This window comes from Klenkia sp. PcliD-1-E (genome assembly GCF_024124375.1).
Classification (GTDB): Bacteria; Actinomycetota; Actinomycetes; order Mycobacteriales; family Geodermatophilaceae; genus Klenkia.
On sequence record NZ_JAMXRZ010000019.1, the window covers coordinates 1 to 46,929 of the forward strand.

At 75.1% G+C, this 46,929-nt stretch carries 51 protein-coding genes and 1 riboswitch; of the genes, 28 read left to right on the top strand and 23 right to left on the bottom strand.

The genetic code is table 11. The features are described 5' to 3' along the window. The 3 genes from NH342_RS05755 to NH342_RS05765 all read right to left on the bottom strand — a co-directional run. A partial coding sequence (locus NH342_RS05755; protein WP_253012539.1) for a hypothetical protein occupies positions 1-326 on the bottom strand: 326 nt, incomplete at its 3' end. Continuing rightward, a complete protein-coding gene (locus NH342_RS05760; protein ID WP_253012541.1) occupies positions 323-1,801 on the bottom strand; it encodes a TldD/PmbA family protein in 1,479 nt (492 codons plus the stop codon). The genes NH342_RS05755 and NH342_RS05760, both read right to left, overlap by 4 nt. Before the next feature lie 94 nt (positions 1,802-1,895). After that, on the bottom strand, positions 1,896-2,066 hold the full coding sequence (locus tag NH342_RS05765; RefSeq protein ID WP_253012543.1) for a CsbD family protein: 171 nt from the start codon (positions 2,064-2,066) through the stop codon (positions 1,896-1,898). 473 nt (positions 2,067-2,539) lie between these two features. Between NH342_RS05765 and NH342_RS05770 the strand changes: the two genes are divergently transcribed. From NH342_RS05770 to NH342_RS05800, 7 genes are all read left to right on the top strand, one after another. Further along, on the top strand, positions 2,540-4,267 hold the full coding sequence (locus NH342_RS05770; protein WP_253012545.1) for an ABC transporter family substrate-binding protein: 1,728 nt from the start codon (positions 2,540-2,542) through the stop codon (positions 4,265-4,267). Between the two features lie 169 nt (positions 4,268-4,436). Further along, positions 4,437-5,426 (top strand): ABC transporter permease, encoded by a 990-nt coding sequence (locus NH342_RS05775; protein ID WP_253012547.1) that lies wholly within the window; start codon positions 4,437-4,439, stop codon positions 5,424-5,426. Between the two features lie 19 nt (positions 5,427-5,445). Continuing rightward, positions 5,446-6,402, top strand: a complete 957-nt coding sequence (locus tag NH342_RS05780) for an ABC transporter permease (RefSeq protein ID WP_253012549.1) — start codon at positions 5,446-5,448, stop codon at positions 6,400-6,402. Positions 6,403-6,413: 11 nt separating this feature from the next. Further along, positions 6,414-7,643, top strand: coding sequence for an ABC transporter ATP-binding protein (locus NH342_RS05785; protein ID WP_253012552.1), 1,230 nt, complete (start codon positions 6,414-6,416; stop codon positions 7,641-7,643). Next, positions 7,640-8,668, top strand: coding sequence for an ABC transporter ATP-binding protein (locus tag NH342_RS05790; protein ID WP_305884851.1), 1,029 nt, complete (start codon positions 7,640-7,642; stop codon positions 8,666-8,668). Before NH342_RS05785 ends, NH342_RS05790 begins: the two co-directional genes overlap by 4 nt. A 14-nt stretch (positions 8,669-8,682) precedes the next feature. Then, positions 8,683-9,567, top strand: coding sequence for an N-acetyl-1-D-myo-inositol-2-amino-2-deoxy-alpha-D-glucopyranoside deacetylase (gene mshB / locus NH342_RS05795; RefSeq protein ID WP_253012555.1), 885 nt, complete (start codon positions 8,683-8,685; stop codon positions 9,565-9,567). Beyond that, the gene (locus NH342_RS05800; RefSeq protein ID WP_253012557.1) at positions 9,564-9,959 is read left to right on the top strand and encodes a hypothetical protein; all 396 of its coding nucleotides are present in this window, start codon (positions 9,564-9,566) and stop codon (positions 9,957-9,959) included. Before mshB ends, NH342_RS05800 begins: the two co-directional genes overlap by 4 nt. On the opposite strand, the gene NH342_RS05805 is transcribed toward NH342_RS05800, so the two are convergent. Beyond that, positions 9,922-10,665: a GNAT family N-acetyltransferase gene (locus NH342_RS05805; RefSeq protein WP_253012559.1), complete on the bottom strand. Its 744-nt coding sequence runs from the start codon at positions 10,663-10,665 to the stop codon at positions 9,922-9,924. The genes NH342_RS05800 and NH342_RS05805 overlap by 38 nt on opposite strands. 121 nt (positions 10,666-10,786) lie before the next feature. Between NH342_RS05805 and fdxA the strand changes: the two genes are divergently transcribed. Further along, on the top strand, positions 10,787-11,107 hold the full coding sequence (gene fdxA, locus NH342_RS05810) for a ferredoxin (protein ID WP_091056825.1): 321 nt from the start codon (positions 10,787-10,789) through the stop codon (positions 11,105-11,107). Then, entirely contained in the window at positions 11,104-12,201 is a 1,098-nt protein-coding gene (gene dapC / locus NH342_RS05815; protein WP_253012561.1) for a succinyldiaminopimelate transaminase, read from the top strand. Before fdxA ends, dapC begins: the two co-directional genes overlap by 4 nt. A gap of 10 nt (positions 12,202-12,211) precedes the next feature. On the opposite strand, the gene NH342_RS05820 is transcribed toward dapC, so the two are convergent. Beyond that, complete coding sequence (locus NH342_RS05820) at positions 12,212-13,105, bottom strand: hypothetical protein (RefSeq protein ID WP_253012563.1); 894 nt, start codon at positions 13,103-13,105, stop codon at positions 12,212-12,214. A 70-nt stretch (positions 13,106-13,175) separates the two neighbouring features. On the opposite strand from NH342_RS05820, the gene NH342_RS05825 reads away from it, so the two are divergent. Continuing rightward, positions 13,176-14,276, top strand: a complete 1,101-nt coding sequence (locus NH342_RS05825; RefSeq protein WP_253012565.1) for an alpha/beta fold hydrolase — start codon at positions 13,176-13,178, stop codon at positions 14,274-14,276. Here NH342_RS05825 and NH342_RS05830 read toward each other — a convergent pair. Both NH342_RS05830 and dapD read right to left on the bottom strand, forming a co-directional pair. After that, entirely contained in the window at positions 14,269-14,985 is a 717-nt protein-coding gene (locus NH342_RS05830) for a class I SAM-dependent methyltransferase (RefSeq protein WP_253012567.1), read from the bottom strand. The genes NH342_RS05825 and NH342_RS05830 overlap by 8 nt on opposite strands. Before the next feature lie 14 nt (positions 14,986-14,999). Then, positions 15,000-15,977 carry a 2,3,4,5-tetrahydropyridine-2,6-dicarboxylate N-succinyltransferase gene (gene dapD, locus NH342_RS05835; RefSeq protein WP_253012570.1) on the bottom strand — a complete coding sequence of 326 codons (978 nt, stop codon included), beginning with the start codon at positions 15,975-15,977 and terminating at the stop codon, positions 15,000-15,002. 35 nt (positions 15,978-16,012) lie between these two features. Between dapD and dapE the strand changes: the two genes are divergently transcribed. Genes dapE through NH342_RS05855 form a run of 4 tightly spaced genes read left to right on the top strand, consistent with a single transcriptional unit; the run spans position 16,013 to position 18,743 of the window. Continuing rightward, complete coding sequence (gene dapE, locus NH342_RS05840; RefSeq protein WP_253012573.1) at positions 16,013-17,143, top strand: succinyl-diaminopimelate desuccinylase; 1,131 nt, start codon at positions 16,013-16,015, stop codon at positions 17,141-17,143. After that, positions 17,140-17,946 (top strand): TIGR00730 family Rossman fold protein, encoded by an 807-nt coding sequence (locus NH342_RS05845; RefSeq protein ID WP_253012576.1) that lies wholly within the window; start codon positions 17,140-17,142, stop codon positions 17,944-17,946. The genes dapE and NH342_RS05845 overlap by 4 nt, the downstream gene beginning before the upstream one ends. A 7-nt stretch (positions 17,947-17,953) precedes the next feature. Next, positions 17,954-18,289: a DivIVA domain-containing protein gene (locus NH342_RS05850; RefSeq protein WP_253012579.1), complete on the top strand. Its 336-nt coding sequence runs from the start codon at positions 17,954-17,956 to the stop codon at positions 18,287-18,289. Further along, positions 18,282-18,743 carry an SRPBCC family protein gene (locus tag NH342_RS05855; protein WP_253012582.1) on the top strand — a complete coding sequence of 154 codons (462 nt, stop codon included), beginning with the start codon at positions 18,282-18,284 and terminating at the stop codon, positions 18,741-18,743. Before NH342_RS05850 ends, NH342_RS05855 begins: the two co-directional genes overlap by 8 nt. On the opposite strand, the gene NH342_RS05860 is transcribed toward NH342_RS05855, so the two are convergent. Genes NH342_RS05860 through NH342_RS05875 form a run of 4 tightly spaced genes read right to left on the bottom strand, consistent with a single transcriptional unit; the run spans position 18,719 to position 21,846 of the window. Continuing rightward, positions 18,719-19,210, bottom strand: a complete 492-nt coding sequence (locus NH342_RS05860; protein WP_253012585.1) for a hypothetical protein — start codon at positions 19,208-19,210, stop codon at positions 18,719-18,721. The genes NH342_RS05855 and NH342_RS05860 overlap by 25 nt on opposite strands. Next, entirely contained in the window at positions 19,207-20,463 is a 1,257-nt protein-coding gene (locus tag NH342_RS05865; RefSeq protein WP_253012588.1) for a molybdopterin-dependent oxidoreductase, read from the bottom strand. Before NH342_RS05865 ends, NH342_RS05860 begins: the two co-directional genes overlap by 4 nt. Before the next feature lie 46 nt (positions 20,464-20,509). Next, complete coding sequence (locus NH342_RS05870; RefSeq protein WP_253012591.1) at positions 20,510-21,196, bottom strand: DUF2064 domain-containing protein; 687 nt, start codon at positions 21,194-21,196, stop codon at positions 20,510-20,512. Then, entirely contained in the window at positions 21,193-21,846 is a 654-nt protein-coding gene (locus tag NH342_RS05875) for a glycosyltransferase family 2 protein (RefSeq protein WP_253012594.1), read from the bottom strand. The genes NH342_RS05870 and NH342_RS05875 overlap by 4 nt, the downstream gene beginning before the upstream one ends. A gap of 58 nt (positions 21,847-21,904) precedes the next feature. On the opposite strand from NH342_RS05875, the gene NH342_RS05880 reads away from it, so the two are divergent. Then, a complete protein-coding gene (locus tag NH342_RS05880; RefSeq protein ID WP_253012596.1) occupies positions 21,905-23,248 on the top strand; it encodes a hypothetical protein in 1,344 nt (447 codons plus the stop codon). A gap of 9 nt (positions 23,249-23,257) precedes the next feature. Further along, positions 23,258-24,136 (top strand): DMT family transporter, encoded by an 879-nt coding sequence (locus NH342_RS05885; protein ID WP_253012598.1) that lies wholly within the window; start codon positions 23,258-23,260, stop codon positions 24,134-24,136. A gap of 12 nt (positions 24,137-24,148) precedes the next feature. Here the strand turns inward: NH342_RS05885 and NH342_RS05890 are convergent, their stop codons facing one another. From NH342_RS05890 to NH342_RS05900, 3 genes are all read right to left on the bottom strand, one after another. Next, the gene (locus tag NH342_RS05890; protein WP_253012601.1) at positions 24,149-25,762 is read right to left on the bottom strand and encodes an HNH endonuclease signature motif containing protein; all 1,614 of its coding nucleotides are present in this window, start codon (positions 25,760-25,762) and stop codon (positions 24,149-24,151) included. A gap of 102 nt (positions 25,763-25,864) precedes the next feature. Next, the gene (locus tag NH342_RS05895) at positions 25,865-26,932 is read right to left on the bottom strand and encodes an NAD-dependent epimerase/dehydratase family protein (RefSeq protein ID WP_253012604.1); all 1,068 of its coding nucleotides are present in this window, start codon (positions 26,930-26,932) and stop codon (positions 25,865-25,867) included. 11 nt (positions 26,933-26,943) lie between these two features. After that, on the bottom strand, positions 26,944-27,570 hold the full coding sequence (locus tag NH342_RS05900; RefSeq protein WP_253012607.1) for a TetR/AcrR family transcriptional regulator C-terminal domain-containing protein: 627 nt from the start codon (positions 27,568-27,570) through the stop codon (positions 26,944-26,946). 50 nt (positions 27,571-27,620) lie between these two features. Between NH342_RS05900 and NH342_RS05905 the strand changes: the two genes are divergently transcribed. The 6 genes from NH342_RS05905 (at position 27,621) to NH342_RS05930 (ending at position 33,709) form a co-directional block, all read left to right on the top strand. After that, entirely contained in the window at positions 27,621-28,628 is a 1,008-nt protein-coding gene (locus NH342_RS05905) for an ATP-binding cassette domain-containing protein (RefSeq protein WP_253012610.1), read from the top strand. Continuing rightward, positions 28,625-29,479, top strand: coding sequence for an ABC transporter permease (locus NH342_RS05910; protein ID WP_253012613.1), 855 nt, complete (start codon positions 28,625-28,627; stop codon positions 29,477-29,479). The genes NH342_RS05905 and NH342_RS05910 overlap by 4 nt, the downstream gene beginning before the upstream one ends. Positions 29,480-29,509: 30 nt before the next feature. Continuing rightward, positions 29,510-30,067: a DNA-3-methyladenine glycosylase I gene (locus tag NH342_RS05915; protein ID WP_253012618.1), complete on the top strand. Its 558-nt coding sequence runs from the start codon at positions 29,510-29,512 to the stop codon at positions 30,065-30,067. A 123-nt stretch (positions 30,068-30,190) separates the two neighbouring features. Then, positions 30,191-30,358, top strand: a complete 168-nt coding sequence (locus tag NH342_RS05920; RefSeq protein ID WP_082522773.1) for a DUF3117 domain-containing protein — start codon at positions 30,191-30,193, stop codon at positions 30,356-30,358. Between the two features lie 149 nt (positions 30,359-30,507). After that, positions 30,508-32,205, top strand: coding sequence for an Rv0909 family putative TA system antitoxin (locus NH342_RS05925; RefSeq protein WP_253012621.1), 1,698 nt, complete (start codon positions 30,508-30,510; stop codon positions 32,203-32,205). Positions 32,206-32,260: 55 nt separating this feature from the next. Continuing rightward, a complete protein-coding gene (locus tag NH342_RS05930) occupies positions 32,261-33,709 on the top strand; it encodes a hypothetical protein (RefSeq protein WP_253012624.1) in 1,449 nt (482 codons plus the stop codon). Here NH342_RS05930 and NH342_RS05935 read toward each other — a convergent pair whose 3' ends face one another. Continuing rightward, the gene (locus NH342_RS05935) at positions 33,710-34,096 is read right to left on the bottom strand and encodes a hypothetical protein (RefSeq protein ID WP_253012627.1); all 387 of its coding nucleotides are present in this window, start codon (positions 34,094-34,096) and stop codon (positions 33,710-33,712) included. It abuts the gene before it with no gap. 13 nt (positions 34,097-34,109) lie between these two features. Continuing rightward, positions 34,110-35,561 (bottom strand): NAD(P)/FAD-dependent oxidoreductase, encoded by a 1,452-nt coding sequence (locus tag NH342_RS05940; protein ID WP_253012630.1) that lies wholly within the window; start codon positions 35,559-35,561, stop codon positions 34,110-34,112. A 33-nt stretch (positions 35,562-35,594) separates the two neighbouring features. Here NH342_RS05940 and NH342_RS05945 point away from each other — a divergent pair, with 33 nt between their 5' ends. Together NH342_RS05945 and NH342_RS05950 are read left to right on the top strand one after the other, a co-directional pair. Beyond that, positions 35,595-36,335, top strand: coding sequence for an alpha/beta fold hydrolase (locus NH342_RS05945; protein ID WP_253012633.1), 741 nt, complete (start codon positions 35,595-35,597; stop codon positions 36,333-36,335). Further along, complete coding sequence (locus NH342_RS05950; protein WP_253012636.1) at positions 36,332-37,306, top strand: App1 family protein; 975 nt, start codon at positions 36,332-36,334, stop codon at positions 37,304-37,306. Before NH342_RS05945 ends, NH342_RS05950 begins: the two co-directional genes overlap by 4 nt. On the opposite strand, the gene NH342_RS05955 is transcribed toward NH342_RS05950, so the two are convergent. From NH342_RS05955 to NH342_RS05980, 6 genes are all read right to left on the bottom strand, one after another. After that, positions 37,275-38,255: an MsnO8 family LLM class oxidoreductase gene (locus tag NH342_RS05955; RefSeq protein WP_253012639.1), complete on the bottom strand. Its 981-nt coding sequence runs from the start codon at positions 38,253-38,255 to the stop codon at positions 37,275-37,277. The genes NH342_RS05950 and NH342_RS05955 overlap by 32 nt on opposite strands. A gap of 19 nt (positions 38,256-38,274) precedes the next feature. Continuing rightward, entirely contained in the window at positions 38,275-39,051 is a 777-nt protein-coding gene (locus NH342_RS05960) for an ABC transporter ATP-binding protein (RefSeq protein WP_253012642.1), read from the bottom strand. Beyond that, on the bottom strand, positions 39,048-40,061 hold the full coding sequence (locus NH342_RS05965) for an iron ABC transporter permease (RefSeq protein ID WP_253012645.1): 1,014 nt from the start codon (positions 40,059-40,061) through the stop codon (positions 39,048-39,050). Before NH342_RS05965 ends, NH342_RS05960 begins: the two co-directional genes overlap by 4 nt. 1 nt (position 40,062) lies before the next feature. Further along, entirely contained in the window at positions 40,063-40,998 is a 936-nt protein-coding gene (locus NH342_RS05970) for an ABC transporter substrate-binding protein (RefSeq protein WP_253012648.1), read from the bottom strand. Positions 40,999-41,094: 96 nt separating this feature from the next. Continuing rightward, positions 41,095-41,152: riboswitch (cobalamin riboswitch) on the bottom strand. 44 nt (positions 41,153-41,196) lie between these two features. Further along, on the bottom strand, positions 41,197-42,369 hold the full coding sequence (glgA, locus tag NH342_RS05975; RefSeq protein WP_253012651.1) for a glycogen synthase: 1,173 nt from the start codon (positions 42,367-42,369) through the stop codon (positions 41,197-41,199). A 29-nt stretch (positions 42,370-42,398) separates the two neighbouring features. Next, a complete protein-coding gene (locus NH342_RS05980; RefSeq protein ID WP_253012654.1) occupies positions 42,399-42,959 on the bottom strand; it encodes a hypothetical protein in 561 nt (186 codons plus the stop codon). An 89-nt stretch (positions 42,960-43,048) separates the two neighbouring features. Here NH342_RS05980 and glgC point away from each other — a divergent pair, with 89 nt between their 5' ends. Then, complete coding sequence (glgC, locus tag NH342_RS05985; protein WP_253012657.1) at positions 43,049-44,272, top strand: glucose-1-phosphate adenylyltransferase; 1,224 nt, start codon at positions 43,049-43,051, stop codon at positions 44,270-44,272. Further along, on the top strand, positions 44,269-44,769 hold the full coding sequence (locus tag NH342_RS05990) for a 2'-5' RNA ligase family protein (protein ID WP_253012666.1): 501 nt from the start codon (positions 44,269-44,271) through the stop codon (positions 44,767-44,769). The genes glgC and NH342_RS05990 overlap by 4 nt, the downstream gene beginning before the upstream one ends. Before the next feature lie 16 nt (positions 44,770-44,785). On the opposite strand, the gene NH342_RS05995 is transcribed toward NH342_RS05990, so the two are convergent. After that, entirely contained in the window at positions 44,786-45,460 is a 675-nt protein-coding gene (locus tag NH342_RS05995; RefSeq protein ID WP_253012668.1) for a class I SAM-dependent methyltransferase, read from the bottom strand. A gap of 114 nt (positions 45,461-45,574) precedes the next feature. On the opposite strand from NH342_RS05995, the gene sigE reads away from it, so the two are divergent. Together sigE and NH342_RS23870 are read left to right on the top strand one after the other, a co-directional pair. Further along, positions 45,575-46,234: an RNA polymerase sigma factor SigE gene (gene sigE / locus NH342_RS06000; protein ID WP_308200616.1), complete on the top strand. Its 660-nt coding sequence runs from the start codon at positions 45,575-45,577 to the stop codon at positions 46,232-46,234. Beyond that, positions 46,231-46,767, top strand: a complete 537-nt coding sequence (locus tag NH342_RS23870) for a zf-HC2 domain-containing protein (protein ID WP_308200617.1) — start codon at positions 46,231-46,233, stop codon at positions 46,765-46,767. The genes sigE and NH342_RS23870 overlap by 4 nt, the downstream gene beginning before the upstream one ends. The last annotated feature ends 162 nt before the right edge of the window (positions 46,768-46,929 follow it).

The window sequence follows — 46,929 nt, forward strand, 5'->3', positions numbered from 1 at the left end:
GACGGCAGGGTCAGCGGGGCCGGGCCGGCCAGCCCGGGCCAGCCGGCGTCGCGGGGCCGCAGCCGGGCCGCGGCCAGGGTGGCCTCGACCAGTCCCGCCACGTCGCGGGCCCGGGTGGTGGACGCGGACGCGGTGCGCCCGCCGTCGACGGTCAGCTGCAGGTGCAGGGTGCGACGGCTCTCGGCCGTGTTCTGGTGGATGGCCGACCCCGCGAACCGGGTGAGCGCCAGGTCGCCGTCCTCCACCCGGACGACGGCCCCGGCGTCCGGCCCGGCCTGCCGCCGGACCTGGTCCAGCAGCTCCGCTGCGATGTCCTCGGCGCTCACCCGCGCACCCCCACCCGGACGTCGGTGAACCGGGCCGGGGCCGCGCCGTGGCCGGTGTGCCCGACCTGGCCGGGCTGGCCCTTGCCGCAGTTGGGCGTGCCCCAGGCCCGCCACTCCTCGCCGCCGGCCAGCATGTCCAGCGACGCCCAGAACTGCGGGCCGATCCCGGTGTAGGTGGGGTTGCGCAGCATCCGACCGCGACGGCCGTCCCTGATCTCGTAGCCGATCTCGCAGCCGAACTGGAAGTTCAGCCTGCGGTCGTCGATGGACCAGGAGCGGTTGTGCTCCATGAGCACGCCGTCGTCGGTGGCCGCCACGATCTCCTCGAGGGAGTGCGGGCCGGGCTCGAACCCGACGTTGGTCATCCGGACCATCGGCATCCGGGCGTAGCCGTCGGCCCGCACCGAGCCGGTGTCGGTGAGCCCGGCGACGGCGGCGGAGTCGCGCCCGCCGAGCACGCCGACCCAGATGCCGTCGCGGACGGCGTACCGGCGCTGGGCCGGGGTGCCCTCGTCGTCGTAGCCGAACGAGCCCAGCGCGCCGGGGATCGTGGGGTCGATGGTGATGGTCATCAGCTCCGACCCGTAGCGCAGCGAGCCCAACCGGTCCAGGTCGAGCCAGGACGTACCGGCGTAGGCGGCCTCCCAGCCGAGGATGCGGTCCAGCTCGACCGCGTGGCCGACCGACTCGTGGATCTGCAGCGACAGCTGCTCCCCGCCCAGCACCAGCGTGGTGCGGCCGGACGGGCACGGGGGAGCGGTGAGCAGCGCCGTGGCCTCGGCGGCGATGCGCTCGGCGTGGGCGGGCAGGTCGAGTTCGCGGACCAGCTCGAAGCCCCGGGTGCCGTACTGGCCGCGGAAGGCGGGGTAGGAGCGGCGCTGGGTCTCGTCCTCCCCGACGGTGATGCAGTGCATGCCGGCGCCGCACTCGCGGATGTGCTGCCCGATCCGGGCGCCCTCGCTGGAGACGAAGGCGGTGCGGGTGTCCCACGCCTGGTACAGCGCCTCGGCGACGGCCACCCCTGCCGCGCGCATGGTCGCGGTGACCCCGGTGAGCAGGTCGCCCTTCTCGGCCAGCGACACCGCGAAGGGGTCCTCGGCGCAGTCGCTGGCCCAGGTGTCCACGTGCGCCTGCGCCGGCACCAGGTCGACGTCCGGCCCCGCGACGGCCGCCGACGCCCGCGCGATCGCGGTCGCCCGGGCGCCGGTCGCGCGGCAGGCGGCGTCCCCGTCGGGGTCGCCCAGGGCCGCGAAGCCCCAGGAGGACCCGACCAGGGCGCGGACGCCGAGGCCCGCGGTGGTGCTCTGGTCCAGGGTGCGGACGTCGCCGTCGCGGGCGGTCATCGACTCGGTGCGGCGGTCGACCAACCGGGCGTCGGCGTAGCGCGCGCCGGCGGCCAGGGCGGCCTCGACGGCGGCCGCGGCGGCGTCGTACGCGGTCGCGGGGACGGGGACATCGTGAGCCTTGCTCATCATCGCCCCCATCGTCGCCCCGCCGGGTGGCGACCACAAGACCCCGGACAGCACGGAGGGCCGCCCCGCGGTGCGGGACGGCCCTCCGGTGAGCGGCCTACTTGAAGATGTCCTTGACCTTCTCGCCGGCCTGCTTGGTGTTGGCGCTGGTCTGGTCGGCCTGGCCCTCGGCGGCGAGGCGGTCGTTGTCGGTCGCGTTGCCGGCGGCCTCCTTGCCCTGACCCAGCAGCTCCTCGGCCTTGTTCTTGATCTTGTCCACGGCGCTCATGGGGTTCTCCCTCGCGGTCGGTGTGCGGTCGGGAGGGGTCCTACCCCCGACCCCACCTGTCACACGCGGGATCGACGACGGATCCGCCCGGGATCGGCGCAGCCCCCTGGGATCGGTCCCATACCACGGCGCTGCTCGTCGCAGGCAGGTTCTCCGCCTGGTGCAGGATGCAACACATCCGCCCCGAGGCCCGCCCGGCCGCAGGAAATCCAGCTGTCACACCCCTGTGACGTGCTCGTTCCGGCGTAATGCTGTGCATTCCCTGCAAGTCGTGAGCCCAGGTCACAAATCGGTGACGGCCGTGGACGCCCCCCACCGGTCTGCCTAGTGTCCTCCTGGTCGTACCCGGACCGACAGCTGTCGGCCAGGTCCGGCGAGGCTCGTCCACAGTCCGGTCCGGGTGCCGATCGTGCCCGGACGGGCAGACCAGGTCAGTTCCCCCCGCTCCGGCGGGTCGAGGGAGGCATTCGAACGTGAAGTTCAGCAAGCGCGGCGCAGCGCTCCTCGCGACCGGCATCGCCGGCGCGATGGTGCTGTCGGCCTGCGGAGGCGGCAGCAGCAGCGGCGGGGGCGGTGAGTCCGGGTCCTCCGGGCAGGGCCGCGTCGTCTTCGGTGAGTCCACGGACTTCCCGGAGAACCTCTTCCCCTACATCGCGGCGGGCAACGCCACCTCCGTGGCCAACCTGCTCATCCGTGTCCTCCCCGGCCCGTACGTGGTCGAGCCGGACTTCAGCGTGAAGTGGGACCAGGACCTGCTGGCGTCGGAGCCGGAGCTGGACACCTCGGGCGGTGGCCAGGTCAACACCTACGAGATCAACCCCGACGCGGTGTGGAGCGACGGCACCCCGATCACGGCGGCCGACTTCGAGTTCACCTGGCGGATGAGCCGCTCCGGTGACCCGGCCGACGGCGGTTGCGCCTCCCTGCTGTCGACCACCGGCTACGAGCAGATCGGCTCGGTCGAGGGCTCCGGGGACGGCGACAGGACCGTCACCGTCACCTACGACACCCCGTTCTCCGACTGGCAGTCGCTGTTCGGCAACCTGCTGCCGGCGCACCTGATGGACAACGAGGACCCTGTCGCGCTCTGCGACACGATCACCAACGGCTGGCCGATCGCCGACGGCATCGTCGACGACATCTCCGCCGGTCCGTGGCAGATCAAGAAGGAGAACATCGACGTCGGCGGCCAGATCGTCGTCCTGACGCCGAACCCGGAGTGGTGGGGCGAGCCGACCGGGCTGGCCCAGCTGGTCGTGCAGAACATCGGCAACGACCCGACCACGGCGGTGCAGGGCATCCAGTCCGGCGAGCTCGGCGTGATCTACCCGCAGCCGCAGCTGGACCTGGTCGACCAGGTGCAGGGTCTGGAGCCCAACGTCTCCAGCGCCGTCAACTTCGGTCTGTCCTTCGAGCACCTGGACTTCAACACCACCTACGGGCCGCTCGGCGACCTGGCCGTGCGGCAGGCCTTCACCATGGCCCTCAACCGGCAGGAGATCGTCGACCAGACCGTCGGCCAGTTCTCCTCCGACGCGCAGGTGCTGGAGAACCGGATCTACTTCAACAACCAGCCGCAGTACCAGGACACCGCGCCTGACCAGTACAAGACGCAGAACACCGCGCTGGCCAAGCAGACCCTGGAGGGCGACGGCTGGGTCCTGGGGGCCGACGGCGTCTACGCCAAGAACGGCCAGCGGCTGACGGTGCAGATCGACACCACCGCCAACAACCCGCTGCGCCAGACCACCATCGAGGTCATGATCCCGCAGCTGGCCCTGGCCGGCATCGAGGCGACGTTCAACGCCAACCCGGACATCTTCGCCGGTGCGGACAAGCCGACCTCGCTGGAGGCCGGTGGCTTCCAGGCGGCGCTCTTCGCCTGGGTCGGGTCGCCGTTCCGCGGCGCCACGCAGTCGATCTACCAGTCGCCGCAGGGTGACAACATCGGGCAGAACTACTCCCGCCAGGGCACCCCGGAGATCGACGCCCTGTTCCAGCAGTTCCAGGTCGAGCCCGACCCCGACAAGCAGGCCGAGCTGGGCAACCAGATCGACGCCCTGCTCTGGGGCCAGGTCGCCACGGTGCCGCTGTACCAGAAGCCCACGTTCATCGCCTACCAGAGCTCGATCAGCAACGTCGAGGACAACTCGACGCAGGCCGGCCCGCTCTGGAACTCCGACACGTGGACCACGCAGTGACCCGCTGACCACCTGGTCGGCATGATCCACCGCACCACCTGATCGCAGATCGCAGTCACGGCCCCCGGGGGCACCCCCCGGGGGCCGTGCTGTGTCCGCGATGTGTACGTCCCCAGCTGACCAGGTCGTCCCGACCGGACGACTTCCGCTCACGGCGTAAGGTCCCCGCATGTTCTTCTTCACGATCCGACGGGTCATCGCATCCGTCTTCGTGTTGCTCGCCAGCTCGTTCCTGGTGTTCGCGCTCTGCGCGGCGAGCTTCGACCCGCTGTCGAAGTACTACACGCAGAACCCCCGGCCCCCGGAGTCGTTCTTCAACAACCTCCGTGAGCAGCTCGGGCTCAACGACAACTTCTTCGTCCGGTACTGGCGCTGGCTCTCCGGCGTGGTCACCGGCAACTTCGGCGAGACCATCAACGGCACGCCGGTGAGCGAGCAGCTGCCCGGCCGCCTGATGGTGACCGGCCGGATGATCGTGCTGGCGATCATCATCGCGGTGGTCCTCGCGGTGATCGTGGGCGTCATCGGCGCCGTCCGGCAGTACAAGCCGTCCGACTACGCCTTCACCTTCCTGGCGTACCTGCTGATCGCGCTGCCGACCTTCTGGTTCGCCGCGATCCTCAAGGAGTTCGTCGCCGGCGGGGTCAACGACATCTTCGGCCGACAAGTGCTCTACACGATCGGTGAGGAGACACCGGGGCTCTCGCTCTACGCCTCGGGCTGGGAGCTGTGGAGCGACCGCATCGGTCACCTGGTGCTGCCCACCATCAGCCTGGCGCTGCTGTCCTTCGCCGCGTGGAGCCGCTTCCAGCGCTCGGCGATGCTCGACGTGCTCGGGTCGGACTACATGCGGCTGGCTCGCGCGAAGGGTCTGCCCTACCGCCGCGTGGTCATGAAGCACGGCCTGCGCAACGCCCTCATCCCGCTGACCACCGTCGTGGCGCTGGGCATCGGCACGCTGTTCGGCGGCGCGGTGATCACCGAGCAGGTCTTCGTCTGGCACGGCATGGGCGAGTACCTGCTGCAGGACGGCATCGGCCAGAACGACATCAACGTCGTCCTGGGCTGGCTGCTGGTCAGCGCCGTGTTCGTGGTGGTCTTCAACCTCGTCGCCGACGTCCTGTACGCGGTCCTCGACCCGCGCATCCGCCTGTCCTGACCGGCTGAGAGGACCTCCCATGGCCACCACCCAGGCCGCCGCCGAGGCGGCCGTCCCCGCAGAGCCCGGCGCCCCCGTCGGCGGCGGCGTCGAGCGCGAGTTCACCGTCAAGGCCCGCAGCCAGCGGCAGCAGATCGTCCGGCGCTTCCTGCGCAACAAGGTCGGCATGACCGGCCTGGTCGTCTTCGTCCTGCTGCTGGCCTTCGGCTTCCTGGGCCCGCTGGTCTACACGACCAGCTACGCCACCCAGAACTCCGGCGCCCAGTCGGTGCCCCCCGGGACCCTGGGCTACCCGCTGGGCAGCGACGCCATCGGCCGTGACCTGCTGGCCGGCCTCATGCAGGGTGTGCAGCGCTCGCTGTTCATCGTGCTGCTGTTCGTCGTCATCGCCCTGCCGCTGGGCCTGCTGGTCGGCGCACTGGCCGGCTACTTCGGCAAGTGGGTCGACAGCGTCCTCATGCGCCTGGTCGACCTGATCCTGACCGTGCCGCTGCTGGTCGTGCTCATCGTCGTGGCCAGCAACTTCCCCTCCAGCCGCACGCCGCTGGGCGTCGGCATCATCCTGGGGCTGTTCGGCTGGCTGGACCTGGCCCGCATCGTGCGCAGCCAGTTCCTCTCGCTGCGCGAGAAGGAGTACGTCGAGGCCGCGCACGCCCTGGGCGCCTCGAACACCCGGATCATCTTCAAGCACCTGATCCCGAACGCGCTGGGGTCGCTGATCGTCTGGACGACGCTGGCCGCGGCCACCGCGATCATCCTCGAGGCGTCGCTGACCTACCTCGGGTTCGGTGTGAACGGGGCCAACCAGACCTCCCTGGGCCGCCTGGTCTCCGACGGGGTGCAGGCCACCACGACCCGGCCCTGGCTCTTCTACTTCCCCGGCATCACGCTGTTGGTCATCGTGCTGTCGATCAACCTGATCGGCGACGGGATCCGCGATGCCTTCGACCCGAGCAACCGCCGCGTGCGGGCCTGAGGGGCTAGTCCATGACGATCAAGGAAGACACCGATCCCGCGGCGCCGCTGCTGGCCGTCGAGGACCTCAACGTCCGGTTCCCGACCGAGGACGGGCTGGTGCACGCCGTCCGCGGGGTGGACTACACCCTGCGCTCGGGTGAGGTGCTGGGCATCGTCGGCGAGTCCGGGTCGGGCAAGTCGGTGACGTCGCTGGCCGTGATGGGGCTGCTGCCGGCCTCCGCGCGGGTCAGCGGCTCGGTGAAGTACCGCGGCCAGGAACTGCTCGGGCAGGGCGACCGGGCGATGTCCCGGGTGCGCGGCAAGGGCGTGTCCATGATCTTCCAGGACCCGATGACCTCGCTGGACCCGGTCTACCGGGTGGGCTACCAGATCGAGGAGACGCTGCGGGTCCACGACAAGAAGCTCTCCTCCCAGGCCGCGCAGGCCCGGGCCGCCGACCTGCTGGGCATGGTCGGCATCCCCAACGCCGCGGAGCGGGTGCGGTCCTACCCGCACGAGTTCTCCGGCGGCATGCGCCAGCGCGTGGTCATCGCCATCGCGATGGCCAACCAGCCCGACGTGATCATCGCCGACGAGCCGACGACGGCCCTCGACGTGACCGTGCAGGCGCAGATCCTCGAGGTGCTGCAGACCGCGCTGTCCGAGACCGGTGCGGCGATGGTGCTCATCACCCACGACCTGGGTGTGGTCGCCGGCATCGCCGACCGGGTGCTGGTCATGTACGCCGGCCGGCCGGTCGAGATCGGCGGGGTCGAGGACATCTACTACGAGCCGCGGATGCCCTACACGCTGGGCCTGCTCGGCTCGCTGCCCCGGCTGGACTCCTCCACCAAGCAGCGGCTCACCCCCATCAAGGGCTCGCCGCCCTCGGTGGTCAACATGCCCCCGGGGTGCCCCTTCGCGCCGCGCTGCCCGCTGCACGTGGCCGAGTGCGACGTCACCGAGCCCGAGCCGGCCGACGTCGGCGGTGGGCACACCGCGGCCTGCATCCGCGTCGACGAGGTGGCCAAGGCCCACGGCGAGGCGTCGACGGTGTTCGACGCCGCGGACGACGACGATGACGACGACGTCCCGACCGGTGACGGCCGCGCTGCCGCCGTGGCCGCGGCCGCCGGCACCGCCGACGACGGGGCGCCCGGCGACCCGGTCGGCGAGCGCACCGACCCCACCCCGCAGCCGGGCACCGGCTCGCTGCTGGAGCCGACCGCGAGCCCGAGCACGGACGGAGACCGGCGATGACCGCCACCCGAGAGCCCATCCTGAGCGTCCGCGGCCTGGAGAAGCACTTCCCGATCAAGGGCGGCGGGCTGATCAAGCGCACCGTCGGCGCCGTGCGCGCCGTCGACGGGCTGGACCTGGACCTCTACCCCGGTGAGGTGCTCGGCCTGGTCGGGGAGTCCGGCTGCGGCAAGTCGACCACCGGCCGGGCCATCCTCAACCTGCAGCCGGCCACCGGTGGCTCGGTGACGTTCCAGGGGCGCGAGCTGGTGGGCCTGGGCCGCAAGGAGATGCGGCCCCTGCGCCGGGACATCCAGATCGTGTTCCAGGACCCCTACGCCTCGCTGAACCCGCGGCTGCCCGTCTTCGACATCGTGGCCGAGCCGCTGATCATCCACGGCCTGACCAAGGACGAGGCCGAGCTGCGCGAGCGGGTGCGCACCCTGGTGGAGACCGTCGGCCTGAACCCCGAGCACACCAACCGCTACCCGGCGGAGTTCTCCGGTGGTCAGCGCCAGCGCATCGGCATCGCCCGCGCGCTGGCCCTGGAGCCCAAGGTGCTGGTGCTCGACGAGCCGGTGTCGGCGCTGGACGTGTCCATCCAGGCGGGTGTGATCAACCTGCTGGAGGACCTCAAGGAGCGGCTGGGCCTGTCCTACCTGTTCATCGCGCACGACCTGTCGGTGGTCCGGCACATCTCCGACCGCGTCGCCGTCATGTACCTCGGCAAGATCATCGAGGTGGCTCCGCGGGACGAGCTGTTCGACCGGCCCACCCACCCCTACACCCAGGCCCTGCTGTCGGCGATCCCGCTGCCCGACCCGCGCCGCGAGCGCAACCGGCAGCGGATCATCATCACCGGTGACGTGCCGAGCCCGGCCAACCCGCCCTCGGGCTGCCGGTTCCGCACCCGCTGCCAGAAGTTCGCGGGCGTGCTGAACGAGGCCCAGCGCGAGAAGTGCATGACCGTCGAGCCGCCGCTGGAGTCCCGCGGCCCCGCCCATCAGAGCGCCTGCCACTACGCCGAGGCGCAGCGGATCCTGTAGGGGATCATGGCCGGGTGGCCCCGTCTGACCGTCGTCTCCTGCTCGTGCACGCCCACCCCGACGACGAGTCGATCAACAACGGGGCCACCATGGCGCGCTACGTCGCCGAGGGCGCGCACGTCACCCTGCTCACCTGCACGCTGGGGGAGGAGGGCGAGATCCTCGTCCCGGAGCTGGCCGGGCTGGCCGCCGACCAGGCCGACCAGCTCGGCGGGTACCGCATCGTCGAGCTGGAGCGGGCGATGGCCGCCCTGGGCGTGACCGACCACCGCTTCCTCGGCGGCACCGGCCGCTGGCGGGACTCCGGCATGGTCGGCACCCCGGCCAACGCCCACCCCCGGGCGTTCTGGAACGCCGACCTCGACGAGGCCGTGGCCGCCGCCGTGGCCGTGCTGCGGGAGGTCCGGCCCCAGGTCGTGGTCGGCTACGACGAGCACGGCGGGTACGGCCACCCCGACCACGTGCAGGCCCACCGGGTGACCATGGCCGCTGCCGACGCCGCGGCCGATGCCGGGTACCGGCCGGACCTGGGCGAGCCGCACCACGTGGCCAAGCTCTACTGGACCTGCGTGCCCGTGTCGGTGCTGCAGCAGGGCCTGGACGCCCTGGCCGCCGCCGGCACCGGGTACGACGGCGTCACCGACGCCCGGGAGATCCCCTTCGCCGCCGAGGACGCCGACGTCAGCTGCGAGCTCGACGGCGCCGCCTTCCGCGGGGAGAAGGCCGCCGCGATGGCCGCGCACGCCACCCAGCTGACCCTGGACGGCGACTTCTTCGCGCTGTCGAACAACCTCGGCCAGGAGGTCCTCACCACCGAGTACTACCGCCTGGTGCGTGGCGAGCGCGGGCCCGGCGACGGGCCGCACGGCTGGGAGACCGACCTGTTCGCGGGCCTGTGAGCGGCCTGCGCACCACCGGCTGGGCGCTGCTGGCCGTCGCCGTCGCCTTCTGGCTGGCGGTGGTGGAGGTGTTCTGGCTGCCGCTGCGGGTCGGGTCGGTGCCCGTGCCGCTGTCGGTGGTCGGTGCTGGGGTGGGCAACCTGATGCTGGTCGCGTGGGCGCACCGGCTGTCGGGGTCCCGGCTGGTCGCCGTCCTGCCGGTGGTGACCTGGCTGGTCGTGGCGGTCGGCGCCTCGGTGCGCCGGCCGGAGGGCGACCTGGTGATCACCGGGGCGACCACCGCGACCCAGGTCGTGGGCCTGGCGTTCCTGCTGGTCGGGGTGCTCTTCGGTTCCTTCGCGGTCGGGCGCGCGCTCAGCCGCGGCGGTAGTGGTAGCGGTGGTGCTCGATGAAGCCCAGCCGGCGGTACAGGGCCCGGGCGGGCGCGTTGCCGGCGACCACCTGCAGGTAGCACCAGCGGGCCCCGGCGTCGACGGCCCAGGACTGCAGCGCCCGGGTCAGCGACGTGGCCAGCCCGCCGCGCCGGGCGCGCTCGGCGACGGTGACCGCGGTGATGCCGAGCCAGTCGTCGGTCAGCACCCCGCGGGCGACCGCCACCACCGCGCCGTCGTCCTCCCGGACCGAGGCGAAGGCCAGCCGGTCGGCGCCGGTGAGCACGGCCCGCGCCCCGGGCGGGAGCGGGTCGCCGCCGTGCTGCCGGGCGGCGTCCAGCCAGGCGTCGTCGGGCACCGGTGCCAGCTCGACGCGGGGAGGGGGACCGATCGGGTCCAGCTCGGTGGTGAGCACCAGGGTGTCCTCGTCGCGCTCCCAGCCGGCGGCGGCGAAGGCGGCATCGGCCGGGCGGGCCTGCCGGCCGGGCAGCTGCACGCAGGGCCGCAGCCCGCGGTCGCGGTACCAGTCCCCGACGGCGGCGACCGCGTCGGGCAGCGGCACCCCCGGGTCGCCGACGGCGAGCGCGGAGTGCGCCCGGCTGGAGTACCCGGCGCCCCCGGCCCGCAGCAGCCACGCGCCCAACTGCTGCACCTCGCCGCCGCGCCACCCGCGCGCGGCGAGCAGTTCGAGCTCGACGACGTCGAGCGGGCTGCGGCGCTGACCCACGGCTCCTCCTCGGTCCGACCCGGTGGGGTGGTGAGGCGACCCTGGTCTCGCTGGGCCCCGTCCCCGGACCCATACTGGTGCCACCCAGAAGCGCTCTGGCCCGCACCCCGGAGGGACCCCCGTGACCTACGTCATCACCCAGGCATGCGTCGACGTCCTCGACAAGGCGTGCATCGACGAGTGCCCGGTGGACTGCATCTACGAGGGCGACCGGATGCTCTACATCCACCCCGACGAGTGCGTGGACTGCGGCGCCTGCGAGCCGGTCTGCCCGGTCGAGGCCATCTACTACGAGGACGACGTCCCGGACAAGTGGAAGGACTTCTACAACGCCAACGTGGAGTTCTTCTCCGAGCTGGGCAGCCCCGGCGGCGCGGCCCGCACCGGCAAGGTCGGCAAGGACCACCCGCTGGTCGCGGCGCTGCCGCCGCAGGGGGAGTGACCTCCCGCTCGCTGCCGGACTTCCCCTGGGACTCGCTCCGGCCGGCCCGCGCGCGGGCGGCCGAGCACCCGGGGGGCACGGTGGACCTGTCGATCGGCACGCCGGTCGACCCCACACCCGACGTGCTGCGGACGGCGCTGGCCGACGCCGCCGACGCCCCCGGCTACCCGACCGCGCTGGGGACCGCTGACCTGCGCACCGCCGCGGCCGGCTGGTTGTCCCGCCGCCTCGGCGTGCAGCTGGCCGACCCGCTGGGTGCGCTGCCGTCGGTCGTCCCGACCGTCGGCTCCAAGGAGCTCGTCGCGCTGCTGCCCACCCTGCTGGGCCTGCGGGCCGGCACGGTCGTCATCCCCGAGGTCGCCTACCCCACCTACGAGGTCGGCGCGGTCGTGGCCGGCCTGCCGGTGGTGCGCAGCGACACCCCGCCGGACGCCGTCGCCGACCCGGCGCTGGTCTGGCTGAACTCCCCGGGCAACCCGCACGGCCGGGTGCTGTCGCCCGAGCAGCTGCGCGCCTGGGTGGCGTGGGGCCGCGAGCGCGGCGTGCCCGTGGTCGCCGACGAGTGCTACGTCGAGCTGGGCTGGGACGCCGCCCCCACCTCGGTGCTGCACCCGTCCGTCTCCGGGGGCACCCACGAGGGCCTGCTGGCCGTGCACTCGCTGTCCAAGCAGTCCACCGCGGCGGGCTACCGGGCCGGGCTGCTGTCCGGCGACCCCGCCCTGGTCGGCCGGGTCTGGGAGGCGCGCCGGCACCTGGGCCTGCTGGTGCCCGGACCGGTGCAGGCCGCGATGGTGGCGGCGCTGGCCGACGACGAGCACGTCGAGCTGGCCCGGGCCCGCTACGGCGCCCGGCGCCGGCGGCTGCGCGCGGCGGTGGAGGCCTGGGGCGGGCGGGTCGAGCACTCCGAGGCCGGCCTGTACCTGTGGGTCACCCGGGACGAGGACTGCTGGACGACCGTCGACCGCCTGGCCGACCTCGGCGTCGTCGTGGCCCCGGGGTCGTTCTACGGCCCGGCGGGGGAGCGGCACGTGCGCATGGCGCTGACCGCCACCGACGAGCGGGTGGACGCCGCCGTCGCGCGGCTGTCCTCCTGACCCGACGTCCCTAGACCGCCAGCTGCAGGCGGAGCACCGCGCCGACGTCGTCGGCGGCGTCCTGCGACCAACCGTCGGCCGGCGTCCAGCGCCAGTTGGTGTACTGCACCTCCGTGAGCTGCAGGTTCTGCGCGTGCGCGACGGCCCAGGTGACCTCGGGCCAGCCGGTGACGCCGACCTGCACGACGCCACCGGGCTGCACCGTCGGGGAGCCGGCCTCCCGGCGGACGACGTCGGCGACCGCGGCGGCCCGGTCGTCCACCGGCCCGGCCGCCTGCGGGGGCGAGTAGGTGCACGACAGGGCGGCGGGGGTGGTCGCCAGCAGGGCGCCCGCCAGCGTCGTGCCCATCTCCTCCCACTGCTGGTAGGCCTCGGGGAACCCGGACCGCTGCACGGTCTGCGCGACCTCGGTGAGCCGGCCGGTCTCCCAGCCGGGGACCTCGACCAGGCCGTCGAGGAACTTCCCCGTCGCGTAGACCGGGTCCTGCACCTGCTCCGGCGACCCCCAGCCCTGCGAGGGCCGCTGCTGGAACAGGCCGAGGGAGTCGCGGTCGCCGTAGGCGAGGTTGCGCAACCGGGACTCCTGCTGGGCGGTGGCCAGCGCGATCACGGTGGCCCGCTCGGGCAGCCCGCGGCTGCGCGCGACGGCGGCGATGGTGGCGGCGTTGGCCGCCTGCTCGTTGGTGATGGTCAGCGCCGACCCGGCGACCGTGCAGCGACCGGCCACCGGCGGCACCCCCTGGCTGTCGGTGTCCCAGGACAGGCCGACGACGGCCACCACGACGACCAGCAGCGGGGCCCACAGCCCGGCCATCCGGCCGGCGCGCTTCTTCCGGCGTCGGGCGGGCGGACGCGGACGCGGGCGCGGGCGGGGCCGCTGGGCCGCCGTCCGTGCGCTGGTCACCGTTCCCAGGGTAGGTGGGGCGCGCGCGATGCCCTGTCCGGACACGGCGGTGCTGGCTAGCCTCTGCGCCGTGACCGACCACCTGCTGCCCGGAGTCCGCGCCACGAAGGTCGGGACCGACCGGCTGACCCAGCAGGTGCTGCACCGCGAGGACGTCGACCCCCACGGCGGCGGCGAGGTGGTGCTGCTGGTGCACGGCAACGTCAGCTCGGCCCTGTTCTGGCAGCAGCCGCTGCTGGCGCTGGAGGGCCCGTGGCGGGTGCTGGCGGTCGACCTGCGCGGCTTCGGCGGCACCGACCCGGCCCCGGTCGACGCCACCCGCGGCGTGCGCGACTGGTCCGACGACCTCGAGGCGCTGGTCACCGCGCTGGGTGCCGACAGCGTGCACCTGGTCGGCTGGAGCATGGGCGGCGGCGTGGTGCTGCAGCACCTGCTCGACCACGCCGACCGGGTCGGGTCGGTCACCCTCGTGGCGCCGGTCTCGCCGTTCGGCTTCGGCGGGACGGCGGGCCCCGACGGCCACCGCGTGCACCCCGACGGCACCGGTGCCGGCGCCGGCGGGGCCAACCCGGACTTCGTCGCGGCACTGGCCGCCGGGGACACCACCGCCGACGCGCCCACCAGCCCGCGCTCGATCCTCCGGGCCTTCTACGTGGCGCCGGGCAGCCTGCCGGTCGACGAGCAGCTGGAGGACGTCTACGTCGCCTCCATGCTCACCACCCGCACCGGCGAGGACCACTACCCCGGCGACGTCGTGGCCGCCGACGCCTGGCCGGGCGCAGCGCCGGGCAGCCGCGGGGTGCTGAACACCATGGCCCCGACGGTCATGGACCTCTCGGGCATCACCGAGCTGCCGGTCAAGCCGCCGGTGCTGTGGGTCCGGGGCGACGCCGACCAGATCGTCAGCGACACCTCCGCCTTCGACCTGGCGTTCCTCGGCTCGATCGGCGCGGTGCCCGGCTGGCCCGGCGCGGAGGCCTTCCCGCCCCAGCCGATGGTCACCCAGACCCGCACCGTGCTCGACCGCTACGCCGCCAGCGGCGGGTCCTACCGCGAGGTCGTGCTGCCCGGGGTCGGCCACTCCCCGCACGTGGAGCGGCCCCAGGAGTTCGTCGTCGCCGTCCTGGAGCACCTCACCGCGCCGCCGGCGGAGCCCGCCGGCCTCACCTGAGGTGGACGACGACCCCGGCCGCGTCCTCGCCGGGCGGCCGCCCGGTCCAGGCCTCCTCGACCGCGACCACGGTCAGCCCGGCGTCGAGGGCCAGTGCCCGGAGGTCGTCGACGGTCAGGTGACGTACGCGGTCGACCCGGTGTGACCCGTCGCCCATCACGAAGTCGAAGACGAGCAGGCCGGTGGCCGGGTCGACCCAGGACTCCACCGAACCCTCCTCGCCGGGCCCCCAGGTGACCGGCCGGGGTCCGACCGGGCGCGGGAGAGCGAGCACCCCCATCTCCACGAGGAGGGTGCCTCCCGGGAGCAGCAGCCCGCCTGCACTGCGCAGCGCGGCGACCTGGCGCTGCGCCGTCGGCAGCATCCAGATGCTGTTGCAGGCGATGAGGACCACCCCGTAGCGCCGTTCGTCGACGACGGCGTCCATGCTCTCGACCCGGCTCCGCACGAGTTCGGCGCCTGGCTTGGACCGGAGCACGGCGACCATCTCGGGGGACACGTCGCTCGCGGTGACGTCGAGCCCGGCCTGGGCGAGGGGGATGGCGAGCCGGCCGGTACCGGCGGCGAGCTCGAGCACCGGTCGCCCGGCCGCGAGCGCGACGACCCGTCCCACCAGGGCGGTCACCGTGCTGGTGTCCTCCCAGCGGTCGTAGTCGGCCGCCCAGACCCGGCCGTACTCGGTGTCCGGGTCATCGGGTGTCGTCGCCACCGGGCTCTGGCCGGTCAGTTGGCGTGCAGGGCGGCGTTGAGCGCGCCCCAGTCGCCGTCGCGAGGCAAGGCCTCCAGCGCGCCGGACACCGAGTTGCGGCGGAACAGCAGCCCGGGCTTCCCGGACAGCTCCACCGCCTTGACCACCGACCCGTCGGGCAGCGTCACCCGCGAGCCGGCGGTGACGTAGCAGCCGGCCTCGACCACGGACTTGTCGCCGAGGGAGATGCCGATGCCGGCGTTGGCGCCCAGCAGGCAGCCGGACCCGATCGACACGACCTGCTTCCCGCCGCCGGACAGCGTGCCCATGATCGAGGCGCCGCCGCCGACGTCGGAGTCCGCGCCCACCACCACACCGGCGGAGATGCGGCCCTCCACCATGGAGGGGCCGAGCGTCCCGGCGTTGAAGTTCACGAAGCCCTCGTGCATGACCGTGGTGCCCTCGGCCAGGTGCGCACCCAGTCGCACCCGGTCGCCGTCGCCGATGCGCACGCCGGAGGGGAGCACGTAGTCGACCATCCGAGGGAACTTGTCGACGTGGGTGACGGTGACGTGCCCGTGCGCGGCCCGCACCTTCGCCGCGCGCACCGGCGTCCAGTCCGCGGCCTCGACCGGGCCGGCCGTCGTCCAGGCGACGTTGGTGAGCAGGCCGAACTGGCCGTCCAGGCTGAGCCCGTGCGGACGGACGAGGCGGTGGGAGAGCAGGTGCAGCCGGAGGTAGACGTCGTGGGCGTCCACCGGCGCGGCCGCGAGGTCGGCGATCGTCGTCCGGACGCCGACCACCTCGACGCCCCGGGCGTCGTCCACGCGCACCAGGGACCCGAAGTCCGGGCCCAGCTCGCCCTCCAGCTCCAGGGTGCCCAGCCGCTCGGTGCCCGTGCCGCCGTCCACCGCGCCCAGCGCGGGGGAGGGGAACCAGGTGTCGAGGACGACGCCGGCGGTGGTCACGGTGGCCAGGCCGACGGCGGTGGCGCCGGTGGGTGCATCAGTCACGGGGCCCGAGCGTAGGCGACCGTAGGCTGCCGCCCGTGACCGTTCCGGCCCTCGACCTGACCGCCGACGTCCTCACCCTCACCCGGGCCCTGGTCGACGTCCCGTCCGTCTCGGGCACCGAGGAGCCGCTGGCCGACGCCGTCGAGGCGGCGCTGCGCGGCCTCGGCGGCCTGGAGGTGGTCCGGATCGGCAACTGCGTGCTGGCCCGAACCGACCTCGACCGCGACACCCGCGTCGTGCTCGCCGGCCACCTGGACACCGTGCCGATCGCCGACAACGTGCCCAGCCGGGTGGAGACCGTGGACGGCGAGGAGCGGCTGTACGGCTGCGGCACCAGCGACATGAAGGCGGGCGATGCGCTGATGCTGCGGGTCGCCGGGCTCCTCGGCGTCCCCGGCGCGCAGCCCGCGCACGACCTGACGTTCGTGTTCTACGACAACGAGGAGGTCGAGGCCGTGAAGAACGGTCTCGGCCGGGTGGCCCGCGAGCTGCGCGGCTGGCTGTACGGCGACCTCGCCATACTGCTCGAGCCCACCGACGGCGACGTCGAGGGCGGCTGCCAGGGCACGATGCGCGTCGTCCTCACCGTGCCCGGCGAGCGGGCGCACAGCGCGCGGTCCTGGCTGGGCCGCAACGCCATCCACGGGGCCTCGTCGATCCTGGCCGTCCTGGAGGCCTACGAGGCGCGCGAGGTCGAGATCGACGGGCTGCGCTTCCGCGAGGGCCTCAACGCGGTGCGGATCGAGGGCGGGGTGGCCGGCAACGTCGTCCCCGACGAGTGCCGGGTGACCGTGAACTTCCGGTTCGCCCCCGACCGCGACGAGGACGCCGCCGAGGCGCACGTCCGCGAGGTCTTCGCCGACGCGCTCGCCGCCGGGGTCACCCTCGAGGTCACCGACATGTCCGGCGGTGCGCTGCCGGGCCTGTCCGAGCCCGCGGCCGCCGCGTTCGTCGCCGCGGTCGGACGGCCGGCCAGGGCCAAGCTGGGCTGGACCGACGTCGCACGGTTCGCCGCCTTCGGGATCCCCGCGGTCAACTACGGTCCCGGGGACCCGAACCAGGCCCACCAGCGCGGCGAGCACGTCCGGGTCGACCGGCTGCAGCCCGCCGAGGACGCCCTGGTGGCCTTCCTGACCGCACCGACCAGCACGGGGGACACGGCATGAGCGACGACGGTGGACGGCGCGAGCGGCGCCGCACCCGCGGACCGATCCAGCTGCGCGGCGGCGAGCCCGACCCGCGCCGCGAGGGGACGACGACCGACCAGCGGCTGCTGGACTCCCGCGGCCCCTCGGACTGGGTCCACGGGGACCCGTGGCGGGTGCTGCGCATCCAGTCGGAGTTCGTCGAGGGCTTCGGGCTGCTCGCCGAGCTGCCGCGTGCCGTCAGCGTCTTCGGCAGCGCGCGGACCAAGCCCGACGACCCGTTCTACGCCGCCGGCGTCGAGCTCGGCGCGGCGCTGGCGCAGGCCGGGTACGCGGTCATCACCGGCGGCGGCCCGGGCGCGATGGAGGCGGCCAACAAGGGCGCCTGTGAGGCCGGGGGGATGTCGGTCGGGCTGGGCATCGAGCTGCCGTTCGAGCAGGAGCTCAACGAGTGGGTCGACGTCGGCATCTCCTTCCGCTACTTCTTCGTGCGCAAGACGATGTTCGTGAAGTACGCGCAGGCGTTCGTGATCCTGCCCGGCGGCTTCGGCACCCTCGACGAGCTGTTCGAGGCGCTCACCCTGGTGCAGACCACCAAGGTGACCCGGTTCCCGGTGATCCTGTTCGGCAGCGCCTACTGGGCAGGTCTGCTGGACTGGATCCGCGGCACACTGGCCGACCACGCGATGGTCTCGCCCAAGGACCTCGACCTCCTCACGGTCACCGACGACGTCGCCGAGGCCGTGCGCGTCATCCGTGCCGCCGACGCCGCCCGGGAGGCAGCGGGGCAGGACTCCGGCGACCCCGCCCCGGTCGAGGGCTGACCCGGTGATGACGTTCGTCGTCTTCGTCGTCGGCCTGGTGCTTGTCGGCGGGCTGCTGTTCCTCGGCGCCTCGCTGCTGCTGGGCCGCGGGGAGACCCAGCCGCCCGCGGAGCTCGACCGCTCGCCGGTGGAGCTGCCCGACGACCGGCCGGTCACCGGGGACGACGTCCGGGCGCTGCAGGTGTCGGTGACCGTCCGGGGCTACCGGATGACCGAGGTCGACTGGCTCCTGGAGCAGTTGGCGCAGACCATCGACGAGCGCGACGTCGAGATCGCGCAGCTGCGCGCCGCGCAGCCCGCAGAGGACCCTGCTGTGGACGACGAGGAGGACCCGGGTGCCTGAGCTGGTCGAGACCGTGGACGTCGACGCCCCGCGGGAGCAGGTGTTCGCCGCGCTGGTCGACTGGACCACGCAGGGCGAGTGGATGCTGCTCACCGACGTCCGCACCGTCGACGGCCCCGCGCAGGAGGTGGGCGGCCGGATCGAGGCGGTCACCGGCATCCCGCTGCCCGGCGGGCGGCGCCTGGGTGTGCTGGACCGGATGACCATCACCGGCTGGGAGCCGCCGAGCGTGGTGGACGTGCGGCACACCGGGCGCGTGGTGCGGGGCACGGGCAGCTTCCAGGTGCGCGAGCGCGCGGGCGGTGGGTCCACCTTCGTCTGGGTGGAGACCCTCGACCTGCCGCTGGGTGCGCTGGGCCGGCTGGGCTGGCCGCTGGTCAAGCCCGGCTTCGTGGCCGGCGTGCGGCTGTCGCTGAAGCGGTTCGCCCGCTACGCGGAGTCGCGCGCCCGCTGAACGCGGACGGCGGCCCACGCGGCGGACACGGCCAGCACGACGCCGACGACCACCAGCAGGGTCAGGCCGTAGTTGCGCGGCTCGAAGGAGTAGTCGCCGGGGTCGCCGCCGAACCCGAGGAGGAAGGGCAGCGCCACCAGCGACACGGCCCCGCTGACGGCGACCCCCACCACGGCCGGGGCGCGGGCGGGGCGGGGCAGCACCCGGGCCGCCAGCCAGCCTAGGGCGATCCAGACGGGGGCGACGAGCAGGTCGTTGACCAGCGCGGACCCGACGAACCACACCGCCCACGAGCCCAGTGCGCTGGCGCTCAGGTCGGTCCACAGGCCGTAGCCGCCCACCCCGACGGCGACCAGGCCCGGCACCAGGAACAGCCAGCGCCACCACGGGGTCAGCGCCGAGCGCAGGGGCCGGGAATCGTCGGAGACGTACCGGTGGTCCGGCGGCGGCGTGCTCACCCTGGTCACGACCCCACCCCCGCGGCACCCGGTGCGATGCGGCCCAGCCACTTCGTCTGCATCGCACCGGGGCGGTTGGGGGCGATCAGCCGCACCGGGTAGCCGTGGTCGACGTGCAGCTCCTCCCCGTTCAGCCGCAGGGCGAGCAGGGTCTTCTCGCTCGCCGAGTGCGGCTTGGACACGGTGGAGACCCGGTAGGACCCGCCGGTCTGGATGGACTCGACGTGCACCACCGCCCCGCGGGGCAGGCCGGCTGCGGCCAGGACGTCCCGCAGGCGCGGACCGGTCCAGTCGGCGTTGGAGCTCCACCCCTCGACGCAGGCGATGGGCAGCCGTTCGGTGTACTGCGGGAACGCCTGCAGGTCGGCCAGGGTGAGCTCCAGCGGGGTCGGTCCCTCCACGACGAGGCGGTAGGCCGGGTCGACGGCGGTCTCGGTGACCCCGGCGCCCTCGGCCGTCTGGTTGACCGGCAGGTCCTGCGGTCCGTAGCCCGGGATGCGCGGGCTCAGCACCGAGACCTGGGCCAGGGGGGAGACCGTCTGGCCCCACTGGGTGAGCGCCACGGCCCCCGTCGTCGCCACCGCGGCGGCGACGAAGGCGCGGCGGCTGACCGGTCCGGTCTCCTCCGCGTCGGTCTCGTCGTGGACCCGGTCGGCCTCCTCGGGGGCCAGGCCGGCGACCGCGGCGGGGGTGCCGCGACGGGCGAGACCACGCCGGATCTGCGGGGCGTAGGAACCGACGTGGGTCAGCACCGCGCCGACGGCGACCCAGCCGGTCCAGTAGTGCGCCGACCGGAACCCGAAACCGAACGGGTACCACTGGCTGATGTTCACCAGCCCGGTGATCAGCATGAACATCGAGCTGCCCACCAGCACCAGGATGCTGATCCGGCCGACAGCCTTGGCCGGTGTGGCCGCCGGGGGCCAGCTGAACAGCTTCGGGTAGACCGTCCACAGCTTGACCAGCAGCAGCGGGATCAGCGCCAGGCCGACCGCGACGTGGGTGCCCTGGGTGACGCGGTAGAGCCACACCGGACCCGCCGGCCAGACGAACCAGCCCGGTGGGTCCTGGATGAGGTGGCTGACCAGACCGGTCAGGAAGCAGACGACGAACCCCGCACCCAGCCAGACGCCCACGCGGGACGCGCGGCGCTCGGTGTGCAGCGGGCTGGGGAAGGCGTCCTCGCGGAGGGGTCCCCGGCGCAGCGCACCGGGAGGGTCGGGCAGCCTGGCCCCCAGCACCCGGTCCACAGCTCGTGTCACGTGACCTCCTTCCCGGTGCGTTCGTCGCGGGGGCGTCGTCCGGACGTCACAGCGACGCGGCGATCTCCTCGACGGTGCGCCGCATGCGGCTGCCCTCGGGGCACAGCGCCGCGACCTCCACCGCCTCGGCCCAGTGGTCGACGTCGGTGAGCCGGGGCAGGTCGTGCACGGTCAGCCCGGCTGCCTCCAGCGCCGCGCGGGTGTTGACCGCGGTGTCCTCGCGCGACATCGGCACGTCGGGCAGGACGGCGGCGGCGTCGGGGGAGTGCACGCCCAGGGCCCACCAGCCGCCGTCGGGGGCGGTGCCGAGGACGACGCTGCCGGGGCCGGCGGTGACCAGCCGCGCGAGGGAGTCGGTGAGCAGCTCCGGGCTGATCTGCGGGGTGTCCATGCCGACCAGCAGCGTGGGCAGGGCGCCGTCGCCGGCCATCGCATCGGCGAACGCCGCGGCCAGCCGGGTGCCGAGGTCGCCCTCGACCTGGGGCACGACGACCATCCCGGTCAGGTCCAGGTCGCCGGGGGCGCCGTCCAGCGCGACGACCCTCCGCCGCACGGGCGCGGCCCGGACGACGTCGAGGGTGTCGCCCACCGCGGCCGAGGCGACGGCGGCGGCCTGCTCCGGCGTGCACGGCGGGGTGAGCCGGGTCTTGCTGCGCCCGGCCACCGGGGCCTTCGTGATGACCAGCAGCTGCGTCTCGCTGCTGCGCAGGGGATCCGGTGCTGCGCCGCTCATCGGGACAGCACCCGGGACATGTCGCGGACGGTCTTCGCGGTGCCCAGCACGGTGCCGGTGACCTTGGACTTCGTGCCGTCCGCGCGGGGGTGGTAGTCCACGTCGAGCTCACGGATCCGCCAGCCGGCGTCCGAGGCCTTCGTGACCATCTCCAGCGGGTAGCCGAAGCGCCGGTCGGTGATGCCGAGCGCGAGCAGGTCGGCGCGGCGGGCGGCCCGCATCGGACCCAGGTCGTGCAGCCGCAGGCCGGTGCGCCGGCGCATCAGGATGCTCAGTGCGGTGTTGGCGACCCGGGCGTGCGGCGGCCAGGCACCGCGGCTGCTGGGCCTGCGGCGGCCCAGCACGAGGTCGGCCTCGCCGGCCTCGACCGGCCCGACGACGCGCGGCAGCTGCTGGGGGTCCATGGAGGCGTCTGCGTCGCAGAAGCACACTACGTCCGCCGTCGCGGCCTCCAGGCCGGCGTGCGCGGCGGCGCCGAACCCGCGCTGCGGCACGTGGACGACGGTGGCCCCGTGGTCGGCCGCGATCTGCGCGGAGCCGTCGGTGGAGCCGTTGTCGGCGACGATCGCGCGGTAGCCGTCGGGCAGGCGGGACAGGACCCAGGGCAGGGCCCCGGCCTCGTCGAGGCAGGGCAGGACGACGTCGGGCACCAGGGGACGCTAACCGCGGTCCGGCGCGCCCGCTCACCGACACCTACAGTCCGACCTCGTGACCAGCGCGGAGCCGACGACGTCCCGGGTCCGGCGCAGGCTGCCGGTGGTCGCGGTGGTGGCCACGGCCCTGTTCGTGCTGGTGGTGGGGTTCATCGGGTGGCGGCTGGCCGAGGGCGGGACCGTGCTGCACCTGCTCGGCGGCTACGTGCTGCGCGGCGGGTTCGGGGTGGTGCTGACCCCGCGGGTGCTGATGCCGGTCGCGGTCGCGGTGGCCGTCGTCCTGGTCGGCCCGGGGCTGGCCTCCCGGCTGCGGTTCGGCGTGCTGGTGGCCGGGTCGGCGGTCGTGGCGGCGGTGTGGGCGGTTGCGCTGGCCCTCAGCAGCGGTTGGCACCGGTTGCCCGAGCCGCTGTCGGTGGTCTACGAGTACCCGAACGACGTGCCGCGGGTGGGCTCGATCGGGACCTTCCTGTCCACGTTCACGCAGTTCGTGCCGGCCGACTCCGCCGACCCGTGGACCACCCACGTCGCCGGGCACCCGCCGGGTGCGCTGCTGGCCTTCGTGCTGCTGGACCGGCTGGGGCTCTCGGGCCTGGGCTGGGACGCCGCGCTGTGCATCGTGGGCGGGGTGCTCGCCGTCCCGGCCGTGCTGGTCACGGTGCGGGCGGTCGCCGGGGAGGGGCACGCGCGGGTGGTGGCGCCGTTCCTGGTGCTGGCGCCCATCGCGCTGTGGGTCGCCACCAGCGCCGACGCCCTCTTCGCCGGGGTCGCCTCGTGGGGGGTGGCCGGTCTGGCCACCGCCGCGGTCTCATCCGGCCGGCGCCGGGACGCGAAGGCGCTGGCCGGCGGCCTGCTGCTCGGGCTGGCGCTGTTCCTGTCCTTCGGGCTCACCGCGCTCGGCCTGGTGGCGGTCGTGGTCGTGCTGGTGCACCGGCGGGCACTGGGCTGGGGCGGGGTCGTGCGCGTGCTGGCCGTCGGCGCGGTCGGCGTCCTGCTCGTGGTGGGCCTGTTCCTGCTCGGCGGCTACTGGTGGCTGGACGGGTTCCACGCGGCGGGGGACCGGGTGCGCTCGGGTCCCTCCTACGCCAACCGGCCGCTGGCGTTCTTCCTGTTCTCCAACCTGGCCGCGGGTGCGCTCGCGGTCGGCCCGGCCGCGATCGCCGGGCTGGCGTCGCTGCGCCGGCACCGGCTGGCGCTGCTGCCGCTGACCGCGCTGGTCGGCATCCTGGCCAGCGACTCCACCGGCCTGGTGCGCGGGGAGACCGAGCGCATCTGGCTGCCCTTCTACGTCTGGGTGCTCTGCGCGACGGCCTTCCTGCCGCAGCGGCAGCGCCGGATGTGGCTGGCGCTCGGCGCAGCGCTGGCGATCGTCATCGAGGTGACCGTCCGCACCGAGTGGTGAGATCTGCGCGTGAGTCGTCGGGGTTGGGCGCTGTTCGTCGCCATGTCGGTCATCTGGGGCGTGCCCTACCTGCTCATCAAGGTCGCCGTCGGCACCTTCGACCCGGTGCTGGTGGTCTTCACCCGGTGCTCCCTGGGCGCCGTGCTGCTCGTGCCGCTGGTGGTGGCGCGCGGGCAGCTGCGCGGGCTGGCCCGGCACTGGAGGCCGTTGCTGGCCTTCACGGTCCTGGAGATGACCGGGCCGTGGCTGCTGCTGAGCGTCGCCGAGCAGACGCTGTCCTCCTCGCTGACCGGGCTGCTGGTGGCCACCGTGCCGTTCGTCGCGGCGCTGGCCGGGCGGGTCGTGGGTGGGGAGGAGCCGCTGTCGCGGGTGCGGATCGGCGGCATGGTGCTGGGGGTGCTCGGCATCGTCGCGCTGCTGGGCCTCGACGTCCGCGGCGCGGAGCTGGTGGCGATCGGCGCCGTCGTGCTCACCGTGCTCGGCTACGGCACGGCCCCGCTGATCATCAGCCGGAAGCTGTCCGACGTGCCGGGGGTGGCCGCGAGCGCGGTGGCCCTGACGGTCACCGCCCTGGTCTACGCCCCGTTCGCCGTCCCGCGGCTGGGTCAGTTCTCCGGCGCCCCGCTGGACGCGGTGGCCGCCGTCGTCGTCCTCGGGCTGGTGTGCACCGCCCTGGCGCTGGTGCTCTTCTTCCGGCTCATCCGCGAGGTCGGCCCGCAGCGCGCGCTGGTCATCACCTTCGTCAACCCGGCGGTGGCGGTGCTGCTCGGCGTGCTGCTGCTCGGTGAGCCGTTCACCGTCGGCATCGCGGTCGGGTTGCCGGTGATCCTGGTCGGCTGCGTGCTGGCCACCCGGCGCGCCCGCACGCCCGCACCCATCCCGGCCTGAGGTCGGCCGGCGTCAGGCAGCCTCGGGTGCCGCGTGGTCCTGCTGGCGACGACGGCGCAGCACGGCGCGGTTGTCCAGCAGGACACCCAGCGCGTAGCGGAACTGCAGCCGCTCGCCGTTGGCCCGCCAGGACGCCGGGAGACCCTCGACGGGCGGGGCAGCCGGGGTGACGTCCCCGGGCTCGGGGACCACCCACACCGGTGCGCCGTCACCGGTCCGTGCGGTGAACCGGCCCTCCGGGGTGCGCCGGACGGTGAGCCCGAGGTCGTGGACCAGACCGTGGCAGCGGTCGCACAGCAGGACCAGGTTGTCCACGTCCGTTCGTCCGCCGGCCAGCCAGGACACCAGGTGGTGGGCGTGCAGCCGTTCGGGGCGGGTCTCGGTGCACCCGGGGCGGGCGCACCCGCCGTCGCGCACCAGCAGTGACCGGCGCTGGGCGGCCGTGGCGAACCGCCGGCTGCGGCCGCAGGCCAGTACCTGCTCACCCTGCACGAGCACGGTGGTGACGGCCGCGTCGCAGGCCAGCCGGCGTGCCTGGGCCGGGCTGAGGGCGGCGACCCCGGTGAGCGCTGCCTGCCCGGCCGCCGCGTCGTCGGCCAGCACCCCGGCGTCGACTCGGATGAGCACCTCCCGCCGAGCAGGGTCCCCGGCCCGGTGGTCGACGGCCGCGACCCCGGCCCGCGCGAGGTCGAGCAGTGCCGCGGTGCGGGCGACGGTCACCCGGGCGCGGCGGCGGTCGGCGGCCTCCAGGCCCCGCCCGGCTGCCCGCTCGTCGTCCAGGTCGTCGCCGTCGACCCAGGCCGTCCAGTCCTCCGCCGGCGCCGTGTCGCCGTCCCGCTCGTGGTCGCCGTCCTGGTCCCGGCGGGCGACCCGCTCGAGGCGGGTGAGCACCTCGGCCCGGTGCTCGACCGCGGCGACCAGCTCGGCGGCGTCCTCCGCGGACAGCCGCAGGCGGAGGCTGACACTGCCGTCGCCCTCGTCCCGCCAGTCGAACCGCGACTCCCACGGTGATGCCTGGAGGTCGGGGTGGGCGCCGTCGGCCCAGCCCTCCAGCCACACCGCCGCGGCGGCCCGGCGTCCGGCGGCCGCGGCGTCGTCCTCGGAGGCGCCGTCGGCCAGCGCCTCGTCCCGTGCATCCTCCTCGGCGGCCTCGCTCCGGGCCCGCGTCATCTCCGTCTGCGTGCGGTCGGACCGGCGCCACCCGGCGACCACCCTCTCCAGCTGCGCGGCCGTGCAGTGCTCGGCCACCCGCAGCAGGACCGGCTCGGTGTCGGCGTCGGCGACCCGGGCGATCGCCCGGGCCTTGGCGAAGGAGATCAACCCCCGCCGCAGCTGGTCGCTGACCTCGGGCAGGCCGGGGAGCGCCCTGGCCAGGCGCACGTGGTCACGGGCGGTGCCGGGGCCGATGCCGCACTGCCAGGACAGCCACTGCGCGCACGAGGTGATCCCCGGCAGCGCCCAGCCGCGCCGCCGGTCGAACTCCGCCACGAGGAGCAGCCAGGCCGCGGTGGCGGCGGAGAGCGACACGGCCCCGGCACGCAGCCGGGCGGCGAGCTCCTCGACCGGCTCGTCGTCCGTGCTCGCGGACACCGCCGGGTCGGCGGGGGATGCGGTCGGGACAGGCACAGGGACCACCTCGCGGCAACGTGTTCGAACAGGTGTGCGAACAGTGGCACGGGGGTCCGACAGAACCGGCGGGGGCGTTTCCGCGGAAACGCCCCCGGGTGGTCAGGGCTGCTGGGGTGCGGCCCGCAGCTCGGCGGTCGCGAACTCCCGCATGCCGTCCTCGAAGCTGACGGCGGCGGCGTACCCCAGCTCGTCCTGGGCCCGGGACGGGCTGGCCACCACGTGCCGGACGTCGCCGATGCGGTACTGGCCGGTGACCTCGGGCGCCGGGCCGCCGAACGCGTCGGCCAGCGCGCGGGCCATGTCGCCGACCGTGTGCGGGGTCCCGCTGGCGACGTTGTAGGTGCGCAGCGTCGACTCCTCCGGCGGGTTCTCGTACGCCTTGAGGTTGGCCTGCGCGACATCGGTGACGTGCACGAAGTCGCGCATCTGCCCGCCGTCCTCGTAGACCTGCGGCGCCTTCCCACCCTCCAGCGAGGACCGGAAGATCGAGGCGACGCCGGCGTAGAAGGTGTCGCGCGGCATCCGCGGGCCGTAGACGTTGTGGTAGCGCAGCCCCACCGCGGTGCCCCCCGTCGAGCGCGCCCAGGCCGAGGACAGGTGCTCCTGTGCCAGCTTGGTGGCCGCGTAGGTGTTGCGCGGGTCCGGCGGGGTCTCCTCGCCCACCCGCCCCCACGCCAGCTCGCGCCCGCAGACCGGGCAGGGCGGGTCGAAGCGTCCCTCGTCGAGGTCGGCGCGCCGTCGCGGTGCGGCGGGGACGACCCCGTGCTCGGCGCACTCGTACCGGCCCTCGCCGTAGACCACCATGGAGCTGGCGAACACCAGCCGGCCGATGCCGGCGCGCGCCATGCCGGCCAGCAGCACCGCCGTCCCCAGGTCGTTGATCCCGGCGTAGGCCGGCATGTCCTGCACGTCGATGCCCAGGCCGACCATCGCGGCCTGGTGGTTCACCGCCTCGACGCCGTCGAGCACGCGGTCGACGGTCGCCGGGTCGCGCACGTCGCCGACCACCAGCTCGGCGCCGTCCAGACCGGGCGGGCCGCCGGGGTACACCGGGTGGACGGCGGGCAGCAGCGCGTCGAGCACCCGCACCTCGTGCCCGGCCTCGAGGTGGGCGGCGACGACGTGGGAGCCGATGAACCCGGCTCCGCCGGTGACGAGGATGCGCACGACGGCGAACGCTAGACGGGCGCCACCCCGGTCGCAGCGCGGGCGGCGAGCCGGGCGCGCAGACCGTCGAGCATGAGCGCCAGACCGTCCTCGAACCGGTCGTCGTCACCGCCCATGTCGGCCGCAGCTGCCCGGAGGTGGGGGTGTGCCCGGGGGTCGGCGAGGTTGTCGGGCACCGGGCGGTCCCGAGCGGCCTGGGTCTCCAGCACGTCGCCCAGCAGGAAGGAGCCCAGCGCGGTGAGCACCCGGACCGCCTCGCCGGGGGACAGGCCGGCGTCGGTGAGCACCGCGACGGTGGCGTCGATGGCCGGCATGGCGTCCTCGGTCGGCCGGTTGCCGGCGACGACCAGGGCGCTGTCGCGGTGGGCGAGCATCGCCGCGCGGCGCACCCGCATGCCGTCGGCGAGCCAGTCGACCAGCGGCTCGCCCTCGGCGGGCGCGCGGCGGGCCGGCAGCTGTGCCAGCACGTGCTCGGCGACCAGGTCCAGGAGGTGCCGCTTGTCCGTGACGTGCCAGTAGAGGGTCGGGGCGCTGATGCCCAACCGGGTGGCCAGCCCGCGCAGGGTCAGCCCGCCCAGGCCCCGCTCGTCGATCACCTCGACGGCGGCGCGGACGACGTCGTCCCTGCTGAGCGGCACGGTTGACACCCTAACGGTGTTAGGGCCATGCTCGCACCATGCCTCTAACAGTGTTAGGGACCTATACGGGCGAGGTCGCCGTCGACCGCGAGCCCGCCGTGCAGGTCCGCGGTCTGGTCAAGACCTTCCCGGGCGGGGGGAAGCGCCCGGACGTCGAGGCGGTGCGCGGCATCGACCTCGACGTCCCGTCCGGCGAGCTGTTCGGGTTCCTGGGCCCCAACGGCGCCGGCAAGTCCACCACCATCAAGATCCTCTGCACCCTGGTCCGGCCCACGGGTGGTTCGGCGCAGGTCGCCGGGTTCGACGTCGTCGCGCAGAAGGACGACGTCCGGCGGCACATCGGGCTGGTCTTCCAGGAGACGACGCTGGACGGGCACCTCACCGCCGAGCAGAACCTCCGCTTCCACGCCGAGATCTACGGCATGGCCCCCGCCGACGTCGCACCGCGCACCGACGCCGTCCTGGAGATGGTGGGCCTGGCCGACCGCCGCACGGCGGTGGTGAACACCTTCTCGGGCGGGATGAAGCGCCGGCTGGAGATCGCCCGCGGCCTCATGCACTCCCCGCGCGTGCTCTTCCTCGACGAGCCCACCATCGGCCTGGACCCCGAGTCCCGCGCCGGCCTGTGGGACTACGTCGACCGGCTGCGTGCCGAGGAGGACATCACCGTCTTCCTGACCACGCACTACATGGACGAGGCCGAGCGCTGCGACCGCATCGCCATCGTCGACGGCGGCCGGGTCGGCGCGCTGGGTTCCCCGGCGGAGCTCAAGGCCAGCGTCGGCCACGACCGGGTACGGGTGGTCACCGCCGACGACGACGCCGCCGAGGCGCTGGTCCGCGAGCGGCTGGGTGCCGAGACCACCCGGGAGCGCGGCGCCCTGGTGGTGCTCACCCCCGACGGCGAGCAGTTCGTGCCGCGGCTGTTCGAGCTGGGGATCACCGTCCGCGCGGTGAGCGTCACCCGGCCCAGCCTGGACGACGTCTTCCTCGCCTACACCGGCGCCCGGCTGGCCGACCGCCAGGCCGCCGCGGGCGGGCGCGGAGGACGGCGGTGACCGCCACCCTCGCCCCGGTCCGGGTCGCCGCCCGCGGACCGCGGCACGAGCTGCGCGCGGTCAAGGTCGTCTGGCTGCGCGAGCTGATCCGCTTCCGCACCGACCGCGGCCGGATCATCTCCTCCTTCGCCCAGCCGCTGCTGTTCCTGTTCGTGCTCGGCAAGGGCCTGGGCGCCAGCATCGGCGCGGGCACCTTCGGCGGGACCGACTACTCGACGTTCCTGTTCCCCGGCGTGCTGGCCACCTCGGTCATGTTCACCGCGGTGTTCTCGGCGATCTCCATCGTGTGGGACCGCGAGCTCGGGTTCCTGCGCGAGATGCTCGTCGCCCCGGTCAGCCGGACGTCGATCGTGCTCGGCAAGGCCCTCGGCGGCGCGACGGTGGCCACGCTGCAGGCGCTGGTGCTGCTCGCCCTGGCCGGGACGGTCGGCGTCCCCTACGACCCGCTGATGCTGCTGGCCGTGGTCGTGCTGCTGTTCGTCGTGGCCTTCGCGATCACCTCGCTCGGTCTGCTCGTCGCCGTCCGCGCCCAGCAGATCCAGACCGTGATGCCGCGGGTGCAGCTGCTGCTGGCGCCGCTGATGTTCCTGTCGGGTGCGTTCTTCCCGGTGACCGGCGCGCTGCCGGCCTGGCTGCACGGGCTCGCCCTGGTCAACCCGGTCACCTACGGGGTGGACGCCGTCCGCCGGGTGGTGCTGCACGCGGTGGACGGTGGCTCCGCCGCGGCCGCCGAGGTCGCGCTGCGGTGGGGGAGCTGGACGGTCCCGGTGTGGCTGGACGTCGTCGTGGTCGCCGGTGTCGGTGGGCTCCTGCTGGCCGTCTCGGCCTGGCTGTTCAGCCGCCCGGAGTGAGTGTCGGGGGGTCCCGCTAGCTTCCCGCCCGTGGAACCAGGACGCTGCAGCTGGGCGACCAGCACCCCCGACTACGTCGCCTACCACGACGAGGAGTGGGGGGTGCCGCTGCACGGCGACGACGCGCTGTTCGAGCGGCTGAGCCTGGAGGCGTTCCAGAGCGGGCTGTCCTGGATCACCATCCTGCGCAAGCGGCCCGCCTTCCGCGCCGCGTTCGCCGGTTTCGACATCGACGCGGTGGCCGCCTTCACCGACGCCGACGTGGAGCGGCTGATGGGTGACCCCGGGATCGTCCGCAACCGGGCGAAGATCGAGGCGGCCCGGCGGAACGCCCGCGCCGCCCAGCGGGTCGAGGGCGGGCTGTCCCAGCTGCTGTGGTCCTTCGCGCCGCCGCCCCGGCCGAACCCGGCGACCGAGGCCGACGTCCCGGCGGTGACCCCGGAGTCCACCGCGATGGCCCGGGAGCTCAAGCGGCGCGGCTTCGCCTTCGTCGGGCCGACCACCGCCTACGCGTTGATGCAGGCCACCGGCATGGTCGACGACCACGTGGCCGGCTGCTTCCGGGCCGGGGCCACCCCCGACGGGTGAGGGGCTCGTGTTGGCCCTGCACCAGGCATGCGGGAGAATGGGCGCAGCTCTGGTTCAGCACTGACGAACAGCCAGACCGCGCGCCCACCACGGGCACGCGGGTGGCCGGTGAAGGAGGCACGCATGGCGGCCATGAAGCCGCGTACGGGTGAAGGTCCCCTCGAGGTCACCAAGGAGGGTCGCGGCCTGGTCATGCGCGTGCCGTTGGAAGGCGGTGGCCGGCTCGTCGTCGAGCTGTCCGCCGACGAGGCGGCGGCGCTCTCCGAGGCGCTCCAGGGCGCGATCAGCTGACCAGCTCCGCGGCTCGGCCCCCGGCCGACCCCGCAGCAGGACGGACGGCCCCGGCCGCCGGCGCACCGCCGGCGACCGGGGCCGCTGCTCATCCCGGGGTCAAGCTGGCCACCTCGCTGCCCCGCCTGACCGAGGACGACGTCCTGGCGGTGCCGGTCGGTGCCCGCGGCGCGCTCCCCGGCTGGCTCGCCGCGGCCGACCTCGACCCCGCGTGGGTGGCCGGCGCGCTCGCCGACACCGGCAACGGGGGGCGCCCGGGCGGCATCACCAACCTGCCGGTACCCGGCCGGCAACCCCGCGCGCTGGTCGCGGTCGGTGTCGGGGACGCCACCCCCGCGCACCTGCGGTCCTACGTCGCGATCGCGGTCCGGCGGGCGCAGACCCTGGCCGAGCACGGGGCCACCCGGCTGGTGCTCCCGCTGCCCGCGGGCGCCGACCCCGAGGCCGTCCGGGTCGCCGCGGAGGCCGTGCTCCTGGCCGGCTACCGGTTCCGGCTCACCTCGGCCCCGCACCCGCCGCGGCTGACCCGCGTCGTGCTGGTCGTGCCCGGCGCCGGGCCGGTCGCGGTCGACGCCCTGCACCGCGGACTGGTCACCGCGGCCGCCGTCCTCTGGGCCCGCGACCTGGTCAACACCCCGCCCGACACCGCCGACCCCGCCTGGGTCGCCGAGCAGGCCCGCGACCGCTTCGCCGTCCACGACCGGGTCGGGACCACCGTGCTCGGTCCCCGCCAGCTGCGGGCCGCCGGGTTCGGCGGCCTGCTGGCCGTCGGTGGGGGCTCGGACCGCCCACCGCGGCTGGTGCTGGCGACCTACGTGCCGGCGACCGCACTGCGGCCGCACGTGGTGCTGGTCGGCAAGGGCATCACGTTCGACACCGGTGGCATCTCGATCAAGACCACCGCCGGGATGCGGTACATGCACACCGACATGGCCGGTGGCGCCGCGGTCCTCGCCGTGCTGGACGCGGTGGCCCGGCTGGCGCTGCCGGTGCGGGTGACCGCCCTCGTCCCGCTCGCCGAGAACTCCGTGTCGGGCGCGGCCTACCGGCCCGGGGACGTCCTCACCCACGTCGGCGGGCGCACCACCGAGGTCCGCAGCACCGACGCCGAGGGTCGGCTGGTGCTCGCCGACGCCCTCGCGCACGCCCGGCTGGAGCTCGCCGCCGACGTGCTGGTCGACGTCGCCACCCTCACCGGCGCCGCGCGCACCGCGCTCGGGGCCCGCACCGGCGCGCTGTTCACCACCGACGACACCCTGGCGGCCGACCTGCTCGCCGGGGGTGCGGCGGCCGGCGAGCCGTGGTGGCGGATGCCGCTGACCGAGGAGCACGTCGGCCACCTGCGCGCCCAGCTGGACAGCCCGGTCGCCGACGCGAACAACAGCCCTGGTGCACCCGGGGCCACCACGGCGGCGCTGTTCCTGCAGCCGTTCACCGGCGGGCTGCGGTGGGCGCACCTGGACGTCGCCGGACCCGCGCGGGCCGCCGGGGACGCCGCCGAGGTGGTCAAGGGCGGCACCGGGTTCACCGTCCGCACCCTGCTGCGCTGGTTGGAGGCCGGGGTGTCGGACCCAGCCCGACCGGGCACGGGGGAGGGCGGAGCCGCGCCACCAGGCGTGACCGGATCGGCTGCCCACAGCGGCCGGCGAGGAGGCGACATCATGGCAGGACTGGGCGACAAGGCCAAGGACTTCCTGAACAGCGACAAGGGCGAGCAGGCCAGCGACAGCGCGCTGGACAAGGGCGCGGAGTTCGCCGAGGGCCGCGCCGGGGGGCACGCCGACCAGATCGACAAGGGCCGCGACGCCCTCGACGACCGCATCGGCTCCGGCGGCGACGAGCGCTGATCGATCCCCCGCGGGCCGGCTGCCCCCGGCCCGCGGGGTGCGGCATGCTCGCCCGGTGAGCGAGCATCAGCACGGCGTCGTCTTCCCGACCGGCCCGGACGGACGGCGCAGCACGTCGGGCACCGGCCGCCGGGTGGTCGCCGACGCTCTCCGCCCGGTCGACCCGACCGGTGCCGCCGCGGCCGAGCGCGAGACCAACTGGCGCGCCGGGTACCTGCCGCACGTCCGGCGCACCACCGAGGCCGGGCTCGGCTCGCGGGAGGCCGCGCTCGCCGTCGCCGCCGCGGGGTTGGACTCGGTGCACCGGCAGCTGCGGGTCGTGGTCGACGGCGCCGAGGTGGAGCTGGCCACCCTGCGCAGCGCCTCCGCGCCCACGGCCCTCGGGACCGAGACCGTCACCGGGACCGCCGAGCCCGAGCGGGAGCTGAGCCTGCCCCTGCAGGGCCGTCGGCTGCGGGGCGCGGAGCTCACCGACCAGCTCGACAGCTGGGTCGCCCACGGGGTGGTCGAACCCAGCTGCGCCGCCGCCGTCCGCACGGTCGCCGAGCACCCGGAGTGGCTCGCGCTACCCGGCCGCACCGTCGCGGTGCTGGGGGCCGGGGCCGAGATGGGGCCGCTGACCGCGCTGCTGCGCTGGGGCGCCCGGGTGGCCGCGGTGGACCTGCCCCGCCCGCCGCTGTGGGACCGCGTGCTCGACTCCGCCCGCCGCGGCGCGGGCACCCTGCTGCTGCCCACCCGGGGCGGCACCCGAGGGGCCGACCTGATCGGTGAGGTGCCCGCGGTCGCCGACTGGCTGGGCGGGCTGGACGGCGTCCCCGTGCTCGGCAACTACGTCTACGCCGACGGCGCCACCAACGTCCGGGTGTCGGCCGCGGTCGACGCGCTGACGCTGCGCCTGGCGGGGCAGCGGCCCGACCTCGCGCTGGCCTTCCTGGCCACCCCCACCGACGTGTTCGTCGTCCCCGAGGAGGCGGTCGCGGCCTCGCAGGCCGCCTACGCCGCCCGCGGCCGGACGGCGAAGCTGCTCGGCCGGCCGCTGCGCACCGTGTCCGCCGGCCGGTTGCTGCAGCGGGCCCACCCGCGCGACGCCACCGGGCCGGGCATCGCCGACAGCCTGGTGCCGCAGCAGGGCCCGAACTACGCGCTGGCCAAGCGGCTGCAGCGCTGGCGCGCGACGACCGCACGGGCGGCGGGGACGACGGTGTCGATGAACGTCGCCCCGCCCACCCGCACCCGGTCGGTGGTGAAGAACCGCGCGCTGGCGGCTGCCTACGCGGGCGCGCACCGGTTCGGCGTGGAGGTGTTCGAGCCGGCGACGTCCAACGTGCTCATGGCCGCGCTGCTGGTGCACGACCTGCACACCGGCGGCGGCCCCGCGCACGAGGAGCCGTGGCAGGACGAGGCGAACGCCGCGGCGCACGGCGGGCTGTGGCGCACCGCCTACGCCCCGCGCAGCGCGCTCGGCCTGGCCGCCGTCCTGGGGCTGGGCGCCGCCCGCGGCTGATCAGTCCGCGTGCAGCTCGAGGCGCCCGCGGGACCGGGTTGGGGTCAGCAGGACACCGGACCCCGTGGGCGCGGGCCGGCCCGACCACAGCCGGCCGACGTCGGCGCCGCCCAGCCCGGCGGCCTGCAGGGCCTCGGTGAGCCGCTGGTGGTCCGAGCGCCGGACCACCACGCCGCACAGCACCAGCACCATCGCGCCCATCGCCAGCACCCCGGCGAGGAAGCCGCTCAGCAGCACCGGGCCGGAGCCGAGCCCGCCGTCGGCGGCGGACCGGACGAGGGCGACCACCAGCCCGCCGGTCGAGGCGAGCGCACCCAGCCCCATCAGCACGGCCAGCACCGCGAGGGTCAGCACGAGCCGGCGGTGGCTCCGGACGACGACGGGCACGGCCGCGATCCTGTCAGGCCGGACCCACCAGGCCGGCGACGATCTCGGCCGACAAGGTGACCAGCGGCAGCCCGCCACCGGGGTGCGAGGACCCACCGACCAGGTAGAGCCCCCGCACCGGCGAGGCGTTGGCCGGGCGCAGGAACGCCGCGGTGGTGCCGTTGGACGACGTGCCGTAGATCGCCCCGCCGACGCTGCCGGTGCCCCGCTCCAGGTCCGCCGGCGTCCGCACCTCCCGCCAGCGCACCCGGTCCCGCACGTCCAGCCCGCGGCGGGCCAGCACCGCCAGCACGTCGTCGGCGTAGGAGTCGGCCAGGCCCGGGGCGTCCCAGTCGACCGGCCCGTGACGGGGAGCGTTGACCAGCACGAACCAGGACTCGCTGTCGGCGTCGGGCCGGGTGGCCGGGTCGTCGGGGGCGCTGACGTAGACGGTCGGGTCGGGCAGCGGGCGCGGGTCGGCGAACAGGCCGTCGAACTCGGCGTCGTAGTCGTCGGGGAACAGCACGGTGTGGTGGGCGAGGTCCGGCGTCCGGCCCGAGAGCGCGAGCAGCAGCACGAACCCCGAGGAGGACGGTGTGGCCTTCCGCAGGTCGGCGCGGGCCCTGCGCACCGGGCCGGCCGGCGGCAGCAGGTCGCGGTAGAGGGCGGTGGCGTCGACGTTGGCCACCACGACGTCGGCGGGCACGGTCGAGCCGTCGGCCAGCCGCACCCCCGCCGTCCGGCCGCCCTCGAGGAGGACCTCGGTGACCGGCGTCGACGTCGCGATCTGCGCCCCGCGCTCGCGGGCGCGGTCGGCGACGGCCAGCGGCAGCCGGTGCAGCCCGCCGCGCACGTACCAGGAACCGAAGGCCTGCTCCACCCACGGCACCGTCGCGAGCGCGGCCGGGGCGAGGCGGGGGTCGGAGCCGGAGTAGGTGGCGTAGCGGTCCAGCAGCATCCGCAGGTGCGGGTCGGTGAGGTACTGCGCGCCGAGCCGGCGCAGCGACGCCCAGGGCGCGACGGTGCGGACGTCGGACGCCGAGCGGGCCAGCTTCGCCAGCGTCCGGGCGCCCTGCAGCGGGGAGCGGAGGAAGGGCTGCTCGGTGACCCGCCAGATCTCCGCCGCGCGGTCCAGCAGCGCCGACCACTCCGGGCCCAGGGTGTCCCGGACGCCGTCGAGCGTGCCCGGGACGGTGAGCCGGGTGCCGTCGGCGAACCGGTAGGCCACCGCCGGGTCCAGCCGCTCCAGCTCCAGGACGTCGTGCAGCGGGCCGCCGGTGGCGTCGAACAGGTCGCGGAACACCTGGGGCAGGGTGACCAGGGACGGGCCGGTGTCGAAGCCGTGCCCGTCACGGGAGACCCAGCCGAGCTTGCCGCCCACCTCGGCGCCCTGCTCCAGCACGGTCACCCGGTGACCCCCGGCGGCCAGCCGGGCCGCGGCCGCCAGCCCGCCGAGCCCGGCGCCGACCACCACCACGCGAGCCATGCCGCCCACGGTAGGTGGACGTACGGTGCGCAGGTGCCGGATGACGTGTTGACCCCCGTCCGGCTGCGCACCGGGCGCACCGTCCGGGTGCACCACCGGGAGTCCGGCTCCGGCGGCCGGCCGCTGGTGCTGGTGCACGGGCTGGGCATGTCCGGCCGCTCGATGGTCCCGGCGCTGCACCTGCTGGGCCCGGGCGGGCGCACGCTGGCCCCCGACCTGCCCGGCTACGGCCGCACCCACGGCCCCGGGCGGACCCTCGGCGTCCCCGGGCTGGCCGACGCGCTGTGCCGCTGGATGGACGCGGTGGGCCTGGACGAGGTCGACCTGGTCGGGCACTCCCTCGGTGCGCAGGTCGCCGCGGCGGCCACCCTGCGGCGCGGCGGGGTGGCGCACCTGGTGCTGGTCGGCCCGACCCGCGACCCCAGCGCCCCGAGCTGGCTGCACCAGGCCTGGCGGCTGCTGCAGGACGCGCCGCGCGAGGACCCACGACTGCTGCTGGTCGCCGTCCGCGACTACCTGTGTGCCGGTCCGCTGACCATGCTGGCCGTGCTGCGGCACGCGCTGCGCCGACCCGAGGAGCAGGCGGTGCGCGAGGTCGACGTCCCCGCCCTGGTGCTGCGCGGTGACCGCGACACGGTTGCCGGTCAGGCATGGTGCGAGGACCTCGCGCGGCGGCTGCCGCAGGGCCGGCTCGAGGTGGTGCCCGGCCCGCACGGGCTGGTGTTCTCCGCCTCCGAGGTGTTCGCCGACGCGGTCACGGGGTTCTGCCGGTGAGCCTCGTCGGGGTGCTGCACCGGGCCGAGACCGGTCTGCGGGACGGGATGTCCCGGGTCGCCCGGGTCTTCGGCTGGACGCCGGTCGCCATCCCCTACCCCGGCTACGGCAGCGGCGGGCGGGTGCGGGTGCTGGGCCGGGTGCTGCTCGCCCCGGCCGGCACGCACCCGGAGTCCCGGCTGCGCATCCCCGGCTGGCAGCGCTTCCTCACCCTCGAGGCGCCCGGCACCGCGGTGGACGTCGACGTGGCCGGCACCCGCCGCCGGCTGACCAGCGACGACGACGGGCTGCTGGACGCCGTGGTCGAGGTGGACCGCCCGCTCGACGGCCGCCCCGAGGTCGGCGTGCGCATGGCCACCGGCGACCGCTCGGCGACCGCGCCCGCGTACCTGGCCTCCACCGACGCGCACCGCGGCGTGGTCTGCGACATCGACGACACGGTGCTGGTCACCGAGATCGCGCACCCGCTGCGTGCGGCCTACCGCACCTTCGTGCAGCGCAGCCGCAACCGGCGCGCGGTCCCCGGCATGGCCGACCTGCTGCGGGAGGTGACGGCGGGGGAGGAGCACGTGCCGGTGCTCTACCTGTCCAACGGGCCGTGGAACCTGATCGGCCCGCTGGCCCGCTTCCTCGAGCGCCACGGCTTCCCGCCGGGGGCGCTGCTGCTCACCGACTGGGGCCTGCAGCGCGACCGGTGGTTCCGCGACGGCCAGGCGCACAAGCGCAGCTCGCTGCTGCGGCTGGCCGAGGACCTCCCCGGGGTGGACTGGACCCTGGTCGGTGACACCGGCGAGCACGACCCGGCGCTCTACGAGGAGTTCGCCCGCGCCCACCCCGACCGGGTCGCCGAGATCCTGCTGCGCGACCCCGCCGCCGCCGAGCCGGTGGTCGAGCGGGTCGGCGGCGTCCCCGTGGTGCGGGCCGCCGACGGCACGGGGCTCAGCCGCGGGCGGGCACGGCTGCGGGGCTGACCAGCTCGGCCAGCGCCGCGTCGGACTCGGCCAGCGCACCCCGGTCCAGGGTGGACGACGACGCCACCAGCTCGGCCGCGCCGGTGCGCGCGACGAGCTCCGCCAGCCGCTGCGCGACGTGCTCCGGTGTGCCCGCGAGCGCACCGGCCATCGTCTGCTCGGCGTGGCGCTGCTGCACCGCGGTCATCGGGGCCGGTCGCTGCAGCGGCGGGAAGGTGCCGGTGGTGCGTGCCTGCGCCATCGCCCAGGCCTCGGGGAGCAGCAGGTCGTGGGCGGCGGCGTCGGTGTCGGCCACCAGCACGTCGAGGCTGATGCCCACCCAGGGCTCCCGGCTCTGCGCGGAGGGCCGGAAGGCCTGCCGGTAGCGGTCCAGCGGCTCCTCGGGGTCGCGCAGCACCGGCCCGCCGACGACGACCGGCAGCCCGAGCCGTGCGGCGACGTCCAGGCCGTGCCCGGTGGCGAGCACGAACAGCGGGACGGCGGCGGCCGGCCGCGGGTGCGCGGTGATCTCGGCCGTGCCCTCCAGGTGGGCGCGCAGCTCGCCCAGGTCGGCGGCGAAGTCGGTCTCCGCCTGCCGCAGCGCGCGGCGGACCGGGGCGGTGAACCCGGGGGAGCGGCCGACCCCCAGGTCGATGCGCCCGGGCGCCACCGCGGCGAGGGTGGCGAACTGCTCGGCGACCACCAGTGGCTGGTGGTGCGGCAGCATCACCCCGGCCGAGCCCAGCCGGATGCGGGAGGTCCGCCCGCTCAGGACGGCGAGCAGCACCGCGGGCGCCGACCCGGCCACCCCGGGGACGCCGTGGTGCTCGGCGACCCAGAACCGGTCGTAGCCCAGCGCCTCGGCGCGGCGCGCCCGCTCGACGGTGTGCGCGACGGCGTCCGCGTCGGTCTCCCCGACCCGGGTGCGCGTGCGGTCCAGCAGCGAGAGCCCGATGTCCACGCCGGGCACAACGCACCCGGCTCCCGGGTCACTCCCGCCGGACGGGCAGGACGGCCGGGCCGTCGGGGCCGGGGACGACGGAGGCGCGCGCGCCGTAGTGGGTGCGCAGCGCCTCGGCGGTGAGCACCTGGGTGGGGGTGCCGTCGGCGACGACCCGGCCGCGGGCGAGCAGCACCAGCCGGTCGGCGTACTGCCCGGCCAGGGAGAGGTCGTGCAGGGTGGAGAGCACGGTGAGCCCGTCGGTGCGGCGCAGCCGGTCGACCAGGTCGAGCACCTGCTGGGCGTGCCCGAGGTCCAGCGCCGCGGTGGGCTCGTCCAGCAGCAGCACCCGCGGCTGCTGGGCCAGCGCCCGGGCGAGCACGGCGCGCTGCTGCTCGCCACCGGACAGCGTCGTCAGCACCCGGTCGGCCAGCGCGTCGAGCTCCAGGCGCGCCATCGTCTCCTCGACCACGGCCCGGTCGGCGGCCCGTGGTGCGGCCAGCAGGGCCCGGTGCGGGGTGCGGCCCAGCGCCACGTAGTCCCGGGTCGTGACGGCCTCGGGCAGCACCGGCAGCTGGGGGGCGTAGGCGAGCAGGCGGGCCCGCTCCCGGCGCGGCAGGGTGTCCAGGCCGGCGCCGTCCCAGCGCACCGTGCCGCGGTGGGCCACCACCCCGAGCACCGCCCGCAGCAGGGTCGACTTGCCGGCGCCGTTGGGACCGATGACCGCCGTCCACGAGCCCGGGGCGGCCGCGAGCCCGACGTCGGCGAGCACCTGCGCCCGGCCCAGCCGCACGCCCAGCCCGGTGACCTCCAGCCCCGCGCTCACCGGCGCCGGCTCCACAGCAGCGCGGCGAAGAACGGGGCGCCGACGAAGGCGGTCACCACGCCCAGGGGCAGCTCGGCAGGCGCCAGCACGGTGCGCGCGACCAGGTCCGCGAGCACCAGGAACGCCCCGCCGGTCAGCAGCGACATCGGCAGCAGCACGTGGTGCGCCCCGCCGACGAGCTTGCGGGCCACGTGCGGCACGACGAGCCCGACGAACCCGATCAGCCCGCTGACCGCGACCGCCGACGCCGTGGCCAGCGACGCCGCGACCACCACCAGCAGCCGCAGCCGACCCGGGTGCACCCCCAGGGAGCGCGCCTCGTCGTCCCCGACCGCGAGCACGTCCAGCGCCCGCCCGCAGACCAGCAGGACGGCGACCGCCACGCCGAGGTAGGGCAGGACCAGCAGCACCTGCGACCACGACGCCCGGCCGAGCTGGCCCAGCAGCCAGCCGTACACCTGCTGCAGGTCCTCGGCGTTGCGCTGCTGCACCAGCGTCTGCGCGGCGGCGAGGAACGACGCCACCGCGACCCCGGCCAGCAGCAGCGTCGCCGACGACGAGCCGCCGGCCGCCGTCCCCAGGGCGAAGGAGGCACCCACCCCGACCAGCGCGCCGACGAACGCCGCCACCGGGACCGTGCCGGAGCCGGGGGCGTAGGCGATCACCAGGGTGGCGCCCAGGCCCGCACCGGCGGCCGCGCCGAGCAGGTACGGGTCGGCCAGTGGGTTGCGGAACACGCCCTGGTAGGCGGCACCGGCCACCGCCAGGGCGCCGCCGACCAGCACGGCGAGGACCACCCGCGGCAGCCGCAGCTGCAGCAGCGCCGCGGCCTGCACCGTGCCCAGTCCACCGTCGACCGAGCCGCCGAGGGGGCGCACCGCGCGGTCGGCGAGGGTGGCCAGCACCGGCCCCGGGGCCAGCGGCAGCGCCCCGACCCCGACGCCGAGCAGCACCACCGCGACCAGCACCGCACCGGCGCCGGCCAGGTGCAGCGCAGGTCGGGCCCGCACCTCAGCCCTGCAGGGTCTGCGACACCTGCTCGGCGAGGTCGGCGATCCGCGGTCCCCACCGGGAGGCGACGTCGTCGTCGGCGGCCAGCACCCGGCCGTCGCGGACCGCGGGGATCGTGTCGAAGGCCGGGCGGGCGGCGAACGTGGCGGCGTCCTGGCCGCAGCACACGGTGTCGGCGAGGACGACGACGTCGGGTGCGGCGTCGACGACGTACTCCGCCGACAGCTGCGGGTAGCCGGTGTCCTGGCCGGCGGCGTCGGCGATGTTGGCCAGACCGAACAGGGAGTAGATGCCGCCGACGAACGTGCTGCGGGTCGCGGAGTACCCGGTGGGGTCCAGCTCGTGGTAGACCGACAGGCCCTCGCCGGCGCCGCCGGCGCCGCCGGCCGCGGCGACCGCGGCGTCGATGCGGTCCTTCGTCGACTGCACCAGGTCCTCGGCCTCGTCGCGGTGCCCGGTGGCGTCGCCCAGCGTCGTCATCTGCGCGTAGGCGTCGTCCAGGTACTCCGCGGCGCCCAGCTGCAGCACCGGGATGCCCAGGGTGTCCAGGTTCGCGGCCAGGCCGTCGATGTCGTCGCTGATGACGACCAGGTCGGGCTCGTAGCCGGCGATCGCCTCGGCGTTGGGCGTGAAGGCCGACAGATCGGTGACCGGCGCCTGCTCGGGGTAGGTGGAGGTGCTGTCGACGGCGACGACCTGGTCCCCGGCGTCGATGGCGAACAGCGTCTCGGTGGCCGAGGCCGACATCGACACGATCCGCTCGGGGGCGGCGTCCAGGGTGAGTTCGCCGGTGTCGCCGGTGACGGTGACCGGGAAGGCGCCGTCGGCGGCCGACGAGGACGGGGCCGCGGACGGGGCGGGGTCACCGCCGCCGGAGCAGCCGGCGAGGGCGAGCACGGTCCCGAGGAGGACGGCGAGGATCGGGCGACGGGGCACGGGAGCTCCTGCGGCGGGCGGAGCGGTCGCCGACGGGGGAGCCCGACTGCGCGACCCGCTCCGCGGGGGTCGGTGGCAGGACGGGGCGGCAGGCGACCTGGCTCGGGGCCCGGGGCCCCTCACAGTTGCGGGACAGCGCCGGATTCGCACCGGCTTCGCTCCCGCTCCGTCACCGGCCTCGCGGCCGGCAGGGGCACGTTACCCGCGCGCGGCGAGCACCCGCGCGTACACGGCCACGGTCTGCTCGGCGATGGCCGGCCAGCCGAACTCCGCGAGCACCCGGTCGCGGCCGGCGGCCCCCATGCCGGCCGCCCGGTCGGGGTCGGCCAGCAGCTCGGACATCCGCGCGGCCAGCCCGGCCGCGAACCCGGCCGGGTCGTGCTCGTCGTAGGGCACCAGCAGCCCCGTGCGTCCGTCGGCGACCACCTCGGGGATGCCGCCGACGGCGGAGGCGACCACGGCGGTGCCGCACGCCGCGGCCTCCAGGTTCACGATGCCCAGCGGCTCGTACACCGAGGGGACGACGAAGACCGTCGCGCCGGTGATCAGCGGGACGAGCTTCTCCCGCGGCAGCATCTCCTCGATCCAGACGACGCCGGTGCGGCGGCGCTGCAGCTCCACGACCGCGTCGGCGACCTGCTGCCGCTCGGCCGGGGTGTCCGCGGCGCCGGCGCACAGCACCAGACCAGCCTCGGGGGGCAGCTGCTCGGCGGCGGCCAGCAGGTGCACCAGGCCCTTCTGCCGGGTGATCCGGCCGACGAACAACGCGTAGGGCCGGGCCGGGTCCACGCCGAGCCCGCGGACCACGTCGTCGTCGTGCACCGGGCGGTAGGCCTCGGCGTCCACGCCGTTGCCGACCACCTGCACCCGGTCCGGGTCGAGGTCGGGGTAGGCGTCCAGCACGTCGGTGCGCATGCCGTGGCTGACCGCGATGACCGCGTCGGCGGCCAGGTAGGCGGTGCGCTCGACCCAGCTGGACAGCCGGTAACCCCCGCCCAGCTGGTCGGCCTTCCACGGCCGCCGCGGCTCCAGGGAGTGCGCGGTGACCACGTGCGGGACACCGTGCACCAGCGAGGCGAGCTGGCCGGCGTGGTTGGCGTACCAGGTGTGGGAGTGCACGACGTCGGCCGAGCCGAGCGCGGCAGCGATCTCGACGTCCACGCCGACCGCCTGCAGCGCGCCGTTGGCGTCGGCCAGCCCGGCCGGGACGGCGTGCGCGGTGGCGTCGGTGCGCGGCCCGCCGAAGCAGTGCACGTCGATGTCGGGGCCACCGGCCAGCCCGCGCATCGCGGCGACCAGGTGCTCGACGTGGACGCCGGCACCCCCGTAGACGTCCGGCGGCCACTCCCGGGTGACGACTCCCACGCGCATGGCGCAGAACCTAGTGCGCCGGGCCGGGATCAGTCCTGCGGGTCGTCGCAGTCGAAGTCGCCGCGGACGCTGGGGGCCGGTGTGCCGAGGGCCTCGAGCGCGGCGTGCACCCGGTGGCCGGCGCAGCAGTCGGGGAAGGGCGCCTCGTCCAGCGTGGTCAGCGGGTCGGGGGCGGGGTGCTCGACGGCGAGGTCGGGGCCGCCGTCCCAGTGGTCGCAGTGCTCCCCGGGGTAGCCGACGACGTCGGCCCGGCCGCGGTGCAGGCCGATGACCAGGCCCTCGGGGCAGGGGGTGAGGGTCCAGCGGCCGATGCACTCGAGCAGGTCGCCGTAGAGCTCGGTCCACCCGGCCAGCTCGGCGCCCACCGGGGTCAGCGACGTCGTCGCGCCCCCGACCACCAGGTCGACACCGGCCAGGCCGAGGGCGTCCAGGCTGCGCTGCAGCCGGAACACCACCAGGCAGTCGTGGACCCCGACCTCGCGTCCGACGGCGGTGCGCAGGTCGGCGAGGGTCCGCTCCAGGGCTGCGTCGGCCGCCCGGCGGGCGGTCTCGATCGCCACGCTGCGGGGGACGGCGCGGGTCAGCTTCACCGGCCCATTCTGACCGACGGTGCCGGCGGGCCGGGGACCCCGCGCGGACCGGGCACGCGCGGGACCTGTGCAGCCGTTAGGTTCACCACATGCGTGGCAGCCCGCGGATCCTCGGCATCGTCCTGGCTGGTGGCGAGGGCAAGCGCCTGTCGCCCCTCACCCAGGACCGGGCCAAACCGGCCGTGCCCTTCGGCGGCAACTACCGGCTCGTGGACTTCGTGCTGAGCAACCTGGTCAACGCCGAGATCCGGCAGATCGCGGTGCTCACCCAGTACAAGAGCCACTCGCTGGACCGGCACATCACCACCACGTGGCGGATGAGCAGCCTGCTGGGCAACTACATCACCCCGGTGCCCGCGCAGCAGCGGCTCGGCCCGCGCTGGTTCACCGGCAGCGCCGACGCGATCTTCCAGTCGCTGAACCTCATCCACGACGCCCGCCCGGAGATCGTCGTCGTCTTCGGTGCCGACCACGTCTACCGGATGGACCCGGCGCAGATGATCGACCAGCACCTGCAGACCGGCGCGGGGGTGACCGTGGCGGGCCTGCGGGTCCCGCGCCGCGAGGCCGACCAGTTCGGCGTCATCGACGCCACCGCCGAGGGCAAGGTGAAGAGCTTCCTGGAGAAGCCTGCCGACCCGCCGGGTCTGCCGGACTCGCCGGAGGAGGTCTTCGCCTCGATGGGGAACTACGTGTTCACCACCGAGGCGCTGCTGGAGGCCCTGCGCGCCGACGCCGAGGACGACTCGTCGGTGCACGACATGGGCGGCTCGATCATGCCGATGCTCGCGGACAAGGGCGAGGCCTGGGTCTACGACTTCACGACCAACAAGGTGCCCGGCGCCACCGAGCGCGACCACGGCTACTGGCGCGACGTGGGGACCATGGACAGCTACTTCGACGCGCACATGGACCTGCGCTCGGTGTCGCCGATCTTCAACCTCTACAACGACCGGTGGCCGATCTACACGCTGCCGCCGCAGCTGCCGCCGGCGAAGTTCGTGCTGGGTGGCCGGGCCGAGGACTCCATGGTCAGCGCCGGGGTCATCGTCGCCGGCGGCACCGTGCGGGGCTCGGTGGTCAGTCCCGGGGTGCGGGTGGACGGCGCCAGCTACGTCGAGGACAGCGTGCTCATGGACGGCGTGCACATCGGCGAGGGCGCCGTCGTCCGGCGGGCGATCCTGGACAAGAACGTCGTCGTCCCGCCCTTCGCCCGCATCGGGGTCGACCACGAGGCGGACCGGGCGCGCTACCACGTCAGCGCCGGCGGCGTGACCGTCCTGGGCAAGGGCGCGCGCGCCATCGTCGATTGACCGCACCGCTGGTCGTCACGCTGCTGGTCGCCGAGGAGGCCCAGCAGCGCTTCGACGAGCTCCGCGCCCGGCACTTCCCGGCCGACCGGCTGGTCGTCGGCGCGCACGTGACGCTGTTCCACGCCGTCCCGGGGGAGCACGAGGACGCCGTGCGCGCCGACCTGGCGGCCGCCGCCGACCGGCCGGGGTTCGAGGTCGAGGTGGCCGGGGTCCGGTTGCTGGGCCGGGGAGTCGCCTACGACCTGCGCTCGGACGACGTCGTCGACCTGCGGACGGCGCTGGCCCGCCGGTGGGCGCCGTGGCTGACCCGGCAGGACGCGCAGTGGCGGCACCCGCACGTCACCGTGCAGAACAAGGTCACCCCGGCCGCGGCGCGGGCCCTGCACGGCGACCTGGCCGCCGGGTTCGAGCCCTACCCGGTGCCTGCCGCGGGCCTCGGGCTCTGGCGCTACGAGGGCGGCCCCTGGTCACCGCTCGCCCGCTACGTCTTCGGGTAGGTCGCCTTCGGGTAGCTCAGCTGCGCTTGGTGGCGACCAGCAGGCCGGCCCCGACCGGGACCACCGCGCGGACCAGGTCCTCGTCGTCCTTCACCGCGCGCACCAGTTCCCGCCAGGCCACCGTCTGCGGGTCGCGCTGGGACCGGTCGGCGACGGCGGAGGCGCTGATGCCGTGCATGACCAGGGATCCGCCGGTGCGGACCAGGCCCAGCAGGGCGGGCAGCTGCTTGCTGTACTCCGCCGGCGGGCCGGCGCAGCAGACCAGGTCGTAGGCGCCGGTGGACAACCGGGGCAGCACCTCGGCCAGGGTGCCGAAGATCAGCCGGGTGCGGCCGCTGGGCAGGCCGGCGTCGGTGAAGGTGCGGCGGGCCGCGCGCAGCTCGGTCGGGTCGGCGTCCAGGGCGGTGAGCACGCCGTCCGGACGCATGCCCTGCAGCAGCCAGAGCCCGGCGACGCCACCACCGCCGCCGATGGTGACCACCGACCGCGCACCGACGCCCGCGGCCAGCACGGCCAGCGTCGCGCCGACCGCCGGCTCGACCGGGGCGACCGTGCCCAGCGCGCCGACCGCGGCGGTGGCCCGGTGCCGGGCGGCGACGAGGGCAGGCGTCTCGGCGGCGAAGGTGTCGGCGTAGGCCGCCGCGTCGGGGGTCGGGCCGCCCGTGGGCGGCGGTCCGGCGGCGGTGGTCACCGGGCGAGGGTAGTGCGCCCGGGCCGGCGGGGGCGCAGCGAGCCGGGCTGTGCACCACCTGTGCCCCGGCCGCGCACGGGAACACGGGGGGCCGGCCCGACCGTTGGTCCGGGTGTGCGCCTGAAGCGTCCCTCGTCCGAGTCGACCGACCCCCGAACGTCCCCCCGCGAGCAGGCCCGGGCCGTCGCCGTCTGCGATCCTGGAGAGGTGACCGAGCCCGTGCCCGCCACCGACACCTGGGTCGCGCCGACCTGGGAGCAGGTCGTCCGCGACCACTCGGCGCGCGTCTACCGGCTGGCCTACCGGCTGTCGGGCAACGCCCACGACGCCGAGGACCTGACGCAGGAGACCTTCGTCCGGGTGTTCCGCTCCCTGGCCGACTTCTCCCCGGGCACCTTCGAGGGCTGGCTGCACCGCATCACCACCAACCTGTTCCTGGACATGGTCCGGCGCCGGCAGCGGATCCGCTTCGACGCCCTGCCCGAGGACACCGAGCGGTTGCCGGGCACGGCCCCCAGCCCCGAGCAGGTCTACACCGACACCCACCTGGACCCCCAGGTGCAGGCGGCGCTCGACGCGCTGTCGCCGGAGTTCCGCGTGGCCGTGGTCCTGTGCGACATCGAGGGCCTCACCTACGAGGAGATCGCGGCCACCCTCGGGATCAAGCTCGGCACGGTGCGCAGCCGCATCCACCGCGGCCGCGTGCAGCTGCGCGAGGCCCTCGCCCACATGGCGCCCGGTCGGCGCCCGGTCCTGGAGGAGGGCATGCGGTGAACATCCCCGTGAGCCACCTGGCGCAGGAGGCCATCGCGGCGCTGGTCGACGGCGAGCTGTCGGGCACGGCCGCCGCCCGGGCTGCACGGCACCTGTCCGGGTGCGCGCAGTGCCGTTTCGCCGTCGAGGCCCAGCGGGAGGCCAAGGCGGCGCTGCACACCAGCCGCGAGGTCGCCGTCCCCGGTGACCTGATGAGCAGGCTGCAGGCCATCCCGTTCACCGCCGACGTGTCGTCCTCGGGCGGCTTCGGCGGCTCGGGCCCGGTCTTCGCCGAGCAGCTGGCCCCGCAGGAGACCCCGCAGCGCCCGGGCCAGGCACGCTGGCTGCGCCGCGGTGTCGCCGCCGGGCTGGCCGGCATCGGCATCGGGGTGGTCGCGCTCGCGGTCAACCTGCCCACCGGCGCCACCGCCGGCCAGGTCGCCCGCACCGACCCCGGCCTCCCCGTCAGCACGGTCGGCGAACGCACCGAGATCGTCCCGCCGGTCGTGCGCACCGTCTCGGTCGGCGCCGACCTCGACGGCGGCACGCCCTGAGCGAGCGCCCGGCCGACGACGACGGCTACGCCCGCCCGCCCGGCGCCGAGGGCCCCTTCGAGCGGAGCGCCACCACCCCGTCCGGTCCGCACCGGCCGCCGCCCGCGCCGCCCGAGCAGGCCGCCGCGTTCGGGCGGCCGGCCGACGTGGTCGGGTCCTTCT

Excerpts from the sequence above, each read along its gene's own strand:
- NH342_RS05760 (WP_253012541.1), bottom strand. The coding sequence starts at position 1,801 with ATGATGAGCAAGGCTCACGATGTCCCCGTCCCCGCGACCGCGTACGAC.
- NH342_RS05765 (WP_253012543.1), bottom strand. The coding sequence starts at position 2,066 with ATGAGCGCCGTGGACAAGATCAAGAACAAGGCCGAGGAGCTGCTGGGT.
- NH342_RS05775 (WP_253012547.1), top strand. The coding sequence starts at position 4,437 with ATGTTCTTCTTCACGATCCGACGGGTCATCGCATCCGTCTTCGTGTTG.
- NH342_RS05780 (WP_253012549.1), top strand. The coding sequence starts at position 5,446 with ATGGCCACCACCCAGGCCGCCGCCGAGGCGGCCGTCCCCGCAGAGCCC.
- NH342_RS05785 (WP_253012552.1), top strand. The coding sequence starts at position 6,414 with ATGACGATCAAGGAAGACACCGATCCCGCGGCGCCGCTGCTGGCCGTC.
- NH342_RS05790 (WP_305884851.1), top strand. The coding sequence starts at position 7,640 with ATGACCGCCACCCGAGAGCCCATCCTGAGCGTCCGCGGCCTGGAGAAG.
- NH342_RS05845 (WP_253012576.1), top strand. The coding sequence starts at position 17,140 with ATGAGCGACGACGGTGGACGGCGCGAGCGGCGCCGCACCCGCGGACCG.
- NH342_RS05850 (WP_253012579.1), top strand. The coding sequence starts at position 17,954 with ATGACGTTCGTCGTCTTCGTCGTCGGCCTGGTGCTTGTCGGCGGGCTG.
- NH342_RS05870 (WP_253012591.1), bottom strand. The coding sequence starts at position 21,196 with ATGAGCGGCGCAGCACCGGATCCCCTGCGCAGCAGCGAGACGCAGCTG.
- NH342_RS05920 (WP_082522773.1), top strand. The coding sequence starts at position 30,191 with ATGGCGGCCATGAAGCCGCGTACGGGTGAAGGTCCCCTCGAGGTCACC.
- NH342_RS05940 (WP_253012630.1), bottom strand. The coding sequence starts at position 35,561 with ATGGCTCGCGTGGTGGTGGTCGGCGCCGGGCTCGGCGGGCTGGCGGCC.
- glgA (WP_253012651.1), bottom strand. The coding sequence starts at position 42,369 with ATGCGCGTGGGAGTCGTCACCCGGGAGTGGCCGCCGGACGTCTACGGG.
- glgC (WP_253012657.1), top strand. The coding sequence starts at position 43,049 with ATGCGTGGCAGCCCGCGGATCCTCGGCATCGTCCTGGCTGGTGGCGAG.